General features: G+C 72.3%; 55 protein-coding genes and 1 pseudogene. 37 read left to right on the top strand and 19 right to left on the bottom strand.

Features of this window, described 5'->3' with window-relative positions; translation table 11 throughout:
* Nucleotides 1–153 precede the first annotated feature (153 nt).
* Entirely contained in the window at nt 154–339 is a 186-nt protein-coding gene (locus EPD83_RS09405) for a hypothetical protein (RefSeq protein WP_128365267.1), read from the bottom strand.
* 73 nt (nt 340–412) lie between these two features.
* Between EPD83_RS09405 and EPD83_RS09400 the strand changes: the two genes are divergently transcribed.
* A complete protein-coding gene (locus tag EPD83_RS09400; protein WP_235950728.1) occupies nt 413–958 on the top strand; it encodes a MarR family winged helix-turn-helix transcriptional regulator in 546 nt (181 codons plus the stop codon).
* Here the strand turns inward: EPD83_RS09400 and EPD83_RS09395 are convergent.
* A complete protein-coding gene (locus tag EPD83_RS09395) occupies nt 870–1,244 on the bottom strand; it encodes a hypothetical protein (RefSeq protein ID WP_128365266.1) in 375 nt (124 codons plus the stop codon). The genes EPD83_RS09400 and EPD83_RS09395 overlap by 89 nt on opposite strands.
* A gap of 178 nt (nt 1,245–1,422) precedes the next feature.
* Nucleotides 1,423–2,142, bottom strand: a complete 720-nt coding sequence (locus EPD83_RS09390; protein ID WP_235950447.1) for a GntR family transcriptional regulator — start codon at nt 2,140–2,142, stop codon at nt 1,423–1,425.
* A gap of 154 nt (nt 2,143–2,296) precedes the next feature.
* Here EPD83_RS09390 and EPD83_RS09385 point away from each other — a divergent pair, with 154 nt between their 5' ends.
* Genes EPD83_RS09385 through EPD83_RS09345 form a run of 9 tightly spaced genes read left to right on the top strand, consistent with a single transcriptional unit; the run spans nt 2,297 to nt 10,950 of the window.
* Nucleotides 2,297–3,316 (top strand): DctP family TRAP transporter solute-binding subunit, encoded by a 1,020-nt coding sequence (locus EPD83_RS09385; RefSeq protein WP_128365264.1) that lies wholly within the window; start codon nt 2,297–2,299, stop codon nt 3,314–3,316.
* Between the two features lie 2 nt (nt 3,317–3,318).
* Nucleotides 3,319–3,891 (top strand): TRAP transporter small permease, encoded by a 573-nt coding sequence (locus tag EPD83_RS09380; protein ID WP_128365263.1) that lies wholly within the window; start codon nt 3,319–3,321, stop codon nt 3,889–3,891.
* Nucleotides 3,888–5,156 carry a TRAP transporter large permease gene (locus EPD83_RS09375; RefSeq protein ID WP_128365262.1) on the top strand — a complete coding sequence of 423 codons (1,269 nt, stop codon included), beginning with the start codon at nt 3,888–3,890 and terminating at the stop codon, nt 5,154–5,156. Before EPD83_RS09380 ends, EPD83_RS09375 begins: the two co-directional genes overlap by 4 nt.
* 51 nt (nt 5,157–5,207) lie before the next feature.
* A complete protein-coding gene (locus tag EPD83_RS09370; protein WP_128365261.1) occupies nt 5,208–5,987 on the top strand; it encodes an SDR family NAD(P)-dependent oxidoreductase in 780 nt (259 codons plus the stop codon).
* Nucleotides 5,988–6,004: 17 nt separating this feature from the next.
* The gene (locus EPD83_RS09365; protein WP_205859482.1) at nt 6,005–6,862 is read left to right on the top strand and encodes a sugar phosphate isomerase/epimerase family protein; all 858 of its coding nucleotides are present in this window, start codon (nt 6,005–6,007) and stop codon (nt 6,860–6,862) included.
* Complete coding sequence (locus EPD83_RS09360) at nt 6,859–8,589, top strand: dihydroxyacetone kinase family protein (protein ID WP_128365259.1); 1,731 nt, start codon at nt 6,859–6,861, stop codon at nt 8,587–8,589. The genes EPD83_RS09365 and EPD83_RS09360 overlap by 4 nt, the downstream gene beginning before the upstream one ends.
* 23 nt (nt 8,590–8,612) lie before the next feature.
* A complete protein-coding gene (locus tag EPD83_RS09355) occupies nt 8,613–9,086 on the top strand; it encodes a ribose-5-phosphate isomerase (RefSeq protein WP_128365258.1) in 474 nt (157 codons plus the stop codon).
* A complete protein-coding gene (locus EPD83_RS09350; protein ID WP_128365257.1) occupies nt 9,080–9,961 on the top strand; it encodes a transketolase in 882 nt (293 codons plus the stop codon). Before EPD83_RS09355 ends, EPD83_RS09350 begins: the two co-directional genes overlap by 7 nt.
* Nucleotides 9,958–10,950 (top strand): transketolase family protein, encoded by a 993-nt coding sequence (locus EPD83_RS09345; protein ID WP_128365256.1) that lies wholly within the window; start codon nt 9,958–9,960, stop codon nt 10,948–10,950. Before EPD83_RS09350 ends, EPD83_RS09345 begins: the two co-directional genes overlap by 4 nt.
* 159 nt (nt 10,951–11,109) lie before the next feature.
* Here EPD83_RS09345 and EPD83_RS09340 read toward each other — a convergent pair whose 3' ends face one another.
* Nucleotides 11,110–12,168, bottom strand: coding sequence for a LacI family DNA-binding transcriptional regulator (locus tag EPD83_RS09340; protein ID WP_128365255.1), 1,059 nt, complete (start codon nt 12,166–12,168; stop codon nt 11,110–11,112).
* Nucleotides 12,169–12,257: 89 nt separating this feature from the next.
* Here EPD83_RS09340 and EPD83_RS09335 point away from each other — a divergent pair, with 89 nt between their 5' ends.
* From EPD83_RS09335 to EPD83_RS09315, 4 genes and pseudogenes are all read left to right on the top strand, one after another.
* A complete protein-coding gene (locus EPD83_RS09335; RefSeq protein ID WP_128365254.1) occupies nt 12,258–13,193 on the top strand; it encodes a dihydrodipicolinate synthase family protein in 936 nt (311 codons plus the stop codon).
* A gap of 117 nt (nt 13,194–13,310) precedes the next feature.
* Entirely contained in the window at nt 13,311–14,585 is a 1,275-nt protein-coding gene (locus tag EPD83_RS09330; RefSeq protein WP_205859481.1) for an Nramp family divalent metal transporter, read from the top strand.
* Between the two features lie 196 nt (nt 14,586–14,781).
* Nucleotides 14,782–15,278: pseudogene (locus EPD83_RS20965) on the top strand (FBP domain-containing protein).
* Between the two features lie 50 nt (nt 15,279–15,328).
* On the top strand, nt 15,329–15,889 hold the full coding sequence (locus tag EPD83_RS09315) for a TetR/AcrR family transcriptional regulator (RefSeq protein WP_128365251.1): 561 nt from the start codon (nt 15,329–15,331) through the stop codon (nt 15,887–15,889).
* Between the two features lie 102 nt (nt 15,890–15,991).
* Here EPD83_RS09315 and EPD83_RS09310 read toward each other — a convergent pair whose 3' ends face one another.
* Genes EPD83_RS09310 through EPD83_RS09260 form a run of 11 tightly spaced genes read right to left on the bottom strand, consistent with a single transcriptional unit; the run spans nt 15,992 to nt 26,805 of the window.
* On the bottom strand, nt 15,992–16,933 hold the full coding sequence (locus tag EPD83_RS09310; protein ID WP_128365250.1) for a sugar kinase: 942 nt from the start codon (nt 16,931–16,933) through the stop codon (nt 15,992–15,994).
* Nucleotides 16,926–17,567, bottom strand: a complete 642-nt coding sequence (locus tag EPD83_RS09305) for a bifunctional 4-hydroxy-2-oxoglutarate aldolase/2-dehydro-3-deoxy-phosphogluconate aldolase (protein ID WP_128365249.1) — start codon at nt 17,565–17,567, stop codon at nt 16,926–16,928. Before EPD83_RS09305 ends, EPD83_RS09310 begins: the two co-directional genes overlap by 8 nt.
* Nucleotides 17,564–18,709, bottom strand: coding sequence for a pyridoxal phosphate-dependent aminotransferase (locus EPD83_RS09300; protein WP_128365248.1), 1,146 nt, complete (start codon nt 18,707–18,709; stop codon nt 17,564–17,566). The genes EPD83_RS09305 and EPD83_RS09300 overlap by 4 nt, the downstream gene beginning before the upstream one ends.
* Nucleotides 18,709–19,599, bottom strand: a complete 891-nt coding sequence (locus EPD83_RS09295; protein ID WP_128365247.1) for an amidohydrolase family protein — start codon at nt 19,597–19,599, stop codon at nt 18,709–18,711. Before EPD83_RS09295 ends, EPD83_RS09300 begins: the two co-directional genes overlap by 1 nt.
* 5 nt (nt 19,600–19,604) lie before the next feature.
* Nucleotides 19,605–20,570 (bottom strand): ABC transporter permease, encoded by a 966-nt coding sequence (locus EPD83_RS09290; RefSeq protein ID WP_128365246.1) that lies wholly within the window; start codon nt 20,568–20,570, stop codon nt 19,605–19,607.
* A complete protein-coding gene (locus tag EPD83_RS09285; RefSeq protein ID WP_165566506.1) occupies nt 20,567–22,063 on the bottom strand; it encodes a sugar ABC transporter ATP-binding protein in 1,497 nt (498 codons plus the stop codon). Before EPD83_RS09285 ends, EPD83_RS09290 begins: the two co-directional genes overlap by 4 nt.
* 29 nt (nt 22,064–22,092) lie before the next feature.
* Nucleotides 22,093–23,292, bottom strand: coding sequence for a substrate-binding domain-containing protein (locus EPD83_RS09280; protein ID WP_128365244.1), 1,200 nt, complete (start codon nt 23,290–23,292; stop codon nt 22,093–22,095).
* Nucleotides 23,289–24,296 carry an ABC transporter permease gene (locus tag EPD83_RS09275; protein ID WP_164896072.1) on the bottom strand — a complete coding sequence of 336 codons (1,008 nt, stop codon included), beginning with the start codon at nt 24,294–24,296 and terminating at the stop codon, nt 23,289–23,291. Before EPD83_RS09275 ends, EPD83_RS09280 begins: the two co-directional genes overlap by 4 nt.
* Nucleotides 24,289–25,494: a M20 family metallopeptidase gene (locus tag EPD83_RS09270; protein WP_164896071.1), complete on the bottom strand. Its 1,206-nt coding sequence runs from the start codon at nt 25,492–25,494 to the stop codon at nt 24,289–24,291. The genes EPD83_RS09275 and EPD83_RS09270 overlap by 8 nt, the downstream gene beginning before the upstream one ends.
* A 7-nt stretch (nt 25,495–25,501) precedes the next feature.
* Entirely contained in the window at nt 25,502–25,978 is a 477-nt protein-coding gene (locus EPD83_RS09265) for a pyridoxamine 5'-phosphate oxidase family protein (protein WP_128365241.1), read from the bottom strand.
* Complete coding sequence (locus EPD83_RS09260) at nt 25,975–26,805, bottom strand: IclR family transcriptional regulator (protein WP_205859480.1); 831 nt, start codon at nt 26,803–26,805, stop codon at nt 25,975–25,977. Before EPD83_RS09260 ends, EPD83_RS09265 begins: the two co-directional genes overlap by 4 nt.
* Before the next feature lie 567 nt (nt 26,806–27,372).
* Here EPD83_RS09260 and EPD83_RS09255 point away from each other — a divergent pair.
* On the top strand, nt 27,373–28,491 hold the full coding sequence (locus EPD83_RS09255; protein ID WP_128365239.1) for a tyrosine-type recombinase/integrase: 1,119 nt from the start codon (nt 27,373–27,375) through the stop codon (nt 28,489–28,491).
* Nucleotides 28,492–28,526: 35 nt separating this feature from the next.
* Complete coding sequence (locus EPD83_RS09250) at nt 28,527–28,841, top strand: helix-turn-helix domain-containing protein (protein ID WP_322095778.1); 315 nt, start codon at nt 28,527–28,529, stop codon at nt 28,839–28,841.
* A 346-nt stretch (nt 28,842–29,187) separates the two neighbouring features.
* Here EPD83_RS09250 and EPD83_RS09245 read toward each other — a convergent pair whose 3' ends face one another.
* The 3 genes from EPD83_RS09245 to EPD83_RS09235 all read right to left on the bottom strand — a co-directional run bounded on the left by EPD83_RS09245 (nt 29,188) and on the right by EPD83_RS09235 (nt 30,056).
* Nucleotides 29,188–29,457, bottom strand: coding sequence for a hypothetical protein (locus tag EPD83_RS09245; RefSeq protein WP_205859479.1), 270 nt, complete (start codon nt 29,455–29,457; stop codon nt 29,188–29,190).
* 46 nt (nt 29,458–29,503) lie between these two features.
* Nucleotides 29,504–29,692 (bottom strand): hypothetical protein, encoded by a 189-nt coding sequence (locus EPD83_RS09240; RefSeq protein WP_235950444.1) that lies wholly within the window; start codon nt 29,690–29,692, stop codon nt 29,504–29,506.
* 109 nt (nt 29,693–29,801) lie between these two features.
* On the bottom strand, nt 29,802–30,056 hold the full coding sequence (locus tag EPD83_RS09235; protein ID WP_128365236.1) for a hypothetical protein: 255 nt from the start codon (nt 30,054–30,056) through the stop codon (nt 29,802–29,804).
* Nucleotides 30,057–30,502: 446 nt separating this feature from the next.
* Here EPD83_RS09235 and EPD83_RS09230 point away from each other — a divergent pair, with 446 nt between their 5' ends.
* From EPD83_RS09230 to EPD83_RS09165, 14 genes are all read left to right on the top strand, one after another.
* Nucleotides 30,503–30,868 (top strand): hypothetical protein, encoded by a 366-nt coding sequence (locus EPD83_RS09230; RefSeq protein ID WP_128365235.1) that lies wholly within the window; start codon nt 30,503–30,505, stop codon nt 30,866–30,868.
* Nucleotides 30,869–30,996: 128 nt separating this feature from the next.
* Complete coding sequence (locus EPD83_RS09225; protein WP_128365234.1) at nt 30,997–31,785, top strand: hypothetical protein; 789 nt, start codon at nt 30,997–30,999, stop codon at nt 31,783–31,785.
* A gap of 36 nt (nt 31,786–31,821) precedes the next feature.
* Nucleotides 31,822–32,514 (top strand): SAF domain-containing protein, encoded by a 693-nt coding sequence (locus EPD83_RS09220; protein ID WP_235950443.1) that lies wholly within the window; start codon nt 31,822–31,824, stop codon nt 32,512–32,514.
* A gap of 20 nt (nt 32,515–32,534) precedes the next feature.
* Complete coding sequence (locus tag EPD83_RS09215) at nt 32,535–33,359, top strand: hypothetical protein (RefSeq protein ID WP_205859478.1); 825 nt, start codon at nt 32,535–32,537, stop codon at nt 33,357–33,359.
* A gap of 125 nt (nt 33,360–33,484) precedes the next feature.
* Nucleotides 33,485–34,936 (top strand): CpaF family protein, encoded by a 1,452-nt coding sequence (locus tag EPD83_RS09210; protein WP_235950441.1) that lies wholly within the window; start codon nt 33,485–33,487, stop codon nt 34,934–34,936.
* Complete coding sequence (locus EPD83_RS09205) at nt 34,933–35,796, top strand: type II secretion system F family protein (RefSeq protein WP_128365233.1); 864 nt, start codon at nt 34,933–34,935, stop codon at nt 35,794–35,796. The genes EPD83_RS09210 and EPD83_RS09205 overlap by 4 nt, the downstream gene beginning before the upstream one ends.
* A complete protein-coding gene (locus EPD83_RS09200) occupies nt 35,796–36,719 on the top strand; it encodes a type II secretion system F family protein (protein WP_128365268.1) in 924 nt (307 codons plus the stop codon). The genes EPD83_RS09205 and EPD83_RS09200 overlap by 1 nt, the downstream gene beginning before the upstream one ends.
* 56 nt (nt 36,720–36,775) lie before the next feature.
* Complete coding sequence (locus tag EPD83_RS09195; protein WP_128365232.1) at nt 36,776–36,973, top strand: hypothetical protein; 198 nt, start codon at nt 36,776–36,778, stop codon at nt 36,971–36,973.
* Nucleotides 36,974–36,982: 9 nt separating this feature from the next.
* The gene (locus EPD83_RS09190) at nt 36,983–37,396 is read left to right on the top strand and encodes a TadE/TadG family type IV pilus assembly protein (protein WP_128365231.1); all 414 of its coding nucleotides are present in this window, start codon (nt 36,983–36,985) and stop codon (nt 37,394–37,396) included.
* The gene (locus EPD83_RS09185; protein ID WP_128365230.1) at nt 37,393–37,842 is read left to right on the top strand and encodes a TadE family protein; all 450 of its coding nucleotides are present in this window, start codon (nt 37,393–37,395) and stop codon (nt 37,840–37,842) included. The genes EPD83_RS09190 and EPD83_RS09185 overlap by 4 nt, the downstream gene beginning before the upstream one ends.
* 53 nt (nt 37,843–37,895) lie before the next feature.
* Complete coding sequence (locus EPD83_RS09180) at nt 37,896–38,288, top strand: pilus assembly protein TadG-related protein (protein WP_128365229.1); 393 nt, start codon at nt 37,896–37,898, stop codon at nt 38,286–38,288.
* Nucleotides 38,285–41,569 (top strand): LysM peptidoglycan-binding domain-containing protein, encoded by a 3,285-nt coding sequence (locus tag EPD83_RS20860; protein ID WP_165566505.1) that lies wholly within the window; start codon nt 38,285–38,287, stop codon nt 41,567–41,569. Before EPD83_RS09180 ends, EPD83_RS20860 begins: the two co-directional genes overlap by 4 nt.
* A 554-nt stretch (nt 41,570–42,123) precedes the next feature.
* Nucleotides 42,124–42,735, top strand: a complete 612-nt coding sequence (locus EPD83_RS09170; RefSeq protein ID WP_128367541.1) for a hypothetical protein — start codon at nt 42,124–42,126, stop codon at nt 42,733–42,735.
* Nucleotides 42,725–43,204, top strand: coding sequence for a hypothetical protein (locus EPD83_RS09165; RefSeq protein WP_128367540.1), 480 nt, complete (start codon nt 42,725–42,727; stop codon nt 43,202–43,204). The genes EPD83_RS09170 and EPD83_RS09165 overlap by 11 nt, the downstream gene beginning before the upstream one ends.
* A gap of 14 nt (nt 43,205–43,218) precedes the next feature.
* Here the strand turns inward: EPD83_RS09165 and EPD83_RS09160 are convergent, their stop codons facing one another.
* Entirely contained in the window at nt 43,219–43,542 is a 324-nt protein-coding gene (locus EPD83_RS09160) for a histone-like nucleoid-structuring protein Lsr2 (RefSeq protein ID WP_128367539.1), read from the bottom strand.
* Nucleotides 43,543–43,878: 336 nt separating this feature from the next.
* Here EPD83_RS09160 and EPD83_RS09155 point away from each other — a divergent pair, with 336 nt between their 5' ends.
* The 7 genes from EPD83_RS09155 to EPD83_RS09125 form a co-directional block, all read left to right on the top strand.
* Nucleotides 43,879–44,664: a hypothetical protein gene (locus EPD83_RS09155; RefSeq protein ID WP_128367538.1), complete on the top strand. Its 786-nt coding sequence runs from the start codon at nt 43,879–43,881 to the stop codon at nt 44,662–44,664.
* Nucleotides 44,661–45,437 (top strand): hypothetical protein, encoded by a 777-nt coding sequence (locus tag EPD83_RS09150; protein WP_165566504.1) that lies wholly within the window; start codon nt 44,661–44,663, stop codon nt 45,435–45,437. The genes EPD83_RS09155 and EPD83_RS09150 overlap by 4 nt, the downstream gene beginning before the upstream one ends.
* Nucleotides 45,434–45,736 carry a hypothetical protein gene (locus EPD83_RS09145; protein ID WP_165566503.1) on the top strand — a complete coding sequence of 101 codons (303 nt, stop codon included), beginning with the start codon at nt 45,434–45,436 and terminating at the stop codon, nt 45,734–45,736. Before EPD83_RS09150 ends, EPD83_RS09145 begins: the two co-directional genes overlap by 4 nt.
* Entirely contained in the window at nt 45,736–46,536 is an 801-nt protein-coding gene (locus tag EPD83_RS09140) for a hypothetical protein (RefSeq protein WP_165566502.1), read from the top strand. The genes EPD83_RS09145 and EPD83_RS09140 overlap by 1 nt, the downstream gene beginning before the upstream one ends.
* Before the next feature lie 5 nt (nt 46,537–46,541).
* Complete coding sequence (locus EPD83_RS09135) at nt 46,542–47,966, top strand: hypothetical protein (RefSeq protein WP_165566501.1); 1,425 nt, start codon at nt 46,542–46,544, stop codon at nt 47,964–47,966.
* A gap of 2 nt (nt 47,967–47,968) precedes the next feature.
* Entirely contained in the window at nt 47,969–49,495 is a 1,527-nt protein-coding gene (locus tag EPD83_RS09130) for an SCO6880 family protein (RefSeq protein ID WP_128365187.1), read from the top strand.
* Nucleotides 49,492–50,898 (top strand): ATP-binding protein (locus EPD83_RS09125; RefSeq protein ID WP_165566500.1); only part of this gene is annotated, 1,407 nt, incomplete at its 3' end. The genes EPD83_RS09130 and EPD83_RS09125, both read left to right, overlap by 4 nt.

The following is a 50,898-nucleotide window of genomic DNA, read 5'->3' as shown; positions in this document are numbered from 1 at the left end:
AGGACGACCCACCGGCCCTGCGCGGTGTCGAGCCGCAGGGCGGGGTCCTCCCGGGACACGGGAACGGGGTCCACGCGCACATGGGACCACATCGGCGACGGGACCGGAAGCCGGGCCGCCCGGCCCGCGCCACGGCCCCGGCCGGTGCCCGGCTCAGGGCGTCGTCGACCCGCGGTCCCGGCGGACCTGCTCGAGCCGTCGCTCCCGCTCCCGGCGCAGCCGCAGCTGCGGGTCGTCCGACCCGAGCTGCGCGGGACCGAACACGCTCACCGCCGCGTAGCGGAACCGCCAGCCGATGCGGTAGCCCAGCGGCAGCGCCCGCCGCGACGTCCGGTCCATGTCGTCCTCCAGGTACTTCGTGCCCTCATGGTTCGTGGACGAACCTACCCGCGCGGACACGTAGGATGAATTCGTGGCCGACACGCACAGCCCGGGGACCCGGGGAGGGGCCGGCGGGGAGCCGCCCGCCGACCTGCTCGCGCTGGACCGTCAGGTGTGCTTCGCGCTCGCCGTGGCGAGCCGCAACGTCATCGCGCTCTACCGGCCGCTGCTGGAGCCGATGGGGATCACCCATCCGCAGTACCTCGTGATGCTGGCCCTCTGGGAGGAGTCGCCCCTCCGGGTCTCCGAGATCGCCCGACGGATCGGCCTCGAGCCGCCCACGCTGTCCCCGATCCTCAAGCGGCTGGAGGCGTCCGGGCTCGTCGTGCGCGAGCGGGACGCCCGCGACGACCGGGCGCTGGCCGTGCGGTTGACCCCCGAGGGGCGCAGGCTCCGGCGACGCGCGGAACGCATCCCCCCGGCGATCATCGACCGGCTCGGCCTGGACATCGCCGAGCTGGAGGAGACCCGGTCGCGGCTCGTGCGCCTCATCGAGGCCGCGGACCGCCACCCGGGGGACCGGCCCGGTCCGCCCACGACCGGACGCCCGGGTCGGGGAACCGGAGCAGCGCGGTGAGGGCCCCGACGACCACGACGGCCGCGAACGCGACGTCCAGGCCCCAGCGTCCGCTGAGGACCCCGGCGAGCGGCGCGCCCACCGCCTGCCCGACCGCGATGGCGAGGAACCCGGCGCCGACGCCGGCGGCCACCTCGTCCGGCCACACCCGGGTCGCGCCGACGAGCACGAGCCCGGTGAGCGCGACGTAGGACGCGCCGAAGACCGCGGCGGCGACGAAGGCCGGCACCCCGCCCGGCCGGAGCGCCAGCGCCACGGTACCGCCCGCCAGGCACAGCAGGAGCACCCCCAGGAGCGGGCGGCGCCGAGCCGCCGGGAGAGGTCCCCACCGAAGGCCGCGAGCGCTCCGGCCGCGCCGAGGACGACCCAGGGCAGCGCGGAGGCGGTCGCGCCCGCGCCGCCGCGGGTCTCGACGAGGTCCCTCCCGTAGGTCCACGTCGTCACGCTGACCAGGCCCATCCGGGTCAGGAACCCGCGGCGGAGCGTCCGGCCGAGGGGGGCACCGTGTCCTCGGGAGGGTCCTCCGTCCGGGTCAGCCGTTCCACCGCCTCCGCCATGTGGCGCTCGACGAAGCCGGCGGCCGCCCCGGCGTCGCCCTCGAGCAGGGCGTCGAGGAGCGGACGGTGCCGGTCGACGTTCATGTTGTGCAGGGCCCGCTCGGGGCCCGCGTGCATGATCGTCACGCGGACGTGGCCCGAGAGGAACTCCCACGCGTGCACGAGGGTGTCGTTGCCCGTGAGGCGGCACAGCTCGTGGTGGAACGCGAGGTCGGCCTCCGCCTGGTCCGCCAGGTTCCCTCGGGTGTCCTCCATCGCGGTGAGGAAGGTCTCGAGACGACCCACGAGCTCCTGACGGTCCGGCCGCGAGCACAGCTCGCGCGTGGCGAGCGCCTCGAGCGCGGCGCGGACGGAGAAGATCTCGCGGACCTCGGTCGCAGACACGCGCCGCACCGTCAGCCTCCCGTGGTGGGAGGTCACGAGGCCTTCCTGCTGGAGTGAGCGCAGTGCCTCTCGCAGGGTGCCGCGGCTGACCCCGAGGGCCGCGCTGAGCTCGGTCTCGACCAGTCGACCGCCGGGGGGGATGACACCCCCGGTGATCGCCGTCCGCAGACTCTTCAGCGCCTCCTCGCGCAGGGTCGTCCGTGCGAGAGGGGCCATCGAACTGGAGGTCTCGGGCTCGGCCACGCCGCCACTATCGCACGACGACGTCCGGCCGGCAGGCTGAGTGACTGTCTGTAGACATCCAACTGCTGACTGTTGACAATTATGGTCCGCGCATGAGCATACTGCTCCCACCGCTCAGGTGCGGCGGCCGACGACGACTGAACTTGGAGGAGCAATGACGCTCGACACCACCCGGCGTGGACTCATCACCGGAGGGGTCGGCGCGATCGCAGCCCTGGCCCTCGGCGCGTGCGGCTCCGGCTCCGGCTCGACCGGCGCCGACGAGTCCCGCTCGTGGATCCTGGGGCACGGCGCGGCGCCCGGCAATCCCCGGACCATCGCCGCGGATCAGTTCGCGAAGGCCGTGTCCGAAGGGAGTGCCGGCCGACTGACGGTCCAGGTGCAGGGGTCGGAGCAGCTGGGTTCCGACGCGCAGATGCTCCAGTCCGTCAAGACCGGGACACTGGCCTTCTCCGCCAACTCGCAAGGGCCGCTGAGCGCGGACGTCCCGCAGGTCGGGCTCATCGGTCTGCCGTTCCTCTTCGACGAGCCCGGGCAGGCCTACGAGGTGCTCGACGGCGAGGTCGGTGACCAGCTGGCCGCCGAGGCGGAGAAGAAGGGCTTCAAGGTCCTCGCGTGGTGGGACAACGGGATCCGTGACATCACGAACAACGCGCGTCCCATCAACTCGCCGGCGGACGTCGAGGGGCTGAAGATCCGGACGCCGGAGGACCCGATGACGGTCGACATCTTCTCGGCCCTCGGTGCCAACCCGACGCCGCTGGCCTTCGGTGAGCTCTACCTCGCGTTGCGGCAGGGCACGGTCGACGGTCAGGAGAACCCCCTGACGAACATCGCCTCCGCCAAGCTCGACGAGGTCCAGAAGTACCTGGCGCTCACCGGGCACAAGTACGAGGCCACCCCGTTCGTCATGAACCTCGGCGAGTGGGAGAAGCTCAGCGACGCCGACCAGCAGGTGGTCCTCCAGGCCGCCGAGGACGCTCGCGACGCCCAGCGGACGATGAACGACGAGCAGAACGCCCAGCTGCGCCAGGAGCTGGCCAACTCCATGACCGTCACGGAACCGGACAAGGAGGCGTTCCGTGAGGCGACCAAGGGTGTGTACGACAAGTACGGCCAGCAGTTCCCGGACCTGGTGAAGGCTCTGCAGGACGCGGCCGGGAGCGACGGCTGACGATGGGCGGCTCCACACCGGCCGCGGCCGGCCGTTCGTCGCACGCCGCCAGGGGGATCGGGGTCCTGGACCGGACGCTGGCCCTGGGCGCCGGAGCGGTGGCCGTCCTGTGCCTCGTCGTCATCGGGTCGACGTTGCTCGTCTCGGTGGTCCTGCGCTACGTCTCGGGATCGAGCCTGCCGTTCGCCACCGAGCTGCCCACCTACCTCTTCCCGTGGCTGGTCTGCGCGGGGATCGTCGCCGCTGCGGCGGTGGGCGGGCACCTCGCGGTGGACTACTTCGTCGAGCGCATGCCGACGCCGGCCCAGCGTGTCGTCCGCGTCCTCGGATGGACCGTCATCGCGGTGACCCTCGCGTACACGGCGTACCAGGCCCAGGTCCTCGCCGGCAGCTACGCCGGGCAGAGGACCCCGATCCTGGGATGGCCCGCGATGTACTCCTACCTCTCCTACCCCCTCGCCCTCGTCGCCCTCGCCCTCAACGCGCTCGGGCGGCTCCTCGCCACCGTGCTCGGCCTGCCCAAGCCCGCCGGGCTGTTCGCCGAGGACGACCCCGGAGTGGAGGTCGCGGCATGACCGCCGTCGTCATCGCCTTCGTCGTCTTCTTCGTCCTCGTCCTGCTCGAGGTCCCCGTCGCCTACAGCCTGCTCATCTCCTCGAGCGCGGCGGTCCTGCTGGCGAGCCCGGTCCCGATCGGGATCGTCGTCGAGCGCACGTTCGCGTCGACCCAGAGCTTCCTGCTCCTGGCCGTCCCCTTCTTCATCCTCGCCGGTGACCTGCTCGCGTCGGGGAAGCTGGGCAGACAGCTCGTCGACCTCGCCGCAGCCGTCGTCGGGCGCTTCAACGGCGGCCTGGGCCAGGCCTCGGTCGTCACGTCCATGGCCTTCGGCGGGGTCTCCGGCTCCGCGGTCGCGGACGCCTCGGGCATCGGCTCCGTCCTCATCCCCTGGCAGACCCGCGAGGGCTACCCCGCACGGTTCGCGGCCGCCGTCAACGCGGCCAGCTCGACCATCGGGGTCATCGTCCCGCCGTCCATCCCGATGATCGTGTACGCCTCCGTCGCCAACGTGTCGGTCGCCGGGCTGTTCATCGCGGGTATCGTCCCGGGCGTCCTCGTCGGCGTGAGCCAGCTCGCGATCTGCTGGTGGGTGGCGAAGCGCAACGGCTACCCCCGGCACCGTCAACCCTTCGACGGTGCTCGCCTCGTGAAGCAGGTGGGCCTGGCCCTGCCGGCGATCCTCATGCCGGTCCTCGTGATCGTCGCCCTCGTCGGGGGTGTCGCGACCGTGACCGAGGTGTCGGTCGTCGCGGCGGTCTACGCGCTCCTGCTGCGCGTCCTGGTCTACCGGGACCTCGGGCTGCCGCAGCTCCTGCGCATCCTGACCTCGACGGCGATGGCCACGGGCGTGGTCATGTGGCTGATCATGACCTCGACCGCGCTGGCCTGGCTGCTCACCGTGAGCCAGCTCCCGGCCCAGCTCGCGACCTGGTTCGCCTCGGCCGGGATCGGCCTCTTCGGGGTCGTCCTCTTCATGAACGTCGTGATGATCGTCGTCGGCATGTTCCTCGACATGCCGGCCGCCATCCTCCTGCTCGCTCCGGTCTTCATCCCCCTCGCGGACGCGGTCGGGCTGGGGCTGCTGCAGCTCGGCATCATCATGACGCTCAACCTCGCCCTCGGGCTGTTCACCCCGCCCGTCGGCACCACGCTCTACATCTCCACGGCCATCGCCAAGGAGAAGATCGAGAACGTCGCCAAGGCCCTCGTGCCCTTCTACGTCGCCGGCCTCGCGACGCTCCTCCTCGTCTCCTACGTCCCCGCCATCACCATCACGCCCTGACCGGGCACGGGTGCCGTCAGGGCGCCTCGTCGACCCCTTTTGAGGAGAACCATGTCCGCTTACCAGACGGACGTCGGCCCCCGGACCGCCGTCGTCACCGGAGTCGGGTCCCGCCGAGGCATCGGCTACGCCACGGCCAAGCGCTTCGCGGAGGAGGGCTGGGCCGTCGCCGGGCTGGACCTCGACACCGACGCGGTCACCGCCGCGATGGACCAGATCGGAACGGACCACGGTGTGCCCACCCTCGCCCACCGCGTGGACGTGACCGACGAGTCCTCGGTCCGAGAGGCCATGGGGTCGCTCCGGCAGTCCGACCTGCCCCCGCTGGGTGCCCTCGCGAACATCGCGGGCGTCCCCAGTCCCGTGCCGTTCCTCGAGGTCAGCGCCGAGCTCTGGCACCGCGTGCTCGACATCAACCTCACCGGCACCTTCCTCATGTGCCGGGAAGCGCTGCCCGCCATGATCGACGGGGGGTACGGGCGCATCGTCAACATGTCCTCGGTGTCCGCCCAGATGGGGGGAGGGGTTTTCTCCAAGACCCCCTACTCGGCCGCCAAGGCGGGGGTCCTGGGCCTGACCCGGTCGTTGGCGCGGGAGATGGCCGAGCACGGCATCACCGTCAACGCCGTGTCCCCGGGGATCGTCGACACCGACATCCGCGCCGGGGCGACCAACGAGGAGGACGAGGCCCGGCTCTCCGCCACGGTGCCCCTGCGGCGACAGGCGACCGCCGGGGACATCGCCGCGCTCGTCGTCTTCCTCAGCAGTGCGGACGCCGCCTACATCACGGGGGGCACGCACAACATCAACGGCGGCTCCTACATCGCATGAGCGGGCAGGAGGCCACGGTGAGCACGACTGCCGACCGGATCGGGATGTCCACGATCTCCTTCCGCTTCCGGCCGCTGCCGGAGGCCCTCGGCCTCATCGCGTCCCTGGGCGTCGTCGACATCGACCTGGGTGCGATCCCGGCGGTGACCGACCACGTCCCCGTGCCGTTCGACGGCTCGGTCGAGGCCGTCGTGGACCTCGTCGCCGAGCACGGGCTGAGCGTCGGCTCGGTGAACTCCGACATCGGTGACCTCAACGACCCCGGACGACGCACCGGGGACCTGCTGGCGACGGCGGAGCCGCTGCTGAGGCTCGCCGCGGGCACGGGCGGGGCACTCGTGGTCCCCTGCGGGGCTGCGCGCTACGAGCCGTTCATGGACGTCGGGAGCGACCTCGACCTCATCGCCACCCGTCTGCACGCCCTGGCGGCGCGGGCCGAGGCGCACGGGGTCCGCCTGCTCGTCGAGGTCCTGCACCATCGCCGGTTCGTGCACACCGTGGAGCGTGCCGACCGCGTGCTGGACAGCATCGGCCCCGACGTCTTCGGGCTCGTCTACGACGTGAGCCACGTCGTCGCGTCCGACGAGGACGAGGTCGCGTGGGCCCGCGCGGTGGCTCCGCGGGTCGAGAGGGTGCATCTGCGGGACGCCGTGCCCGGCGACCTGAACCGCGGGATCGGTCGCGGGCGGGTCGACTTCGCCGGGACCCTCGGCGCCCTCGAGCAGGCCGGCTACTCCGGGGGGTACGTGCTCGAGCTCGAGACGCACGACGTGGCGGAGGAGGACCGGCCTGCGGACGCGGCCCGCAGCCGGGCGCTCGTGCTGGACCTGCTGACGGCGAACGACGACTTGTCCCCGACGAGGAGCACGACATGACGCACCTGTACGACGACCCGGCCACCTTCGCGGACGACATGCTGGAGGGCTTCCTCGACGTCCACTCCGGACGGGTGGTCGGGGTCCCCGGAGGCGTGGTCCGCGCCACCGACACTGCTCCGGGCAAGGTGGCCGTGGTCGTCGGCGGCGGGTCCGGGCACTACCCGGCGTTCTGCGGGGTCGTCGGTCCGGGCCTGGCCGACGGCGCCGTCGTCGGCAACATCTTCACGAGCCCGTCGACGGAGGACGCCTACCACGTGGGCAAGGCGGCGCTGTCCGACGCCGGCCTCCTGTTCGTCACCGGCAACTACGCAGGTGACGTCATGAACTTCGACCTCGCACGTGACCGGCTGGTCCGCGAGGGGTACGAGACCCGGACGCTCTACGTCACGGACGACGTCGCCAGCGCGCCACCGCACGACGTGGCGAAGCGGCGCGGCATCGCCGGGGACCTCGTCGTCTTCAAGGTCGCGGGCGCCGCGGCCGAGGAAGGGCTCTCGCTCGACGAGGTCGAGCGGCTGGCACGGCACGCCAACGACCGCACGCGCACCATGGGTGTGGGCCTCGCCGGCTGCACGATGCCCGGTGCGCACGAGCCGCTCTTCACGGTCGAGCCCGGGACCATGGGCGTCGGGCTGGGGATCCACGGCGAGCCGGGGATCGCCACCGAGGAGCTGCCGCGGGCGCAGGTGCTCGCCGCCATGCTCGTCGACCGTGTCCTCGCGGAGGCACCGGAGGACTCGACCCGACGGGTCGGTGCCATCCTCAACGGGCTGGGTGCGACGAAGTACGAGGAGCTGTTCGTCGTGTGGCGCACCGCGGCCCGCCTCCTCCGCGAGCGGGGCTGGACGATCGTCGAACCCGAGGTCGGCGAGCTCGTGACGAGCCTGGACATGGCCGGGATCTCGCTCACCCTCGTGTTCCTCGACGACGAGCTCGAACCGCGGTGGACGGCGGCGGCGGACACGCCCGCGTACCGCAAGGGCCCAGCGAGGCCGGTCGTCGGCCCGCGGCGCGGGACCGTCAGCGCGCAGGACCTGGCGCCGGAGATCCCCGCCTCCTCCGCGGGGTCCCGGGACGTCGCGGTCGTGGCGACCCGGGTGCTCGACCGCATGCGCGAGGCGCTCGTCGAGGCCGAGGGGGACCTCGGCCGGCTGGACTCGGTCGCCGGGGACGGCGACCACGGCCGCGGCATGGTCAAGGGTGTCACCGCGGCCTGCGCGGCGGCGCACTCGGCGGTGGACCGGGGAGCCGGGGTGTCGACGCTCCTCGCCCTGGCCGGACGGGCCTGGGCCGCGCAGGCCGGAGGGACCTCCGGTGTCCTCTGGGGTGCCGCCCTGGAGGCAGGAGGGTCGGTGCTGGGGGACGACCGCACGGTCGACGGGCGCGTGCTCGCGCAGGCGGTGCGCGCGGGCGTCGACCGGCTCCGTGAGCTCGGCGGCGCGGACGTCGGGGACAAGACGATGCTCGACGCCCTCGTCCCGCTCGCCGACGCCTTCGAGGACGGCCTCGCCGGGCAGAGGCGGGCGCTCGACGCCTGGCGGGACGCCTGTACCCGCGCCGACGAGGCCGCGCGCGCGACCGCCGGGCTCCGACCGCAGGTGGGGCGTGCACGTCCCCTCGCCGAGCGCAGTGTCGGGACTCCCGATCCCGGGGCGGTCTCGCTCGTGCTCTGCGCGCGAACCCTGACCCACGCCGTCGCGGACGACTCCGCGGCCGGACGATGACCCCTCTCGGAAGGACGGACACCATGACCGACACCTGGCGGATCGTCGTCGGCTCCGACGACGCCGGCCTCGACTACAAGGAGACGCTCAAGCGGGACCTGGAGGAGGACCCGCGGGTCCGTGAGGTGGTCGACGTCGGCGTCGGGTCGGACCAGCACACCGCCTACCCGCACGTGGCGGTGGAGGCCGCCCGCCGCATCGCCACGGGGGACGCCGACCGGGCGCTCCTCGTGTGCGGCACCGGGCTCGGCGTCGCCATCAGCGCCAACAAGGTCTCCGGGGTGCGGGCGGTGACGGCGCACGACAGCTTCTCCGTGGAACGCTCGGTGCTCAGCAACGACGCGCAGGTGCTGTGTCTCGGGCAGCGGGTCATCGGGGTGGAGCTCGCGCGCCGCCTGGTGCGTGAGTGGCTCGGGTACGTCTACGACCCGTCCTCACCCAGCGCCGAGAAGGTCGCTGCCATCGACGGCTACGACGAGGAGCGTGCGTCGTGCTGACGTCCAGGACGCCGACGACGCGGACGAGGGACACGGCCGTCGCCGCCTGCCGTGAGGCGGCCCACCGGATCCGGATGGGTGTCCTCGTCCAGGGCGAGGCGCAGGGGGAGGGGTACGTCGCGCAGGGCCTGGGGGCCGCCGACATCCTCGCGGTCGCCTACACGCACCTGTTGCGCCTGCGTCCGCAGGACCCGGACTGGCCGGACAGGGACCGCTTCCTGCTCTCGACGGGGCACTACGCCCTGCTGCTCTACTCGGCACTCGCCGAGGCCGGCACCATCCCGGTGGAGGAGCTGAGGACGTATGCCGCGGACGGCTCCCGCCTACCGATGTCGGCGATGTCGACGTACACCCCGGGCGTCGAGATCTCGGGCGGGTCCCTCGGCCACGGTCTCGGTCTCGCCGTCGGTACGGCCCTCGGCCAGCGGCTCCAGGCTCGTCCGAGCCGGACCGTCGTCCTCTTCAGCGACGGTGAGCTCGACGAGGGGTCGACGTGGGAGGCCGCCATGGCCGCGTCGTCGCACCGGACCGGCGACCTGCTCGCCTTCGTCGACATGAACGGCATGCAGGCCGACGGCCCGACCCGCGAGGTCCTCGACGTCGACGACCAGGTGGCGCGGTGGGAGTCGTTCGGATGGCGGGCCACACGCGTGGACGGCAACGACGTCGGGGCGCTCGTCGACGTCGTCGGGCTCGCGGCGTCGCGGATGACGCCCGTGGGGGTCCCGCAGATCGTGCTGTGCGACACCCGCCTCGGCGCCGGCGTCCCCATGCTCGAGAGTCGGGAGAAGCTGCATTTCATGAAGATCGCCGAGGACGAGTGGCCTCGGTGCATGCGACAGCTCACCGAGCAGCACGAGGGAGGACGGCGATGAGCGCCTCGACGCCCCAGCGGTCCGCCGCCATGATCGCGTCCATCGCCGACGACGGTGTCCCCACGACGCAGGCGCCGTTCGGGCACGCACTCGCCGAGCTGGCCGAGCGGGACGAGCGCGTCGTGGGCCTGACCGCGGACCTCGGCAAGTACACGGACATGCACGTCTTCGCCGCGGCGCACCCCTCACGCTTCGTGCAGGTCGGCATGGCCGAGCAGGCGCTGATGACCGTCGCCGCGGGCATGGCGACGACCGGCCTGGTCCCGTTCGCGTCCACGTACTCGGTCTTCGCGACGCGCCGTGCCTACGACTTCATCGCGCTCGACATCGCCGAACCGCAGCTGAACGTCACCATCGTCGGCGGACTTCCGGGACTCACGACCGGGTACGGACCCTCGCACCAGGCGACGGAGGACGTCGCCATCCTGCGGGGGATCCCCGGCCTGGTCATCGTCGACCCCGCGGACGCGGTGGACGTCGAGCAGGCGGTCCCGGCGCTCGCGGCGGCACCGGGGCCCGCGTACCTGAGGTTGCTGCGCGGCGCGGTCCCGCGCGTCCTGGACCGGTACGACTACCGGTTCGAGATCGGCCGCGCGGCCGTCGTCAGGCCGGGGAACGACGTCGTGCTCGTCAGCTCGGGCCTGATGACCATGCGGGCGCTGCTGGCCGCGGAACGACTGTCGGAGCACCACGTCGACGTGTCGGTCGTGCACTGCGCGACGCTCAAGCCGTTCGACGAGGAGACGGTCCTGCGGGAGATCGACGGTCCCCGGCTCCCGCTGACGCTGGAGAACCACTCCGTCGTCGGGGGCCTGTTCGAGACGGTCGCGTCGGCCATGGTCCGGCGAGGGGTGTCGGTGCCCCTGCGTCCGGTCGCGCTGCCGGACGAGTTCCTCGACGCAGGCGCCCTCCCGACGCTGCACGACCGGTACGGGCTGTCGACCGACGCGGTCGTGACGCGGGTCCTCACCGAGCTGGGCCGGGGGTAGGGCGCGCGCCGGCCCGGGGCCGACGGCGCTCGCGTTCGCCGGACCGGTCGGCAGCCCACTGCGACCAGCAAACCGTGCTCGACCCCGACTGCTCGTCGCGCTCACGTCCTGGCGGCGAGGACCGGTCCGCCGACGACGGGCTCGTCGCGGGCAGAGAGGTCAGGCGTTCCGGAGGGGCCGTCCGCTCGAGGCCCGGGGGATGAGGGTCGGGAGTGCACGCCGCACCGGGTCCGGGGCGTCCGGGGTCAGCAGCAGCTCCATCGCCGTCGTGGCGATCTGGTCGAAGGGCACCCGGACGGAGGTGATCGGCACGGACAGGGTGGCGACGACGGGGGTGTCGTTGTAGCCCACCAGGGCGAGGTCGCGGCCGAGCCGGAGGCCGCGCCGGTGCGCCACCGCGAGGACCCCGAGGGCCAGGTTGTCGTTCGCGGCGAAGACCGCCGTGGGCGCCTCGGAGCCGGTGAGCAGCGACTCGGCGGCCGCGATCCCGTGCTCGGTCCGGTAGCCCTCGCCCACCACCCAGTCCTGCGGGATGTCCACGCCGGCCTCGTCGAGTGCCCGGCGGGCACCGTCGAGCCGGCCGCGTGCGCTCGAGGCGAACATCGGCCCTGTGACCAGGGCGATCCGCTCGTGTCCCAGGTCGAGCAGGTGGCGGACCGCGAGGTAGCCGCCGACCTCGTCGTCCCCGACCGACGACGGGCTGGTGCCGTCGGTCCGGATGACGAGCGCGTGCGGCACGCCGGCCGCCCGCAGCCGTCCCGGCAGCTCGTCGCCGAGCCGCACCGAGGCCAGCACGAGCCCGTCGACGTTCCGTCCGAGGAGGGTGTCGACGGCCTCCTGCTCGCCCTCGGGCTCGTCCCCGCTGGTCGTGACGATGGCGAAGTGGCCCCGGGCGCGGGCGGCCCGTTCCAGGGCCTCGTAGACCATGGCCATCACGGCGTCGGTGAGCCGAGGGACGACGACCCCGATGGTTCCCGTGGTACCCCGGCGCAGCCCGGACGCGAAGGTGTTGCGGCGGTAGCCGAGCCGGTCGGCCACCTCCCGCACGCGGACGGCGGTGGCCGAGCGTGAGCGGGGTGCCCGGTCGTCCAGGACCCGGCTCACGGTCGAGACGCTGACACCTGCCGCACCGGCCACGTCTCGCAGCGTCACCGTTCCCCGCGTCGGAGGGTCCTCGGCGGACCCCGTGGGCCGCGTGCCGGACGAGTCGGTCCACATGCCTTGACAGTACCGGGTGGGCAGGCCATCCTTGCAAACGTTCTTGCAACCGTTCCCACTAACGTTCCCACCGCCATGGAAGGGTCACCATGACTCTCGACCTCCGCGGGCTCGTCCCCGCTCCCGTCACCCCGTTCACGCGCGACGGATCCGTCGACGTGGACGCCATCCACAGGCTCGGCGGATGGCTCGCCTCCGTCGACGGGGTCAAGGGCCTCGTCGTCCTCGGCCACGCCGGGGAGGGCACCTTCCTCACCCAGGACGAGCACGCGCTCACCATCCGCGCCTTCCGCGAGGCCGTCCAGGACCGCCTGCCGATCATCGCGGGGATCACCGGCGAGGGCAGCACGGTCGCCGCACTCGAGGCGTCCCGGGCGGTCGAGAACGGCGCCGCGGCAGGCTTGGTCTACCCCTCGCACGGCTGGCTGCGCTTCGGGTACCAGGCGGGGGCGCCCCAGGCGCGCTACCGGGAGATCTACGAGACGAGCGGCCTGCCCCTCATCCTCTTCCAGTACCCGGACGCGACCCAGGCCACCTACGACCTCGAGACCCAGCTCGACATCGCGGGCCAGGAGGGGGTCTTCGCGACGAAGAACGGTGTGCGGAACATGCGCCGCTGGGACACCGAGATCCCGGCGCTGCGCTCCGCTTTCCCCGACCTGCAGATCCTGACCTGCCACGACGAGTACCTGCTGCACACGATGTTCGACGTCGACGGCGCGCTCGTCGGCTACGGCGGTCTGACCCCCGAGCCTCTCGTCGAGCTCATCGCTGCGGGCCGGGCCGGGGACTACCGTGCGGCGCGCGCGATCCACGACCGCCTGCTCCCGGTGACCAAGCAGGTCTACCACCGCGGGTCGCACATGGAGGGCACGGTGGCTCTGAAGGAGGGCCTCGTCGCCCGAGGGATCCTCGAGCACGCGACCGTGCGCTCGCCCCTCCTGCCGCTGGCCGACGGCGCCGGCGCGGAGATCGCCGCCGCGCTCTCCAGCGCCGGCCTGGCGCGCGCCACCGTCGACGCCTGACTCCTCCGGGCCCGGCCCGAACCGCCGCCGGCGCGAGAGACTGGAGTCCTCGCGCCGGTGGCCACTCATCACGGTCAACGACGACCGGCGGCGCTGCCGCCAGAGGAAGGACTCGCAATGCGCGAGCACGGCTCCAGCACCACCACCGACCGGGTACCCGGCCCCGGTCCCTCGACCGGCGCCCGCCCCCGCCGCACGCTCTGGCAGCTGCTGGCCCTGGTCGGCCCGGCCTTCGTCGTCGGTGCGTGGCAGTTCGGCCCCGGCAACCTCACGACCGCCGTCCAGGCCGGCAGCACGTACGCGTACACCCTCGTCTGGGTCATCGTCGTCTCGACGGTCCTGATGATCAGCTACACCGACATGAGCGTCCGCCTGGGCATCCAGGCACCGGTCTCGCTCATCACCTCGATCAAGGAGCACCTGGGCCGTCCCGTCGGCTGGGTCGCGGGCTTCGGCGTCTTCTTCATCACCCTGATGTTCTCGGTCGGCAACGCGGTCGGGTCCGGTCTCGGACTCTCCCTCGTCTTCGGCGGCAAGCCCATCTTCTGGTCGGTGGTCGTCACGGTCGCCGTGGCCTTCGTCCTCCTCGCCCGCAACGTGTACTCCGTCATCGAGCGGGTGCTCGTCGCCGTCGTGGCGCTCATGGCCATCGGGTTCGTCGCGAGCGCCGTCATCTCCCGCCCCGACTGGGCCGAGGCGGCGTACGGGCTCGTGCCCGTCCTGCCCGAGGGCAGCACGGTCCTCGTCGTCGCCCTCGTCGGGACGAACTTCTCCATCAACGCGGCGTTCTACACGGCCTACTGCACCCGCGAGCGGCGCCGGACCGCGGCGGACTACCGCGACGTGACGACGGTCGACACCGTGCCCGGCATCGTCGCGCCCGGCATCATGACCGCGCTCGTCATCGTCGTGGCCGCCGCCGTGCTCGGCGCGAGCGGCGAGAAGGCCGCCACCATCGTCGCCCTGGCGAAGGTGTTCGAGCCGCTCGCCGGCTCGGCCGGCGCCCTGCTCTTCGCCCTCGGCCTCTCCGGCGCCGCGTTCTCCTCGATGGTCGCCAACGCCACGGCCGGCGGCACGATGCTCTCCGACGCCTTGGGTCGAGGCCCGTCGTCGGGATCGCGGACGGCCAAGGCCTTCACGGCGAGCATCCTCGGGTTCGGCCTCGCCGTGGCGCTGGCGTTCCAGGGGTCGCCGGTGCAGCTCATCGTCGTCGCCCAGTCGCTCACCGTGCTCGTCGCGCCCGTGCTCGGTCTGCTCATCCTCGTCATGGCCAACCGCCGCGACCTCATGGGCGACCTGCGCAACCGTCCGTGGCAGAACGTCGTGGGTGCGATCGGCTTCGTCGCCATCCTCGCGACGTCGGTCCGGCTCGTCACCAGCCTGCTCGGCTGAGTGGGGGAGCCTCCTCCCACGTGGAGGCGAGGGCCGGGACCCACCGCTTCCGTCGGTCGGTCCCGGCTCTCCAGCCACGTCGGGGTGGAGGTGCCGAGCACCGCAGAGGCCGTTCGGCGGGGTGGACGACGTCCGGACCTGGACTACGGTTATTACCAATTTGGCTAATTTCCGTAGGTGATCGCACACTGGTCGGATGAACGTCCTCGGCGAGCGGGAGATCCGCGGCAGCGTCGTCAACGCCACGAGGGGGGAGATCCGACGGATGGGACTTCCACCCGACTTCGACACGCAGCCGTGGGAGGACCTGGGACACCTGTCCTGGCTCGACCCGCGGTCCCCGCTGGTCGGCTACCTCGTCGTGCCCACCCCCGAGCACGGCCTGGTCGGGGTCCAGGTGAGGCGTTCGTCGGGCGTCGGCGGCACGCGGCGGGCACGGATGTGCGCCCTCTGCGCCACGACGCACGTCGGTCAGGAGTCGCGCTCATGGTCGCGCCACGGGCCGGGACGGCGGGACGGCAGGGGAACACCGTCGGAGCGGAGATGTGCGCGGCACTGGAGTGCTCGGGACACGCCCGCGGCGTCCTGAAGCCGCCGGGTGTGAGCTTCTTCAAGGAGACCCTGTCGGTGGACGAGCGCCTCGCCCGCCTGCGGCGCAACGTGCTGGCGTTCGTCGGGCGGGCGCTGTCGTGAGGACGGACGGGGCCGGTGGCCCGCCACGGGGCCGGCTCAGCACCGACGTGGTGACACGTGCCGCGGCGGACCTCGCCGACAGGTCGGGGCCGGCGGCGATGACGATGGCGGCGGTGGCCCGCGAGCTCGGGGTGCGGGCGCCCAGCCTCTACGCCCACGTCGCCGGCGAGCAGGACCTCCGCGAGCGGGTGGCGCTGACGGCCCTCGCCGAGATCGCCGAGGAGCTCGGCGCGGCACTGGCGGGTCGCGCCGGCCGGGACGCGGTGCAGGCCCTGGCCGAGACCCTGCGCGCGTACGCGATCGCCCACCCCGGCCGCTACGCCGCGTCACGCACCCGACTCGACACCCGGACCGCGGCCGACAGCGCCGGCCCCCGCCAGTCCGACCTCCTGCGCGCGGTCCTGCGCGGCTACGACATCACCGACCCCGCGGAGGCGGTGCACGCGATCAGGGTGATGAGTGGCCTGGTCCACGGGGTCGTGGACCTCGAGGCGGCCGGCTCGTTCGACCACAGCGACCCGCCCCCCGAGGAGTCCTGGGTCCGGGTCGTCGACACGCTGGACGCGATCCTGCGCGCCTGGCCGCCTGGGTCCACCCGCCCCTCCGGATGAACCGGGAGGACCACCGCCCCCGCCCCCCCGCCGGCCCGTCGGACCCACCGCCCGGTGTCCGGCGCCGCGGACCGTGCGGCGTGTTCTCCTCGGGGGCCAGAATCACCGGTGGACGTCGTCGGCGTCCAGCAGGGTGAGCTCGGACCGCGTGGGCTGGCCCTCCCAGTCACCGTCAACGCTGACGACGAGGGCTCCGCACCGGGCGGCCGTGTCGAGCATCGCCGCTGGATCCGCCCCGGCGAGCCATTCGGAGAGGTACCCGGCGGCGAACGCGTCCCCGGCACCGATCGGGTCCACCTCGGTGACCACGAACGTCCCGGACGTGAAGGCGTCACCGTCGACCCGCGAGGACGCGCCGAGACGCCCGTGCTTCAGCACGACATGGCTCGGCCCGAGGGCTTGGACCGCGGCGGCCAGATCCTCGTCCGCGACGTGCTCACCGACAAGGAGGCGCGCCTCGGACAGCCCGGCGAAGAGCAGGTCCACGGAGGCGACCAGAGGTCGTATCGCCTCGGCGGCGCAGATCGGGTCCCAGAGCGTGGAGCGGTAGTTGACGTCGAACGACACCGCCACCCCCGCCGACGTGGCGATTTCGACGGCCGCCGTGACGGTGGCATGGGTGGTCGGGCTGAGGGCCGGTGTGATACCGGTCAGGTGCAGCACCTCGGCCCCCCTGATCGCGTCCTCGTCGAGATCCGCGGGAACCAGACGCGACCCCGCGCTGCCGTCCCGGTAGTAGCTGACGCGGGTGACCGCGGCGGTCCGTCGCTCACGCACCAGCAGTCCGGTCCGGGCGGAGGAGTCCACGGACGCGTGCACCTGTACGCCCTCTCCGCGCAGCGTGCTGATGACCAGCCGGCCGAACTCGTCGTCCCCGACCCGGCCCACCCACTGCACCGGGACGCCGAGGCGCGCGAGCCCGATCGCCGTGTTGGACTCGGCGCCGGCGGTTCCGAGGTCCAGGGCCGCGGAGTGCCGGAGCGGTCCGATCCCCTGGGAGGACAGCCGTCCCATCGCCTCCCCCACCGTGACGACGTCAACCACGAAGTCCCGCCTCCGTCATGGCCGTCACGGTCCGGGTGGCGAGATCGTCGAGGGACCCACCGGTCAGTGAGTCCCCGAGCAGGGGGGAGCCCAGGCCGACGGCGACGGCCCCCGCGGCCAGGTAGGCGTCGATGTCGTCGAGGGCGATTCCGCCCGTCGGGACGAGTGGGATGTCGTCCAGCGGCGCTGCCACCGCCTTGAGGAAGGCCGGTCCGCCGCACTGGGCCGCGGGGAAGATCTTGACCGCCGTCGCGCCGAGCCGGTGCGCGTGGGCGATCTCGGTGGCTGTCGCGGCCCCCGGGAACCACGGGACACCGAGCGACTGCGCTGCCTCGCCCACCTCGGGAAACGTGTCGGGGCAGACGAGGAAGCGCGCTCCGGCGGCCACCGCCTCGTGTGCCTGCCGGGCGGTACGGACCGTCCCCGCACCGACCTCCGCCCCCGTGTCGGCGAGGTCGGCGACGGCCTGCACCCACCCCGGGGAGTTCGTCGTCACCTCGAGCCAGCGGACCCCGTGCTCGACGAGAACGTGTCCGGCAGCGCGGGTCGCTCCGAGATCCCCACCCCGCAGGATCGCGATGACGGGGCTCGCCGCCAGCCGTCCGAGGGCGGACACCGTCTCCGGCTCGCTCATCGCATCCTCCCGATCCGCTCGATGCCTTGCTCGATGTCCCCCGTCGACGTGGCCAGCGACAGGCGGACCCATCCCTCGCCACCGTGTCCGAACGCCGTCCCCGGGGCGACGGCCACCAGGTGCTCCTCGAGAAGTCTCACCGCCCAGGCCTCGACGTCGCCACCGCTGAGCTCGCTGACGTCGACCCACACGTAGAAGGCCCCTCTGGGTGGCACGAAGGGGAGACCCTGGGCCTCGAGCATGTCGGTCGCCAGGCGACGGCGCTCGTCGTAGGAGTCCCGCATCATGCGCACGCGGTCCTGAGGACCGGTGAGGGCAGCGACCGCGGCCCGCTGGGCCGGCGCGTTGACGCAGGCGATCATCGGTTCCTGCAGCTTCGCCGCGACCGCTGCCGCGCTCGGTGGGCAGACGAGATAGCCGACCCGGACTCCCGTCATCGCATAGGTCTTGGAGAAGGAGAACGCCGAGAGGACGACTCCCGAGTGGTCGAACGTCGCGGGGGAGACGTGCGGGACTCCGTAGGTCAGCGCGTCATAGCACTCGTCGGACACCAGCCAGAGCCCGTGCCGCTCGGCGAGGCGGACGAGCCCTTCGAGGACGTCGGCCGACAGGACGGTGCCCAACGGGTTCGAGGGACTGTTGACCACGATGACCTTGGTCTGGGGCGTCACGAGCCCCTCCAGCTCCTCCAGCCGCGGCACGAAGTCGTCCTCGGCCCGCAGGGGGTACCCCACGGGCTCGCCCTGGAGCAGGCCGACGGCCATCCGGTAGTTCGGCCAGCCCGGGTCCGGGATGAGCACCTCGTCCCCGGCCGCCACGGTGAGGGACAGCGCCAGGTGGAGGGCCTGCGCCCCTCCGGCCGTCACGATGATCTCGGAGGGCGCGGCGGTGACGCCGTTCTGCTCGAGCAGCTTCGCGGCGAGCGCCTGCCTCAGCTCGGGCACGCCGCCGTTCGGGACGTAGTGGGTGTCGCCGTCCCGGTAGGCGCGTTCCGCTTCCGCGACGACGTGGTCGGGCGGCGAGAAGTCCGGTTCGCCCACGTGCATGCCGATGAACGGCTTCCCGGACGCCCAGGCAGCGTCCATGACGCGACGGATCCCGGATCGGGGCATCCGGTCCGCGTTGGGGGTGACGGCAGGCATCAGTCTTCGTGTCCCTCTCGGTCGGTGGTGGGGATGCCCAGGAGGCGGCAGGCGGTGCCCCCGAGGATCTGGTCACGATCCTCGTCGGACAGCTCCGGCAGCGCGGTCCCGAGCACGGCCAGGGTCTGCCGGTACCCCGGGACCTCGTCGATCCAGGGCCAGTCCGATCCCCAGAGCGTGCGCTCGGCGCCGAACTCGGCCACCAGACGCCTGCCGGCGGGGCGGAGGTCGGCGTACGGGTGCTCGGTCGCCGAGAGCGCGTAGTGACCCGAGAACATGAGGTGGACGTGGGGATGCCGTGCCAGCCGGAGCACACGTTCGACCTCCGGCTCGGGGAATCCCTGAGCGAAGCGGGGCCGGCGGTGGTCGTCGACGCGCATGTCGTACGGGGCGAGCCCGAGGTGGTTGAGCACCACCGGCAGCTCCGGGACGAGGTCCCCCACCTGGTCGAGCAGCGAGACCTGGTCCGGCGGGAGATAGCTCCACAGGACCAGACCCTCGGCCGCCAGCCACGTCAGGACCGGGAGCATCGGCGACTCCGAGAGGGGACGCCCCGGGTCCCCCAGCCACATCGTCCGCAGGGCTCGGAAGGGGAACCCGTCCCGGCGCGCCCGCAGCCCCGCCACGGGGTCGCCGCCCGCGCGTCCCTGGTCGGCCGGCGAGGCGACCGCGACGGCGGCGAAGGACGTCGGCAGCGAGGCCAGGGCCGTGCGCACCGTGTCGTCCTCGGTCCCCAGCGGTACGAGCACGGCGCCGTCGAGCCCCGCCGAGGCCAGCCGCTCGCGCAGGCTGTCCATGGTGGCCTCGCGGTCCGCGGGCGCGAGGTCGTCGACGGCGCGCGGGGAGTGCTCCGTGCGGTCGAACAGGTGGACGTGGGCGTCGATCCGCATCACCGTCACTCCTTCCGCTTGACGACGAACACGGCGACCGCGGCGATGATGATGAGGCCCCGGATGAGGTCGGTCAGGGTCGAAGGGAACTGGAGCAACGTGATCGAGTTCGTGATGAGCGACAGGAGCGCCACCCCGCCCATCGTCCCGAGCAGGGACCCACGCCCACCCAGGAGCGAGGTGCCCCCGATGACGACGGCGGTGATGGCGGAGAGCTCCAGGCCGGTGCCCGCCGTCGGAGAGCCGATGGCGGTGCGGGCGGCGAGGAGGACACCCGCGAGACCGGCCAGTGTCCCCGACACGACGTAGGCGCGCATGAGCACGCTGGTGGTCCCGATGCCCACCGCGCGGGCGGCGTGCTGGTCACCGCCCACGGCGAACACGTGCCGGCCCCAGGCGGTCCGGGTGAGCAGGGCCCAGATGACGACGACGGACGCCAGCAGCACGAGGAAGGGGGCGGGGACGGGCCCGAAGGTCGACGTCGCGAAGCCGGTGAGGGCCGAGGTGACCCGGCCGTCCGGGGTCGGACTGACGGTGAGGGCGACACCACTGACGAGGTACAGCATCCCCAGCGTCACGATGAACGGCGGCAGGCCGGCGATGCTGACCAGGGAACCGTTGATCCCGCCCATGAGTGCCCCGATGAGGACGATCGCCACGACCACGGGGACGGTGCGGATCGGGTAGCCGTTGATGAGGACGGCCGTGAGCAGTGAGGTCAGGGTGACCATCGACCCCACGGACAGGTCGATCCCGCCGGTGAGGACGACGATGTGCTGACCCAGAGCGACCAGTCCGAGCACGACCGCGCCGGACAGGAGGGCGGCGAGGTTCCCGGTGCTCCAGAAGCCGCCCCCGCGCACCGCGCTCAGCCACACCACCATGACGGCGACGACGACCCAGACGGCACCCCCGCCGCGCACGAGGGAGGAGAGGCTCGGGCCCGGGCGGGCCACGGTGGCCGCGCTCACGAGGCCGTTCCCAGCGCGAGGTGCATGATCTTCTCCGAACTCTCGGTGTTCCGGCCGACCTCTCCGACGACCGCTCCGTCCCGGAAGACCAGGACGCGGTGGGCGAGGCCGACCACCTCGGCCAGCTCGCTCGAGGCGATGACGATGGCCATCCCTTCCGCGGCGAGCTCCCGGATGATCCGGTAGATCTCGTTCTTGGCCCCGATGTCCACCCCTCTCGTCGGCTCGTCGAGGAGCAGCACCCGCGGCGAGACCTGCAGCCACTTGGCGATGACGATCTTCTGCTGGTTGCCCCCGCTGAGCTGCCGGGTCAACTGCCGGGGCCCGGCCGTCTTGATGTCGAGGCGCTCGCGCTCCTCGGCGAAGGCGTTCTCCTCCCGCTGTGTCCGCAGCAGGCCCCAGGTGCTGACCGCGCCGAGGGAGGTCAGGGTCGTGTTGTCGCTGACAGTGAGGTCGAGCACGAGACCATCGCGCTTGCGTTCCTCGGGGACGAGGACGACGCCCGCGTCGATCGTCGCGTTGATCGAGGCCTTGACCGTGTCCCCGTCCAGCTCCACGGTGCCGGTGGCACGTTTGCGGGCGCCCGCGAGGGTGCGCAGGAACCGGGATCTCCCGGACCCGACGAGCCCGGCGAGGCCGACGATCTCCCCGGCCCGCACGTCCAGGTCGACAGGGGCGGCGTCGGAGCCGCGGGGCACAAGTGACGAGACCCGCAGCATGACGGCCGCGCCGTGGTCGGGGGGGTCGGGGAAGACCTGCTCGACCTGGCGTCCGACCATCTCGCGGACGATCCGGTCGGTGTCGTACTTCGCCACCGGGCCGGTCGAGACCACGGCTCCGTCACGCAGGATCGTGACGTCGTCGGCCAGCTCGTGGACCTCCTCGAGGAGGTGGGTGATGTAGACGACGGCGGTGCCGGAGGCCGCGATCGTGCGGACGACGTCGTGCAACGCCTCCAGCTTGTCCCCGGACAGGACGGCCGACGGCTCGTCGAGGATGAGCACCGGGCTCCGGCGCACCACGGCCCGGGCGATCTCGACGAGCTGCTGGTTGGCCAGTGACAGGTCCCCGGCGAGGGTCGTCGGGGACACCTCGCCGAGGGACACCCTCTCCAGGGCCTCACGGACCACGTCCAGCTGCCGGCGGGAGTCCAGCCATCGCCGGCGCCGGACCTCCTGCCCCAGCATGACGTTGTCCAGGACGGTCATCTCCGGTAGCACGGTGAGCTCCTGGTACACCGGCACGACACCGTGGGCCAGTGCCTCGCGGGGTGAGCCGAGAGCGACCTCCACATCGTCGACGACGACCGTTCCGGTGTCGGGGCTCTGGTCCCCGGTCAGGATGCGGACGAGCGTGGACTTCCCGGCGCCGTTCTCCCCCAGCAGGGCATGGACCCGCCCCGGCCGGCAGGCGAAGGAGACGTTGTCGAGGGCCCGGACGCCCGGGAAGGACTTGGTCACTTCCCGGGCGCCGAGCGCGGTCCGCTGCGACACGGTCATGCGTTCCTCACGTCGACGTTCGTTCAGGCCTTGCACATCTTGAGCTCGGTGAGCAGCGGCTCCGGAGCGCTCGACGGCACGAGGAGCCCGCCGTCACAGTCCTTCCGGGCGTACGTGGCGCCGTCGGCGTCCGTGAAGCTCGGCGAGTCGATGTAGACCTTGTCGAGAACGGGCTCACCCTTGACCAGGCCGAGCGCGGTGTCGAGGCAGGTGCTCGACATCTCCGGGGGGAAGGTGGAGAGCGCGTACTGCACGTCCTTGCCGTCCGTGGCGAGGATGAAGTCGTTGATCGCGTCACCGGTGATCGGCGGCACGGGCTTGCCCGCCTCCTCGTACGCCTGGGCGACTCCGAGCGCGCCGTAGCCCGAGTCCGACCAGATGGCGTCGAGATCCGGGTAGCTGGCGATGAGGTTCTGGGCCACCGTCTTCGCGACGGTCGGGGACCACTCGGTGTACTGCGTCGTGACGACCTCGATGTCCGGGTACTTCTCGAAAGTCGTCTCCGCGGCGGCCTTCTGGTACTCGGCCGTCGGCACGCCGGCCAGGCCGGAGAGGATGGCGACCTTGCCCTTGCCGTCGAGCTTCTTCGCGATCCACTCGGCGTAGGCGGACCCGAGGAGGTCGTACTGGCGGGTCACGGTGGAGACCGCACCACTCGAGGACGGCAGGACGCCCGAACACAGGACGACGGGGATGCCCTGGTCCACGGCGGCCTTGACCTGGCCGGAGATCCCGTCACCCATCGGGACGACGACCATCGCGTCCGGGTTCTGGCTCGCGAGCTGCTGGATGTTGTCGACCTGGGTCGTCGCGTCGCCGTTCGCCGCGGCGTAGAGGACGTCGACACCGAGCTCGTCGGCGTGGTACCTCAGTGCCTCGTCGCTCAGTACCCCCCACGAGTTCGTGGGGCCCTGGGCGGCGAAGGCCACCCGGTAGGAGTCACCCTGCTTGGGCTCTGCCTTCCACGTGGCCGTGTCCACCTGGCACACCTGCTCGTCGGTTGGCTGGAAGTCCTCGAGCTCGAACGCCTCGGCGACCGAGGACCAGGACGACTGGTAGGCCGCCTGCGCCTCGTCGGCGTTGAGGCAGTCCTCGGCGGACGCCTGGGGGGCCGAACCCTCCTGCTCGGTGCTGCACCCGGCGACGGCGACGAGTGCCGCGACGCCGAGACAGGTGGCGATGGTGCGGCTGTGCCCTCGCCTGGAGAACGCGATGTTCGTCATTGCTGACCCTTCTTTCCTGCGGTGGTTCCGGGGATCCGGAGACGTCGGCCCTGCATGAAGACCGCGAGCACGATGACCGCGCCCGAGACGATGAGCTGGGCGCCGCCCCCGGCGCCGAGCTGGATGAGCCACGTGAGGAGCACCGCGAGCAACACGACACCGATGAGGGTGTTCCCGATGCGTCCACGTCCCCCGGTGAGCGCGATACCCCCGATGACCGCCGCGGCGATGGAGTCCAGGTTCAGACTGCGCACGAGGGCGGCGTCGACGTACCCGGTGAAGCTCGCGTTGACCAGTCCAGCGACGACGCCCAGGAGGCTCGAGGCGACGTAGCAGGAGCCGATGACGAGCCCCGTCCGGACGCCCGACAACCGGGCGGCGTCACGGTTGAGGCCGGTGGCGTACAGGCGTCGGCCTGCGGTGCTGCGTTCGAGCACCACCCCGACGACGACGGCGAGAACGCCGAAGACCAGGACGGGCACCGGGATGACGTCGAACAGCCGGCCCGACCCCAGCCAGGACAGGCCGTCAGGGATGCGTCCCGAGGGGGCGCCACCGGTCCAGGCGATGATGACGCCCTGGATGAGGACGAAGGAGGCGAACGTCGCCACGAACGGCGGCACCCCCCGCAGGACGACCAACGCGCCGTTGACGAGCCCGACGGTGAGTCCGGCGACGACCGACAACACGAGCGCGGTCACCAGTCGGTCGTCCGACCCGTTCGTCGTCACCGCCAGGACCACCGAGGTGAGCGCGATGGCGCCGCTGATCGAGAGGTCGATGCCGCCGGTGAGCAGGACGAGCGTCTGCCCGAGGGCGGCGATCCCGATGATCCCGATCTGGAAGAGCACCAGCCGCATGACCTCCGGCGTGTACAGCTGGGGGGTCGTGACGGCTGCGAGGAGCAGAACGGTCGCCAGGCCGGCCATCGGTGCGAGCACGCTCGACAGCCGTGACAGGCGACTGGTCGTGGTCGTGGTCGTGGTCGTGGGCGCGTCAGTCATGGGTCCCCCCGACCGGGTCGGCAGCGAGGAAGGTCCTGGCCAGGTGTTCGTAGAGGTCGACGGTGCTGCGGACGGCGGCCACCGAAACCCACTCATCGGGACCGTGGGCGCGAGCGAGAAGACCGGGGCCCAGTGCCGGAAGGCACGGGATCCCGAGGCCGGCCAACCAGCTCGCGTCCGTGGTGCCCGGGAAGACCGTCAGTGGAGGGGAGCTGTCGAACACGGTCGAACACGCCGATTCCGCCGAACGGACCAGTGGCCCGCCGGCCGGGGCGACCGCGGTGGCGTCGATCCAGTGGGCACCCGAAGCATCGGGGGTGATCCGGAGGTCGGCTCCCTCGACAGCGCCGACGAGGAGCGAGTCCAGCTGCCGCTGCACGCTCTCGCTCGTCATGCCGGGGAGCGAACGGACCTCGACGAGGCTGGTCATGTGGTCCGGGAGTACTCCGTAGCCCCACCCGCCGCGGTAGGCCAGCCCGGCATTGACCGTGACGGCCCACTCGTCGACGCCGTCGGGCCGGGGCGGCGGCTCCAGGACGGCCCCGTGGAGGCGGCTGACGGCGCCAGCCACGTCGGCCCCGGCATTGCGCGCACCCAGCAGGGCGGACAGGCTCGAGTGGCCTTGCCGGGCCCGGGCGGTCACGTCGAACCGGCCCAGACCCCGACTCGCGACGTGGAGGCGGTCGAAGTCGGCGTGGATGCCCCCGGGTTCGCCGATGACCATCGCGTCGGCGTCGAGGGAGAGCTCGTCAGCGAGGAACTGCGAGCCGTAGACCGCACCGTTCTCCTCGTCGGCGGTGAACAGCAGGCTGACCCTGCCGGCGGCCGGGGGGTCGGCCAGCAGGCGCTCGACAGCCACCACCATGGCCGCCAGGGCGGCCTTCATGTCTCCCGACCCGAGTCCGTAGAGGCGGTCCCGGACCACCTCGGCCGAGAACGGGTCGACCGACCAGACGGCATCCCCGACGGGCTTGGTGTCCAGGTGTCCACAGAGGATCAGGTGGGCTCCGCCCGACCCGAAGTCCACGGAGGTCAGCAGGTTGGGGCGCCTCGGGTCCTTCGCCAGGCGACGCGCGGCAGGGATCCCCGACTCGGTGAACACCTGCGACAGGTACGAGGCCACATCGACCTCGTCCCCGTCGACGACGGGGCTGGGAATCCGGATGAGCTCACAGGCGAGCTCGACGACATCGCGCACGTCAGGCCTACTTGTACTTCTCGGCCCAGTCCACGCCCTGCCACGTCTGCATCGAGACGGGCTCCAGGCGGAAGAGCCAGCGCTGCTTGTCCAGGGTGGGCGCGAGGTACTTCGGGCCGTTCTCGCCGAGGTACCTGACGGACATCCGTTCCGCGATCGGCACCCAGTCACCGCCGACGTTCGGCTCCTCGACGAGGACGGCCGAGCACTGGGCAGCGACCTTGCGCTGGCCGGCGTCCTCGTCGATGGTGATCGCACATCGAGCGTCGGCGGCGAGGAATCCCGCCCACGCCGACTTCTTGCGGGCCACGACCCAGAACGCCTCCCCGTCCCACTCGTGCCAACAGGGCACGACGTAGGGCCACCCGTTGCCGTCGAGACAGGCCAGACGCGCGATGACCCCTTCGGCGAGGAAGGCATCGAGGTCACTGCTGCGCAGCGATCCCACGGTGCCGCGCCAGCTCTCGTCGGTGTTCTCGCTCATCGGACCTCCAGGTCGGTGTCGGGTGTCGGCGTGTGGCTGGGGCTGCCTCGGAACCCGGCCCGGGCAGAGAGCTCGTGGGCGATCGCCACGGCGCGGGGTCCGTAGCGCTCGACGTCGGCGCGGCTGAAGCGGTACGCCGGGGCGGAGACCGACAACGCTGCGGTGACCTCACCGAGGTGGTCGAACACCGGGGCCGCGACGCAGCGCACGCCCTCCTCGTTCTCGATGTCGTCGATGACGTATCCGCGTTCGAGGGAGTGCTCCAGCTCTCGGGTGAGCTCGTCCCGGTCCGTGATCGTCTTGGCGGTCCGTGCCTCCAGGGGGTCGCTGAGGAGCTCGTCCCGGCGGGCCTCGCTGGACCACGCCAACAGGCACTTCCCGATCCCGGTGGAGTGCAGCGGGTTCCGGGACCCGACGGTGGCCGCGGGACGGACCGGCTGAGGGCTGCTCACGGCAGCCACGTAGAGGACGCTGCCGCGGTCCAGTACCCCGAGGAAGCACGTCTCGTTCGTCTCCGCGACGAGGGCCTCCATGAGGTCGAACGCGAGCCGCGCGATGTCGAGCTCGGCGAGGAACGCCTGACCCCATGCGGCGACCCGCGGGCCCAAGCCGTAGACGCCTCGGTCGTCGACGCGGACGACGTCGAGCCGTACGAGGACGTCGACGAGACGGACGACGGTCGCGTGGGGGAGGCCGAGGATCTCGCCCAAGGAGCTGAGGCGGAGCGGTCGGGGGCTCGAGGCGAGGAGGTCGACCACCGCGATTCCCTTGGCGAGACCCTTCGCCGAGCCAGAAATGGACGACAAGTCCATTCTCGTTTCGGACATGCGGTCCATAATGGGCGGAGCCGGTCTTCATGTCCAGAGGTACGCAAGGTCGTCATCCAGCGTTTACATCCGTGAGCCGACCGGACTGGTCGCGGCCGCAGCTCGTCGTGCCCCTTGATCAGGGCCGCTCCGAGGGCACGACGTGCGGCGGATGACGCTCGCGCGACCGGCCCTTCGAGCCCATGAGGCAGGCGTCGCGTGGGCAGCGACTGAAGACCCAGGGATGTACTGACCGGGATGCCGAGAAGCACGGGGTGGTGGGCCTCCTGGCCGACGACACCACGTCGCTGTTGATGAGGGGTGGACGGGCCGGCTGTTCCCGAGCGGGGGAATGCAGAAGGGCCCCGACCAGTGATCTTGCTGGTCAGGGCCCTCAGCACTGCGGTCGGGGTGACAGGATTTGAATTCCTCACGTGGGACTTCACGCCTGTGCCCCTGACCTGCGGTTGCGCCCCTGACCTGCGAAGTTATCCACAGACGGCTGCGACCCAAGTGGACACCTGAGGGCCCACATACCCTCCAGTTATGCCCCAGTTATGCCCAAGCGCGACGGCCAGGTGACGACGGATGGCTCGGCCCAAGCGCGACTTCGGCACCATCCGCCGAAGGTCCAATCGGCGCTATCAGGCGTACTACATGGGACCGGATCAAGGTATCCACCGCGCGCCGTCCACGTTCGAGACCAAGGCGGACGCCGAGGCGTGGCTGGTTGACGAACGTCGTCTGATGCAACGTGACGAATGGTCTCCTGTGCAGGCGAGGAGGGCCCGTGTCCAGCGTGCCTCGGAGACCTTCGGTCCCTACGCCGAAGCATGGTTACGTCACCGGGACGTGAGGCCACGCACTCGACTGCTCTATCGCCGGCAGTTGGACCGCTTCATCTTGCCCGCGTTCGGCAATGTCGCCATGCGGGACATCACCCCCACGGCGGTCCGCATCTGGCACTCCGGCCTGGACCCTGCCAAGCCCACGCAGCGAGCGCACGCGTATGGGCTGCTGCGAGCGATCCTCTCTACGGCCATGACTGACGAGGTTATCGCCGCCAACCCCTGCAGGATCCGGGGTGCAGGAACGTCTGCCTCGACTCGACGAGTCGAGCCGGCGTCGTTGAGCGAGCTCCGCATCGTCGTTGAGAGCATGCCAGACCGGTACCAGGCCCTTGTCCTGTTGGGGGCGTGGTGCGGCCTTCGGTTCGGAGAGCTGTCCGAGCTCCGTCGCGGTGACATTGACATGAGAACGAGTGTCTTACGCGTGCGGCGGGGCGTGGTCCGCGTGGATGGTCAGGTCTCGGTGGGTCTTCCCAAGAGCCACGCTGGGATCCGCGACGTCGCAGTCCCGCCCCACCTGCTCCCGGTCCTCCAGCAGCACCTCGATCGGTTCGTGCTCCCGGAGAAGGACTCCTTGGTCTTCCCCTCGGTGGGCGACGCGGGGGTTCAGGTGCACCCGAACACCATCTACCGCCACTGGTACCGCGCGCGAGAAGCCGCAGGCCGGCCAGACCTGCGGATCCACGACCTGCGTCACACAGGTGCCGTGCTGGCAGCGCAGACAGGCGCCACCCTGGCCGAGCTCATGGCTCGCATCGGCCACTCCACCCCCCAAGCAGCGCTGCGCTACCAACACGCGGCTCGAGGACGGGACGCCGAAATCGCGGCCGCCCTCTCCCGGATGGCTGAAGCGCAGTAGCCGGTTGCTTCATCTTCTGACGAAGCGCCTTCGGAATGTCCACCCACGGCTCCGAGCGGCCATTAGGAGCAAGGAGGTACATCGCCATGAACCCCAACCCGCACCGATCGTTCGAGTCACTGAGGCAGGCGTCCGTCCGTACCGGTATGAGCACCAAGACTCTGCGCCGGCGTATAGCCGCGGGTGAGTTGCCGGCGTACCGGAGTGGACGACTCATCAGGGTCGACCCGACTGACGTAGACGCTCTCCTGGTCCTCGTCCCCACCGTGGGGTCTGTGACTACGGATGGGTTTACGAGGCGCCCCGCTACAGAACTGTCATGGGTAGGGGATTTCGTCGCGGGCGGGTGACGAGGTTGTCAACGGCAACCGAACGAGGTGCCTCACGCGGCTGGGGTGTTGGTGTGCAGCGGAGCCGCCTCAACTCAGTCACCCCCTATTCCTCCCCACCCACGTCTTGGCGCTTAGGAAGCGCCACCCCGCGAGCTGCTGCACACCGCCCACTTGGGGCTACTCGAAACAGATCTCCCTCACGAGCCGCCTTCCGGGTGGCGAGCCTTCTGCAGCAGGCTTCCGGTCCGGAAGGCGGCTCGTGGCGCCGGCTGATCGATTCGGAACGCGCGACGTCACGCTCGACACTGTCCTGGAGCCTCGTTCCCCTATCCGCCGCCTGTTGGGCGACGGTCGGGCGTCGAGGTCAGGCGACCTTGGAGGAGTACCGCTGCCGGGCGGCTTCGCCCGAGGTACCTACGAGACTTCCGATCGCACTCCACGACAGGCCGGCCTCGCGGGCGCGCCGGACCGCCTCGACCATGTGACGCTCGGCCTCGGAGCGCTCCGCCACCGCAGTCCGCAGCAACGCGACCGCGGCGGAGTCCAACTCGTCTCCCTCGCGAGGTTCGTAGTCCTCGAACCGGGCCGCCAGCTCGTCAGCGTGCTGGAGGATCTCGTCAACTGTCCGCGGCATCATCGTCACCTCAAGAACTTCTCCCGTGCCCGCATCGCGTGCACGATCACATGGGCCCGGTCGCCCTCGACGTGCCGGACCTCGATGAAGATGGTCGTCCGCTCGAGCCGACCATCATCGTGAACCCGTCGCCCAGGTCCCAGATCCGCACCGGGTTCCGGTACGCGTGCAGGATGTCCGCCTCGTCGACGCCGTGCTTGAACGCCGACGGCGCGATGATCGGCTCACCCAACACCTGCCCAAGTTAACTTGCCAACGTGTCTTGAGCAAGCGCGACCGACAAGTCTGTGGGACCGCCCCATATCGCCGCCAGACGACCGTATCGACGACACGGGTCTGGATGCTTACTCGGCCGCGGTTCGACCAGTCATGGCGCCCGGCGTGCGTCTGTGGGCGAACAGGTTCACCGCGAGCAGGAGGTAGCCCAGCGGTGGCACCAGGAAGAGCAGGAGGAACCACCACACGGGCTTGAGGCTGATCCATGGCCGCATGAAGCCGCCGGACACCTGCGCGCCGTATAGCGCGACGGCCAATGCCGGGACGAAGAAGAACGGCACGCTGAGCCAGTTGATGTAGAAGCTGACCCCAACGTCCTTCATGGGCGAAGGCTAAAGGTCCCAGGTCTGGACGGAAGCGGAACGTCGGGAGCCGCGCGCAGCGATGTGCGCCACACCGCCGCCATAGGGCTACGTCAACGGGACCCTGCGACGGCTGGATTATCCACAGGCCCGGGTGGACAAGACAGAGCGGAAGATCAGTGCGATTCTGATTGGCACCACCTCAGGGATGGGGCGGTAGCACGTCGGAGGGGCCGATGGCGAAGGGCTCACAGAACTCGTCGCGGTGGATCGCGCTGGCAGCCTGTCTGCTCGCTGCTGTGGTTCTCTCGGCGTGTCAGCAGCCAGACGAGACCCCCTCACTGTCGACGCCGGTTACTGGGCCATCGACGGCGTCGGGTTCTTCATCCCCGAGCTCCCCCACACCATCGGACTCGCCATCCGAGAGTCCTGAGCAGCGTGACCTGCGGCGTGCCGGTGACGCGGTCGTGGACTACTGGGCGCTCGTCGACCAGCTCGCCGCCAACCCAGAGAGTCCGGTCGACGACCTGAAGGCCGTGTCGTCGGACCAAGCGTTCTCTCAGCAGAGGGTCGCCCTCAACGCATACCGAGCGAAGGGCTGGACCCAAACGGGGACGGCCACGCTGACCGATGTCCGGGCAACACGTGCCAAGGCGGCAACGTTCTCGGTGTCGGCCTGCGTGGATGTTAGCGACATCGACTTCGTCGACGGCTCCGGCACGTCGCAGGTGAACCCCAACCGGCCTGATGCGCAGCAGTTCTCGTACACCGTCGATAAGCGCGCGGACCGCTTTCTGGTCGTACGGGACACCCTCGAGGGGGAGCCATGCTGAGGATGCTCGCCGTGCTGGTGGCGGCGTTGACCGCGGGTGGCTTGGGTGTGGCAGCCGCGGCGGCCGACCCGATCGAGTGCCCTCCTGGCTCGACGCCTGACCCGCGAAGCGGCCAGTGCCTCATCGTCGTGGGCGACCCTGGCGGCGGTGGTGGGGGGTCTGGGGGCGGCTCGGGTGGCGCAGGTAGGTCGACGACACCCGCCCGCACCTGCACCTACACCCTGGGCGGGAAGAAGCAGACGGTTCCGTGTTCGGGGAAGGCGGGATGGTGGTCGCAGTCGGAGCAGGCCTACTGCAAGGCCGCCTCGCCCCAGCCTCCGGCCGGTGACCCGGCCTGGGGTGGGCACACCGACGGGCAGATCTACGAGTGCACCCGCTCGGTCGACCCGCGCCTCGTCGGGGTGGTCTACCTCGTCTGGCTGGCGCAGCCACCCAACGGTGCGCCCCCGGACCCGCGGGTCCTGGCTCAGCAGGCGGTCGCGACGATGAACCTGCGAGCGGTCACCATCGGTATCGTCCCCGAGGCCAGTCCCGGCGCGGTCGGCGTCGTAGGGATGCCGGTGTGGATGTGGAACGCCGACGACGGCGCCTCGACCCGCGGGCCAATGACGAAGACCGCCGCCGCCGGCGGCTATGCGGTGAGCGCGACCGCCCGCGTCACCAAGGTGGTGTGGGCCATGGGCGATGGTGAGGTCGTCGTGTGCCGCGCCCCGGGCACCCCGTACGCCGACCGGTTCGGCTCCCAGGCCAGCCCGGACTGCGGGTACCGGTACGACCGGCAGGGCCGGTACACGGTCCGGGCGACCTCCTACTGGAGCGTGGACTGGGCAGGCGTGGGTCAGAGCGGGTCGATCCCGCTGCAGTTCTCCGACACGGCGGTGATCACCGTCGGTGAGGTCCAGGTGCTCACCCAGTAGGGCACCGCGTCAACGAGCATGCGCAAGGGGGTCGCAATGACCACGATGGCCGACCCGCCCCGGGCCGACACCCTCCACCCTGCCCCCGACGCTGCCCCGGCACCCGCGGCGCCGGTCCCGGTGACGCCGGCACCGAAGCTGCGCCGGCGCCCGACCCTGGTCGCCGCGTCCGTCGCCCTGGTCTGCCTCGGGGCGCTGCTCGCGGCGTGGGCCTGGACCGCGACGAGCTCCACCACCACCGTCCTGGCCGCCCGCGTCAGCGTCGAACGCGGAGCCCTCATCACCGCCGGGGACCTCATGACGGTCCAGGTCAGCGCCGACCCCGCCCTCCACCCGGTCCCCGCGGCCGAGATGCCCGCGGTCGTCGGCCGCCGGGCCGCAGCCGACATCACCGCGGGAACCCTCCTCAGCCGTGACCAGGTCACCGACACGCTGCTGCCCGGCGCTGGCGAGAGCCTGGTCGGGATCGGGCTCCCCGCGGCGGGGATGCCGGGCGAGCCTCTCGCCGCCGGCGACGCCGTCCGCGTGGTGTCGACCCCGGGCGCGCAGGGTGAGCTCGGCGACGCGCCGCCGGTGGAGGTGGCCGCGACGGTCGTCGCGGTCGCGGTCGATGACATCACCGGGCTGCGGATCGTCACCGTCGCCGTCCCGGAGGCCGACGCCGCCGCCCTCGCTGCGCGGGCAGCGACCGGGAACGTCGCCCTCGTCCTGGACTCCCGGCAACGGTGAACGAAGGGGAGTGGTCCGAGATGAGTCTGATCGTGTTGTGCTCGGCCTCCGGGTCGCCCGGGGTGACCACGGCCGCGCTCGGGCTGGCCCTGACCTGGCCCCGGCCGGTCCTGCTCGTCGAGGCCGACCCCACCGGCGGCTCCGCGGTCCTGGCGGGGTATTTCCGCGGCCAGGTCACCCCACCCGGCACCATGCTCGACCTCGCCTTCGCCCACCGCACGGGCACCCTCACCGACGCGATCCCACGCCTGGCCATGCGGATCCCCGACACGGACGTGACGTTCTTGCCGGGGCTGCTGTCCCATGGGCAGGCCCGGTCGGTGGAGGCGCTGTGGGAGCCGCTGGCGGCGGCCCTGACCTCCATGAACAGCCTCGGTCAGGACGTCCTGGTCGACGCCGGGCGTCTTGGCCTCACCGGGTCCCCAGAACCCCTGCTTAACGCGGCGGACCTGTGCCTGCTGGTGAGCCGCACCGACCTGGTCTCTCTCGCCGGGGCTCGGTCCTGGGCCCAGACCCTCCGCACCGGCTTCGAGGAGCGGGGCGCCGGCGGCGCCCTGGCGCTGCTCCCGGTCGGGCCCGGACGTCCCTACACCCCGCGCGAGGTGGCCAAGGTGCTGAGAGTGCCGGTGCTGGCCTCGCTGGCCTGGGATGAGCCCGGCGCCGCCGTCTTCTCCCGCGGGGCCCCCCGCCCCCGCCGCTGGGAGCGCTCACCGCTCCCGACGTCGCTGCGCGCGGCCGGTGACGCCGCCCGCACCAGGATCGGCCGAGCCATCGCCGACCTCCAGCCCGGCTCTGCCGGTTCGGGCCCGGACGCGGGACACATCCCGGCGGGGGAGCGGGCATGAGCGCCGAACCTCAGTCACCCACAAGCCCGGACCCGATGGCCCCGGACCCGACGGACCTGCCGCTCTTCGCCCCGGCCGTGCCTCAGTCGGCGCCGCCCGCGGGGCGGGTCCGCGGGTCCTTCTCCATGACCCCGACGACGCCGATGCGCAGGCCTGCACCGGCACCGCTCGTCGTGCACCCGGCCACGAAGCCGGCGCCCCGCCTACCGGGCTCGCCGGCGCCAGACCGGTTCACGGGTGTCCTGGACTGGACGCTGGTGGCGACGGTCCGGCAACAGGCATCGGACCGGCTGTCCGCCGCGATCGGCACGGGCCGCGGCCACCTCGACCCGGCCGGGCAGCGGGAGCGTGGCCGGGAGATCATTGCCGACCTTCTCGAGGCCGAGACCGCCGAACGGATCACCGCCGGCGCTCCGACCTGGTCACCGGCCGAGCAGGCCGCGATGGCGGTCGCGGTCGAGGACGCCCTGTTCGGGCTGGGCCGGCTGCAGCCGCTGGTCGACGACGACGCGGTGGAGAACATCGTCATCACCGGGCACGACCGGGTCACTCTGGAGCTGACCGACGGCCGGCTGGTCCCAGGCCCGCCGGTTGCGGACTCCGACGCCGAGCTCGTGGACTTCCTGGTGTTCCTGGCCTCCCGCAGCGAGGTCAACGCCCGTCCGTTTTCCGAGGCTCAGCCCCGGCTGCACTTGCGCCTGGATGGCGGCGCCCGCCTGGCCGCGGCGGCGTGGGTGACCCCGCGCCCGTCGGTGGTGATCCGTCGCCACCGCCTGCGCCGGGTCACCCTGGCCGACCTGGTCGCGCTCGGCACGATGACCGAGGTCGCCGCGTCCTTCCTCGCCGCCGCGGTCAAGGCCCGGCGGTCGATCGTCGTCGCCGGCGCCCAGGGCGCCGGCAAGACGACCCTGGTGCGTGCCCTGGCCGCGGAGATCCCGCCGCACGAGGCGATCGGGACGTTCGAGACCGAGTACGAGCTGCACCTGCACGAGCTGCCCGAGACCCACCCGATCGTCGTGGCGTGGGAGGCGCGCCCCGGGTCGGGGGAGCGAACGGCGGACGGGCGTGCGGCGGGCGAGTTCACCCTGACCGAGGCCCTGTTCGACTCCTTCCGGTTCAACCTGTCCCGCCAGATCGTCGGGGAGGTCCGTGGCCACGAGATCCTTGCCATGCTCAAGGCGATGGAGTCCGGATCCGGGTCCATCTCCACCACCCATGCCCGCTCCGCCGAGGGCGCTATCGCCAAGCTCGTCACCTGCGCCATGGAGGCCGGCTCGCACGTCACCCATGACTACGCCGTCCGCGCAATCGCCGCCGCCATCGACATCGTCGTGTACGTCCACCTCGACACCGCCCCCGCCGCCGACGGCACCTGGCAGCGCCGCCGCTGGGTGGCCGAGGTCATCACCCTCACCCCTGGAGAGAAGGACACTGGCTACGCCATCCAGCACGCATTCGCCACCCCACCCGGCGGATGCGAGGCCCTCCCGCACGTCCTCGACGACACCTACCGGGACCTGGCCCGGTACGGGTTCGACCTCGCCGGCTACTACCGCACCGGGCAGGCACCGTCATGACCCCGGTCGTGCCCGCCCTCGCCGGAGCCCTCGTCGTCGCCGGGATCCTCGGGGTCATCGCCGGGCTGCGGCCCACCCCGCCGCCCGCCGCTCCCGCCCCTCGGCACCGACGCAACGCGACGCTGCCCAGGCTCACCCGGCGCCGCGCCGTCCTCGGAGCGGCCGGCCTGGTCGCCGGCGCCGTCGCGGCCGTGCTCACCGGGTGGTGGGTGGCGCTCATGGTCGTCCCGGCCGCGGTTGTTGGGTTGCCGGTGCTGCTGTCCCCGCCGCCCGCCCGGACCTCAGTTGCCCGGTTGGAGGCGATGGAGGAGTGGACCCGCGCCCTGGCCGGGGTCCTGACCGCCGGCGCCGGCCTGGAGCAGGCCCTGATCGCGACAATGCGGTCGGCGCCGGAGCCGATCCGGCCCGAGGTCACCCGCCTCGCCTCCCGGCTGCGGGCCCGCTGGTCCACCCCGGACGCCATCCGCGCCCTGGCCGACGACCTCGACGACGCCACCGGCGACGTCATCGCCGCCAACCTGCTCCTCGGGGCCCGCCGCCGCGGCGCCGGCCTCGCCAGCGTCCTGGACGGGCTCGCCGAGTCGGTCGCCGCCGACGTCCGCGCCCGCCGCGAGGTCGAGGCCGACCGGGCCAAGCCCCGGGCCACCGCCCGCTGGGTCACCCTCATAACCATCGGCGTCCTGGCCGTCCTCGCCCTGACCGGCGACTATGTCGCCCCCTACGGCAGCGGCCTCGGGCAAGTCCTGCTCGTGCTGCTGCTCGGGCTGTACGTCGCGACGTTGGTGTGGATGCGGCGGATGGCCACCGGCACCGCCCCACCCCGCTTCATCGGCGCCCAGCCACAGAGGGCGCGGTCGTGATGGCGCCCGGGATGCTGCAGATCGCCGTCCTCGCCGCAGGCGCCCTGGCCGGGCTCGGGACCGCGCTCGGGATCTGGTGGCTCGTCCCGGCCCAGCCGGACCTGCGCGACGCCCTCGAGCGTCTCTCACCCGAGCACGCCCGCCACCCGGCGAACACCGCCACGCCGGGGCCCGGGAGTGAGGACCTGACCGGGCAGGTCGGCCGGTGGGCCATGACCCGCCTCCCGGCGGGAGTCGGGGGGCCGGTCCCGGCCCGCGACCTCGCACTGCTACGCAAACCGGTCTCGCGGTTCTACGGGGAGAAGGTTCTCTTCGCCCTCCTCGGCCTGGCCATCCCGCCGGTCCTCACGACCCTGTTCAACACCGCCGGCGCCGGGCTCCCGTTCTACCTCCCGGCAGGTGCGTCCCTGGCTTTGGCGGCGGTGATGTTCTGGCTGCCGAACTACAACGCCCACGACGACGCCCGCGCCGCCCGCACCGAGTTCACCCGCGCGCTCGGGGCCTACATCGACCTCGTCGCCCTCGAACGGCTCTCCGGCGCCGGCCCCCGGCAGGCCATGGAAGCCGCCGCCGCCGTCGGGGACTCCTGGGTCTTCACCCGCCTCGCAGAGGAGCTGGCCCGCACCCGCTGGTCCGGCCTCACCCCCTGGGAGGCCCTGCGCGCCCTCGGCGCCGAGCTCGCCCTCCCCGAGCTCGACGACCTCGCAGACATCATGCGCCTGTCCGGGGAGGAAGGCGCCCAGGTCTACACCACGCTCCGCGCCCGGTCCGCCGGCATCCGCACCGCCCTCCTCAGCGCGGAGAAGGCCCGCGCCAGCGAGGTCGCCGAACGGATGACCATCCCGATGAGCCTGCTCGGCGTCATCTTCCTCGCCATCCTCGTCGCCCCCGCCCTCCTGCGCGTGATCGGAGGCCCCACCTGACCCCCCGACCGACCCAACCCACGCCACCACCAGTCCAGGAAAGGAACTACCCCGTCATGAGCTACCTCGCCGCCACGCTGCACACGCTTGGAGTCACCGTCGCCGACACCATCCGCCGCCGCCTCATCGGAGGTGAACGCGGCTCGGTGACCATCGAGCAGGTCCTGTGGGCCGTCGCCCTCATCGCCATCGTCGGCATCGTCGTCGTCGCCATCAAGAGCTACGTCACCTCCGAAGCCGCGAAGATCACCTGAGCCGCCGCCATGCGCAGCTTCCGGGGTCTCGCACGCCGCGGCACGTCTGCCGCGGCGCGGCTCGAGCGTGGCTCGGTATCGGTGCAGATGGTCATCCTCATGCCCGCGATGTTCGCCGTCATGTTTCTCGGGCTGCAGGCCGCGCTGGTCTACCACGCCCGCACCCTGGCGATCGCCTCCGCCCAGGAAGGCGCGCGTGCCGCCGGCGCCGAGACCGGCACCACCATGACCGGGATCCGTGCCGCCCAGGGCTACCTGACCGCGACCGCCGGCGACACCCTCATCAAGACCTCGGTCAGCGGGCACCGGTCCGCGACGAGCGCCACCGTCACCGTCACCGGGCGGGCGCTGTCCGTGCTGCCCGGCTGGCACCCCGCGGTCTCCCAGTCCGCGACCGTCCCGGTCGAACGGATCACCCGATGACCCCCACCCGGACGCGCAGAACATCCGTCGCGGGGGAGCGGGGGTCGGCCGCGCTCGAGGCCGCGGTCGGGGTCCCCGCGTTCCTGCTGTTGGTCGGGCTCGTCATCGCCGGAGGCCGCCTCGCCATTGCCGGCCAGGCCCTCCAGTCCGCCGCCACCGACGCCGCCCGCGCCGCGTCCATCGCCCGCACCCAGACCACCGCCCTTACCAGCGCCGCGACCGCCGCCACCACGTCCCTGGACAACCAGCACCTGGCCTGCGTCTCGAGGGCGGTGACGGTGGACGTCTCCGGGTTCACCGCCCCCGTCGGCACCCCGGCCGCGGCCACCGCCACCGTCACCTGCACCGTCCGCCTGTCCGACCTCGCCGTCCCCGGCCTGCCCGGCGCCCGCACCCTGACGGCCACCGCGACCTCCCCGATCGACACCTACCGGGAACGCCAGTGACCACCCGCCAGCACCCGCGACGCACGAGTCTCCACACTTGTGAGCGGGGGTCGGTGAGCATCTGGCTCGCGACGATGGCGTTCGCCATGGTCCTGCTCGTCGGTCTGGCCGTCGACCTCGGCGGACAGGTCCACGCCCAACAGCGCGCCCGCGCCCTGGCCGCCGAAGCCGCTCGCACCGGCGGCCAGCAGCTCGACGCCGCCGCCGCCGTCCGCGGCGACGCCGTCCGCGCCGACACCCTCCAGGCCGGCCGCGCCGCCAGCACCTACCTGACCGCCGCCGGCGTCCACGGCACCGTCACCGTCACCGGCGGAACCCTCGTCACCGTCGACGTCACCGACACCTACCGCACGACGTTCCTCGGCGTCATCGGCATCACCACCCTGCCCGTCACCGGGCACGGCACCGCCCGCCTCACCCGATCCGTCGGAGGACTCGAGCAATGACCCCCCACCCACAGCCCACCAGCCGCGACCGGCTCACCGGCCTCGCCGCCACCCTCGCCATCATCACCGTCGTCGCCGGGATCCCCCTCACGCTCACCCTCATCGGCGCCACCCCGAACCAGTGGCGCCTACCGTCGCGCGACGGGCTGCTGGAGGTGCTGACCGGTCCGGACACCGGCGCCCTCGCCCTGGCCGCCGTCACCCTCGTCGCCTGGGCGGCCTGGGCCGCCCTCACCCTCAGCCTCGTCCTCGAGGGTGTCGCCCGAGCCCGAGGCGCCAGACCGCCCCACCTCCCCGGTCTCGCCCTCCCGCAAGCCGCCGCCCACGGCCTCGTCGGTGCCGCCCTCCTCCTCTTCGTCGCCGGACCCACCGCGGTCGCACCCCCAGCGGCAGCGGCCGCACCCGTCGCAGCACACGTCGACACGGTGGCAGTCGCGACCTCGCTGGTGGAGACCGCCGCCCCGGCCGCCCCGCACCACGGCCCCGCCACAACCTCCGAGACGCCCGAGGCACGCCGCCACACCGTGGCCCGAGGAGAGTCCCTGTGGTCGATCGCCGCCGACGAGCTCGGCGACCCCACCCGCTGGCCCGAGATCGCCGCCCTCAACCCGACCGCCAGCCACGGCCCCGACCACACCCTCTGGACCGGCACACTCCTACGACTCCCGCCCCTCGACGCCCACCCCGCTGCCGACAGCCACGCCGCCCACTACACCGTCCGCACCGGTGACACCCTCTCCGGCATCGCCCACGACCGGCTCGGCGACCCCGACCGCTGGCCCGACATCTATACCGGATCCACCCACACCGTGCAGCCCGACGGGCGGCACCTGAGCGACCCCGACCTCATCCTCCCCGGCTGGCACCTCACCCTCCCCGCCACGCCAGACGCCAGCCCGCCAACCGCCCGTCAGCGTCCCCCGCTGCACGCCGTCCCGGACCCCTCCGCCCACGAGGCACCGGTGGCGCCCGCCTCGCCGACGACCGGGATGAAGCGCGCCGAGCCCAACTCTAGTCTCGGCGGCGCACCCCAAGGACCGCCCGCTCCGTCACAGTCGCCCACCGCAGACCCCCGGACGCTCGACCCGACCGACGCCGGCCACGGCACCAGCAAGGACACCGCCGAGCCCGACCCGGCCGCCGCACCCTGGATCCTCACCGGCCTCGCCGGCGGCACCGTCCTCACCGGGAGCATGTGGACCCTCCTGCGCCGGCGCCGCGCCGCCCAGGCCCGCCACCGCCGCCCCGGACGCACCCTGCCCACCCCACCGGCCGTCCTGGCCCCCGTCGAGAAGACCCTCGCCACCCTCGGCCCCACCACCGCCCCCGACGTCGCGCACCTCGACGCGGTCCTGCGCCACCTCGCCTCCACTCACGCCCGCACCGGCACCCCCATGCCCGCCGTCGCCGCCGTCGAGCTCGGCCCCGCCGGGGTCACCCTCCACCTCGACCAGCCCGCACAGCTCCCGGCGCCCTGGCAGGACCATGGCGACGCCACCACGTGGCGGCTGCCGGCCGGCACCCAGCCCGCCGACCTCGGCGACCTCGTCCCGGACCAGCCCGCCCCCTACCCCCTCCTGGTCACCATCGGCACCAGCGACACCGGAGAGGTCTGGCTGTACAACTGCGAGGACCTCGCCCTCGCCCTCACCGGAGACCCCGACTACGCCGGCGACTACGCCCGCTACCTCGCCGCCGAGATCGCCTGCAACCCCTGGTCCGAGCACGTCCACCTTGACTGCGTCGGCGTCGCCGCCGAGGTCGCCCCCCTCAACCCCGACCGGCTCCACCCCCACCCCGCAGGCGACGACCACCCGGTCGGCGAGGTCCTCGCGGCCGCCGTCGCCACCATCGACCGCGCCAGCGACCTCCCCCTCGACGTCACCACCGCCCGCGCCCACGCCGCCGGACCCGACGCCTGGCCCGCCCGGATCCTCCTTCTCGACGCCGCCACCATCGCGACCGACGGCGACCTGCCGACACTGCTCGACCTGCTGGCCGCGCACACCGGCGGCACCGGCACCAGCGTCGTCCTCACCGGCACCAGCAGCACCGGCGTCCCGGCCTCGGCAGTCACAGTCGACCTCACCCCCACGGGGCGGGCTCGCATCGACCGGGCCGGCCTGGATCTCGTCGCGGTGGGCCTCACCCCCGACGAAGCCCGTGGCTGCGCCGCCCTCCTGGCCGCCGGCACCGACCACACCGACACCCCCATCCCCGTCGACGACAGCACCACCGACAGCTGGCACGCCTTCACCGACGCCGCCGGTGCCCTCCGCGCCCAGCACACCCTCCCGCGCGACACCCCGACCACGGACCTCCCCGAGGGCGCCGACAGCATCCTGGACGCCCCCTACGAGGACTACCTCACCGCGGCCGCCACCACCCGCCACGACCTCGCCGCCCTCGCCCCCCACGTCACCCCCGACGTCCGCACCGCCCTTGAGGACGCCGACCCCGACCTCGACGCCGACCTGCACGCCTGGTTCAGCGACGACTGCCCCCTGCCACGGCTCACCCTCCTCGGCCCGGTCCGGGCCCGCACCCGCGGAACCGCCCTCCGGGAACGCAAGGCATACATGACCGCCGTCCTCGCATACCTGGCGACCCGGCCGCACGGCGCCACCCCCGAGGAGCTCGCCGACGCCTTCGGTGTCTCCCCGACCAAGGCCCGCGCCTACGCCGGGACCGTCCGCGACTGGCTCGGCACCAACCCCCGCACCGGCCAACCCCACCTCCCCGACGCCCGTCTCGCCCCCGCCACCCGCACCCGAGGCGTGCCCGTCTACCAAGTGCAGGACGTTCTGGTCGACGCCGACCTCTTCCGGCGCCTCCGCGCCCGCGGCCAAGCCCGCGGCAACGCCGGTATCGACGACCTCGTCCGCGCCCTCGACCTCGTCACCGGTCAGCCGTTCAGCCAGCTCCGACCCGGTGCCTGGGCCTGGCTCTACGACGGCGACCGCCTCGACCAGCACCTGGTCTGCGCCGTCGTCGACGTCGCCCACATCGTCACCATCCACGCCCTCCACACTGGCGACACCGACACCGCCCGTCACGCCGCCGAGACCGCCCACCAGGCTGCCCCCGAAGAGGACACGCCCTACCTCGATCTCGCGGCCGTTGCCGAGGCCATGGGCGACCTCGGAAGACGTGACGAGATCGTCAAGTCCCAGCTCCTACTATCGTGTGCTGACGGACTGCCACCAGCCGATCTGTCCCAGCGCACCGAGAGACTCATGAGGGCGCGCCGTTGGTCTGGGAGTGAGTCGGCGACCGGGTAGCTCCGATCGGTAGGGGTTGCGGCTTGAGCAGCCCTCACGCTCGGGCCTCTGGATGCCATGGTTGTGGGAGCTACTTGGATCGCCTCGCCGTCATTGGCGGCCCTTGGTTGGATGGGCGGCGCGATCTGCTCCCTGCTGAGCGTTACAGGTGTGGCAGGATCTGCGTCCCGGACGTCTCTTGGGGGAAACATGCCAGATGACTGGCTGGCACCAGTCGACCTACGAGGAAGCGTCGACCCGCCAGTGTTCGAGGCGGTCAAGTGGCTGTTCGAGGTCAAGGGCTGGAAGATCCGCAAGCAGGGCCATGGGTTCCGCGTCTACTGCCCCTGCACCCGTGCCGAAGGGGGCTCCAGCGCCGCCGTCCCTGCTTCTTCAGGCAGGCCGGACAACGCGGCACGTCGACTTCGCCGCAACGCTGAGCACTGTCCCGGCAGTCACGATCTCATGAGGTGAAGCGGCCGAACGGACTACTGTTTCCGTTTGACAACACCACGCGCCGGAGTGTCTACTCAACGTGTACCTACAGCTGCCGGAAGGTATGAGGGGACGGGCTCATGTCCGAGTTTGAGTTCATGTTCGTCATCGATCCGATAGGTGACGATGTCGAGCGGTCTCTGACCGAAGAGCTGGAAGCGTTCGTTGGTGGTCACGGCCGCACGACGATTCTGACGCTCAGCGCCACTGGACCAGATCCGGTAGCGACTGCACAGTCCTCGATCGCGGATCTGCGACAGAGGGGCGTTCGAGTTCGGCGCGTGTACGAAGACCTCGTGTCGCGAGCCCAGATCGCAGAGCGAGCTCAGGTCACACGCCAAGCAGTGGGGCTGTGGGTTCGAGCCGAACGCCAAACTGAGCGGTCGTTTCCGGAGCCGTACGTGCTGGCGGGAGGGGGACTTTGGCGCTGGGACGAGGTCAACTCATGGCTGCGCGACGCGAACTTGCCGCACGATGACGTTAAGTACCTCAACGCCTCTGAGACAGCACTCATCAACGTTTGGCTAACAGCAAGGACGAGCAACGTCGACGTGGTGTACGGCGGGACCCGAGGTCGAGCTTCAGTCGTGTTGGCCCACTCGACGGCGACGACTCATCGGGGTCTCGAAACCTCGGACTGGCTCTCTGCTGCGGCGGATTCGAAGAGGACGGACTTCGCTCTTGGCGCCTGAGGAGCCAAGGCTCATCGATGACGTAGTAGACCTAGCAGCCTTGGTGGAACTTCGTGACATCATCTTCTTCCAGGTTCACGCGGAACGCCTCTCCTCCGGTCCGGGTTCCGAGAACGAGCTGCATGAGGTCAACCGCGAGGACGAGGGGCAGCAGATCGGGATACAGATCCAGGAACGGCACTCGGAGACTCGAATCGAGGTGCGCTGCGTGCTCCACGGCGAAACACGCGACGCTCGGTATGTCATTGATGCCGCAGCGCAGTACGAGGTCGAGGCGCCGGTCGTGATCAGCCCTGAGGTCGTCGAGGCATTCGTCGAGAGGGTGGGCATCATGGCGGTCTACCCCTACTTGCGAGAGGCGTTGCAGTCCGCCGCCGCAAAACTACGTCTCGATGCTCCGGTCTTGGGCCTGCTCAGGCCCGGGGGGGTCAAGCTGACGACCGAAGACCCCCGCGAGTCAGCGGAGTAGCCCGCCGCAAGATGTCAGCGACGCTTGAGCGCGTCCGTTGCATCCTTCGGCAGGCGCCCGCGGTCCTTGATGTCGGGGAAGCCGTTAGCGCGCAGCCACGCGCGGTCATCCGGGGTGACGGCCTGACGGCGGGCTGGCGCAGAGCGACGGGGCGAGGGTGCGGTCTTCCGGGCCGCCTCCAGGTACGGGCTGAGCGCCTTCTCGAAGGCGGCACGGTTCTTCTTCGACAGGTCGATCTCGTAGGTCGCCCCGTCGAACCCGAACTGCACGGTCTCGATGTCCGCGCTCTCTTTCCCATCCAGGTCATCGGACAGGATGGTGACGGTGCGCTGAGCCATGGGGTGGTCTCCTTGAAGAAGGCAGCAGGAATGCAGTCGTCGGAACCCTAGCGATCCCTAACGGGATGACAACAAGACTCCTCGGGACAGCCACCCTCGGTGACGGTACCGCCCAGATTCTCGGCTGTAGGCCGGTCCTCTGATGCGGCCCATGGCACCCAGACGCGCAGTCTGCGGAAGTTTCCTAGGTACGTTGCATCGCTGCTGGTCAGAGACTTTGTACCCAGCACCGGGATAGTCATAGAGAGGGAAGGTGCGAGCGTTCCGGGTACGAGTCCGGGTACGTGAGCCGCGCACCTTTCTCGTCGTGAAGACCACGGCGAGAGGAGCGCAATCGTGAGTGTCGCAGCACAGCTGGGCCTGGAGGGTCCAGAGACGGAGCTGCTGCAGACCGCGCAGCAGCAATGGCCTCGGTGGGAGGCGCTGTATCCGGCGTTGGCCCCCGCGCCGGCTCTCGCCGGCCTCCGCGCGTGGATGCAGTCCCTGGACGTGGAGCCACGCAACGACGTCGTGTGCGCACTGGGGCGGCTCGGCAGCCGCGACGGTCTCGACGAGGTACCGGCGGCCGCCACCCTGGCCTGGGCCCTGGTGCCCGGCGCGATCACCATCGCCCGCGCGCTGCAGCACGCCACCCCTGTCGTCGACGAGCTGGTCGCAGCCCAGCTGTGGCTCGAGGTCCGCACGCTGCCGTCATCGGCCAGGCACAAGGTTGCCGCCAACCTCCTGGCCCGGGTCCGGGTCGCGGTCCGGCGCGACCTCGGGCTCACGGCGCCGAGAGATCCCACGTGGGCCCGGTCCATGCTCGTGGACCCGCTCGACCCGGACTGGCATCGCTTCCCCGCACCGGCCCAGACCGCCCCACCACCCGGCCAAGCCGCGGCGATCCTTCAGGTCGCCGTGGCGGAGCGGGTCATCAGCGACACCGACCGGGACCTGCTGGTCCGCCTGGCCGAGGAGAGCCGCGAGAATGACGCCACCCGATCCCGGGCCGGGCTCGTGACCCGTCGCGCGGGCCTGGCCGTCGCCGCCGAGACGTGCCTGTCGGACCGGCAGGTCCGCCGTCGCGCCGCCCGCGCCCTGGACGCCCTGGCCGGCGCGTACGCCCAGCAGGTCCCGGCATGACCGCTATCGCGACCCGGCCGGTCAGCGTGGCCGAGTTGCAGCGGGCTTACCGGGCGACTGTCGCCGGCGCCTACCGGACGCATCCGACGCCACCGGCCGCGCAGAGATGGGACCACTCCGGCCCGGTCATTCCCGTCGTGGGGGCCTGCGCCAGTTCGGGCGCCACCACCGTCGCCCTCGCGATGGCCACCGCCGCAGGAACCGGCACGGTGCTGGAGTGCGCCGGCCCCGCGACGTCCGGGCTGGCCGCTGCGGCGACGGCCGAGCTCGGCCCCGACGCGGCTGGTTGGGCCCGCGGCACCCGCGGCCCGGTCGCCCTGGTCCGACCCGCCGGACCGGTCCGCGTCCCGGGCGAGGTCCCGGTCCCTGCGCAGGGGCAGGCGCCGGTCATCGTCGACGTGGCCTGGGACCCCGGGACGGTCCTGGCCGGGACGGGCTGGCTGGCCGAGCTGCTCCGGCGCCCTGGCCCGCTCGTCGTCGTGGTACCCGCCACAGTCCCAGGGCTGCGGCGGCTCGAGCTGTCACTGCACCAGCTCAGGCACGCGCTTCCGACCGTCGCCCTCGTCGGAGCGCGACACCGCGACCGAGCGGTCAACGCCGCTCTCGACGCCGTCACCACCGGCCTGCACCTGACAGCGGACCGGGTCGTTCCCGTCCTGTGGGACGCCCGACTGGCCACCCGCGGCCTCGACTCCACCCCGATCCCGCCACGACTGCTCCACGCCGCCGACCGGCTGCTGCAAGCCGCCCTGCCTGGAAGGACCACCCCATGACTGTTCTCCACGTCCCCGCCTCGGTCCTGGCGGTGCCGGCAAGGATCTGCCCGCAGGCGCCACCCGGGGCGCAGCAGTACGCCGACCAGCTGATGGGCTACGTCGTGTGGGGCGTCGGAATGCTCTTCGTCCTCGGCGTCATCGTCGGGATCGGCGGTGCCGTCGCCGGCCGCGTCTTCGGGATGCCGCACGCCTCCAAGGCCAGCGTCGTCGGGATCGTCGTCGTCTTCGTCGCCATCGTCGGCTACCTCGTCCTGCCCGGGATCGTGCGCGCCATGACCGGGTCCGGGTGCGTCTGATGAACACCACGGCACCCCAAGCGTGGACGCGCCGCCGCCTCACCGTCACCCTCGCCGCCACGGCAACGACCGCCATCGTGCTTCTGGCTGGGCTGGGCTACACGGCCTGGGACGCCGCCACCCACCGGCACCCGGAGGCCCCCGCGGTGCGGACGGCACCGACGGCCACGCCCGGACCGACGACGCGGGACGAGGTCGCGGCCGCCCCGATGGCGTCCGTCGACTCCGCGGCCGCACGGCCGGCGGCCCCCGCCACGACACCTGTTCCGTTGATCACGGTCCCCGCGGCAACGGGTCTGGGGCCCGCCGGTGTCCCGACCGGGTTCCCGCGCACGCCGGCCGGGGCGCTCGGCCAGCTGGCCGCGATCGACGCCACCGTCCTGACCGCCATGGACCCGGAGACCACCCAGGACGTGCACGCGGCGTGGAGCGCCCCGGGGGCCCCGGCGGTGGGGGAGTGGGTGATGACGGCCAACGTCCACGCCTTCACCACCGCCACGGTCAGTGCCGGCGCGCCGGCCGAGGCGACACCGGTGGTGACGGCCACCCCGGTCGCCGCCCAGGTCAAGGGCGTCGACGGACCGGACTGGGTGCTGGCCTGCGTGCTGCTGCGGGTCGACGCCACCCTCGCCTCCGCCCACTCCATGGCGTACGGGCACTGCGAGCGGACGGTTTGGCGCGCCGGCCGCTGGCAGATCGGTCCCGGCGCGCAGCCCGCGGCGGCACCGTCGACCTGGCCAGGCACCCAGGCCGCGGCCGACGCCGGCTGGCGGCCCTGGACCCATGCCGGGCAGGACTGAGCACCATGGTCGTCACAGAAGGCTGGGATGACGTGGTCAACCCGTTCACCGCCCTCGGCAACGCCGCCGGCAAGGTCGTCGCCGACGCGTGGACGGTCGCGATGCTCGGGATCTGGAACGCCGGACTGTGGCTGCTGCGGCTGGTCCTCGGCCTGCTCGACGAGTTCCTCACCCCGGACCTGTCGGACACGGGGCCGCTGGCCTCGACCTACCGGCTCACCGCATGGGTCGCGCTCACCCTCGTCGTCGTGCTCATCGCGGTCCAGGCCGGGACCGCGGCGCTGCGCCGGGACGGCCGGTCGGTGGCGCGGATGCTGCTGGGGTCGGGCCAGTTCGTCATGGTCTGGGCGTGCTGGACCGCCTACGTCATCGCCCTGCTCGCCGCCTGCTCCGGCCTGACGAAGGCGGTCATGCGCGCCACCCTCGGCGTCGACTTATGGACCGCCTGGCAACCCTGGGGCGAGGTCACGGTCGAGGACGTCACCGACGGCACCCTCGCCACCGTGCTCGGGGTGTTGGGGGTGCTGGTGATGCTGGCCGCGGTCGGGCACCTCGTGGTCCTCCTGGCCCGCGGCGCCGCCCTCGTCGTGCTGACCGTGACCGCCCCGGTCGCCGCCGCCGGGCTGGTCGCCGACGTCGGGCAGTCCTGGTTCTGGAAGAGCGTCCGCTGGACCCACGCCGCCGCCCTCACCCCACCCCTGATGGCCCTGGTCCTGGGGGCCGGGGCGCAGCTGTCCACCAGCGTCGTCACGGGCGAGTCCCGAAGCCTGGCCGCGGCCGTCGGGTCCGCCGTCCCCGGGGTGATGCTCCTGCTCGTCTCGACCTTCGCGCCGCTGGCCCTGTTCAAGCTGCTCGCGTTCGTCGACCCCGGCACCTCCTCCGGGGCCGCGATGCGCGCCGGGATGGCCAGCGCCGGCGGCCTTGGCGGGCTCCTCCCCGGTACCGCCGGCGCAGCGTTCGGTGGGGCAGGGCTCATGGCGTCCAGCAGCGACGACGTCGGCCGCGCCGCCGGCGAGGCCGGCGGGGAGGCCGCGACCACGACCCGCTTCACCCAGTCCGCCAGCGGGTTCCTCGGCACCGTCGGCGGCGCGCTGGGGTCCGCGGCCGGCAGCGCCCTCGGGGCGGCGGCCGGGCTCGGCGGCAGCCTCGCCGCGGTCGGCGCGGACGCCACCAACCAGATGGGCGTCGGCCACAACACCTACATCCCCGACACCCCACCCGCCGCCCGTGCCGGGTCCGGGACGCGTAGCGCCCAGGCGTTCCCGGACGCCCGCGGCGAGCTGCCCGACCCCGCCGCCTCACCGGCCCCCTCGGCGGGCGGACCGCTCGGTGCCCCCGCCGGCTCCGGGGCTGGCGCGGCCGCTACGGGCGGCGTCGCCGCGGGTGAGGCCGGTGCCGCCGCGGCGGCCGTCCCGATTGTGCCGGTCTGACCATGGCCACCGACCGCAGCGCCACGGCGCCGACCGTTTACCGGGACTACTCCACCGCCCGGCCCGGGTTCTTCTTCGGGCTGACCGGGTGGCAGCTGGCCGCGGTCACCACCGGGATTCTGCCCGCCCTGTGGCAGGTGTCGGCTGGTGCCTGGGCTTCGGCGGGGACCTGGCTGGCAGTCTGGGCCGTCCTCGCGGTGCTTGTCGTGACCCCGGTGCGGGGCCGTTCCGCGACGGGTTGGCTGGTCGCGTCCCTCGCACATGCCGCCGGTCGGAGGTTCGGCTGGTCCCGGTTCACCGCCCACGCTTCCACCGGGCAGGTCTCTGACCTAGGTGTGCCGGATCTGCCGGGGGTGTTGGCCGCTATCACCGTCCACGACGCCCCACCCGGCGGGCCTGCGGGGCGGCGGGTGGCGCTCGTGCAGCATCATGCCGCGCGCACCTGGGCGGTCGTCGCGGCGGTGGTCCACCCCGGGATCGGGATGAGCGAACCGGCCGAGCGAGACCGGTATGGCGCCGGGCTGACCGGGCTGCTCGACGCTGCCGGTGCCGCCGACCTCGTGCAGGAGATCCAGGTCATGGTCCGCACCGTCCCCGAGGACGGCGCCGAACGCGACGCCTGGACCGCCCGGCACCGCACCCCGGCTGCCCCCGCGACGCCGCGCGCGGTCAACGACGAGCTGCAGGCGATGCTGACCTCTGCCGCGGTCCGCACTGAGACGTTCGTGACCGCCCTTGTCCCTGAGGCGCGGCTGGGCCGCCCGGCGCGGGAGGCCGGCGGCGGCCTCGAGGGACGGGCCCGGGTCCTGGCCGGGGTGATGGCCGAGGTCGAGGCCCACCTGCGCGGCGGGCTCGGGGCGAGCGACGTGGCCTGGCTGACCTCCCCGGAGCTCGCGGCGGCGTGCCGGACCGGGTTCGCCCCGGGCGACCGCGCCGGGATCGTCGACGCCCTCACCGCCCACCGCTCCGGCAGTCCGGGCGTGGCGGAGGTGCCGTGGACGCTGGCCGGGCCTTCCGGTGCCGACCCGGCCGTGCGGCACTACTCGCACGACGCGTGGAACTCGGTGTCGGCCACCCTCGCCCTGCCGGTCCAGGGCGCCGTCATGGGTGCCCTCGCCCCGGTCCTCGTGCCGGGGGCAGGGGAGCGGCGCTCCCTGCTCGTCGCCTACCCGATCGTCCCGACCAGGGTCGCGGGACGGCAGACCGCCTCCAGCGAATGGTCCGCGGACATGGCCGAGGGGTTGCGCGCCAGGGCCGGCATGCGACAGTCCGCCCGCTCCGCGCACGAGACCGCCCGCGTGCGTGGTCTGGACGCCGGTCGGGCCCGGGGGCACGCCCTGACCCGCCCGTACGCGGTCGTCACCGTCACCTCCGCCAAGACCGCTCGCATCGCCGAGCACGGCCGCCGCCTCGATGCCTCCATCCGCGCCGCCGGTTTCGCGCCGCTGCGCCTGGACCTCTCCCAGGACACCGCGTTCGCCGCCGCCACCATCCCCCTCGGGGTCTCGCTTACTTGGGGCCGGTCATGACCCCCCGCCCGCCGCTGCCCGGTCGCGGCGTCGCCCAGCTGCTCCGGGACACCGGCCACGACCTCCCCGCCACCCCCACGCAGGCCGCGCCCGATGCTGCTCCGCGGTTGTTCCGGCCCGCACCGCCCCGCGGCCCCCGCCGCCCCGGACGCGGCTGGGCCGCCTCCCCGACCCCACCGGTCTCCACCTGGCGGATGACCACCGACCAGGCCCCAGTGCTGTGGCCACTGGTCGCCACCCCCGGCCTGCCGCCCACCGGGGCCCAGATCGGCATCGACGTCCTGGCCGGTGGCGCGTTCTACGCCGACCCGCTCGGCTGGACCGTCCGCGACGACGTCTCAGTCACCAACCCCAACGTCATCTGCTTCGGAAAGCCCGGCCGCGGCAAGTCCGCCACCACGAAGGCGTTCATCCTGCGCATGCTCGACTTCGGCTACAAGGCACTCATCCTCGGCGACCCCAAGGACGAGTACGAACCCCTCGCCCGCCTCCTCGGCGTCGAACCCATCACGGTCGGGCCCGGCCTGCCCGCCCGGATCAACCCCCTCGACCTCGGACCCCTGCGCGACGGGTGGGAACGGCTGGACCGCACCCAGGCGACCGCGCGGGCCGGGATCGTCTTCACCCGCTGGCTCACCCTCCTGCGCGGGCTCGTCGGCTCCCAACGCGTCGGCGCCTCCCCGGTGCCGTTCGGGCCCGTCGAAGAACAGGTCCTCAAGGCCGCGCTGCGCGACCTCACCGGGTACACCACCGGCGCCAGCCAATTGCGCGAGACCACGATCCCCGCGGTGTGGCACCTGCTGGCCCACCCCACCGACCAGCTCGCCCACGACTGCCGGTACGCCACCGGGCGGCAGCTGCTGGACGAGACCCGTCTGCTGCGTGACGCCCTCGGACAGCTCGTCGACGGCGCCCTCGCTGGTCTGTTCGACGCCCCCACCACCATCACCCTCGATTGGGACGCGCCCCTGGCGACCCTGTCGCTGTCCCGGCTGCTGCCGCTCGGGGACGACGCCGTCGGGATCGCCCTGACCTGTCTGTCCTCCTGGGGCCGCGGCCTGCGCGAGCTCAGCGCGCCGGGGGACCTGCGGATCACCGTCCGCGACGAGGTCTGGAAGCAGATGCGCCTCGGCCCCGACGCCGTGAAGTCCTTCGACGCCGACCTACGCCTGTCCCGCTCCAGCGGCGACATCCAGTGGGCCAACGCCCACAAGCCCGCCGACCTGCTCTCCGTCGGCGACGCCGGCTCCCAAGCCGTCACCATCGCCAAGGACCTGCTCCACCTCGCCGACACCACCATCCTGCACGGCCAGGACCCCGGCGTCGCCGACGACCTCGAGACCCTCCTTGGCCTGCCACCGATCGCCCGCGACGTCGTCACCCGCTGGGCCATGCACGGCACC

The sequence above is a fragment of the Phycicoccus flavus genome, from assembly GCF_004025965.2.
Lineage (GTDB): Bacteria > Actinomycetota > Actinomycetes > Actinomycetales > Dermatophilaceae > Phycicoccus > Phycicoccus flavus.
The sequence above is the reverse complement of the archived record's forward strand: the minus strand, read 5'-3'. Positions and strand labels throughout refer to the sequence as shown.

Coding starts and splice junctions, on each gene's coding strand:
- EPD83_RS09145 (WP_165566503.1), top strand. CDS start 45,434: ATGACTGTTCTCCACGTCCCCGCCTCGGTCCTGGCGGTGCCGGCAAGG.
- EPD83_RS09295 (WP_128365247.1), bottom strand. CDS start 19,599: ATGCGGATCGACGCCCACGTCCACCTGTTCGACCGCACGGAGCACTCC.
- EPD83_RS09135 (WP_165566501.1), top strand. CDS start 46,542: ATGGTCGTCACAGAAGGCTGGGATGACGTGGTCAACCCGTTCACCGCC.
- EPD83_RS09130 (WP_128365187.1), top strand. CDS start 47,969: ATGGCCACCGACCGCAGCGCCACGGCGCCGACCGTTTACCGGGACTAC.
- EPD83_RS09255 (WP_128365239.1), top strand. CDS start 27,373: ATGGCTCGGCCCAAGCGCGACTTCGGCACCATCCGCCGAAGGTCCAAT.
- EPD83_RS09140 (WP_165566502.1), top strand. CDS start 45,736: ATGAACACCACGGCACCCCAAGCGTGGACGCGCCGCCGCCTCACCGTC.
- EPD83_RS09370 (WP_128365261.1), top strand. CDS start 5,208: ATGTCCGCTTACCAGACGGACGTCGGCCCCCGGACCGCCGTCGTCACC.
- EPD83_RS09260 (WP_205859480.1), bottom strand. CDS start 26,805: ATGTCCGAAACGAGAATGGACTTGTCGTCCATTTCTGGCTCGGCGAAG.
- EPD83_RS09200 (WP_128365268.1), top strand. CDS start 35,796: ATGGCGCCCGGGATGCTGCAGATCGCCGTCCTCGCCGCAGGCGCCCTG.
- EPD83_RS09355 (WP_128365258.1), top strand. CDS start 8,613: ATGACCGACACCTGGCGGATCGTCGTCGGCTCCGACGACGCCGGCCTC.
- EPD83_RS09335 (WP_128365254.1), top strand. CDS start 12,258: ATGACTCTCGACCTCCGCGGGCTCGTCCCCGCTCCCGTCACCCCGTTC.
- EPD83_RS09340 (WP_128365255.1), bottom strand. CDS start 12,168: ATGTGGACCGACTCGTCCGGCACGCGGCCCACGGGGTCCGCCGAGGAC.
- EPD83_RS09210 (WP_235950441.1), top strand. CDS start 33,485: ATGACCCCGACGACGCCGATGCGCAGGCCTGCACCGGCACCGCTCGTC.
- EPD83_RS09330 (WP_205859481.1), top strand. CDS start 13,311: ATGCGCGAGCACGGCTCCAGCACCACCACCGACCGGGTACCCGGCCCC.
- EPD83_RS09235 (WP_128365236.1), bottom strand. CDS start 30,056: ATGAAGGACGTTGGGGTCAGCTTCTACATCAACTGGCTCAGCGTGCCG.
- EPD83_RS09280 (WP_128365244.1), bottom strand. CDS start 23,292: ATGACGAACATCGCGTTCTCCAGGCGAGGGCACAGCCGCACCATCGCC.
- EPD83_RS09305 (WP_128365249.1), bottom strand. CDS start 17,567: ATGAGCGAGCCGGAGACGGTGTCCGCCCTCGGACGGCTGGCGGCGAGC.
- EPD83_RS09360 (WP_128365259.1), top strand. CDS start 6,859: ATGACGCACCTGTACGACGACCCGGCCACCTTCGCGGACGACATGCTG.
- EPD83_RS09345 (WP_128365256.1), top strand. CDS start 9,958: ATGAGCGCCTCGACGCCCCAGCGGTCCGCCGCCATGATCGCGTCCATC.
- EPD83_RS09245 (WP_205859479.1), bottom strand. CDS start 29,457: ATGCCGCGGACAGTTGACGAGATCCTCCAGCACGCTGACGAGCTGGCG.
- EPD83_RS09250 (WP_322095778.1), top strand. CDS start 28,527: ATGTCCACCCACGGCTCCGAGCGGCCATTAGGAGCAAGGAGGTACATC.
- EPD83_RS09185 (WP_128365230.1), top strand. CDS start 37,393: ATGACCCCCACCCGGACGCGCAGAACATCCGTCGCGGGGGAGCGGGGG.
- EPD83_RS09300 (WP_128365248.1), bottom strand. CDS start 18,709: ATGCCTGCCGTCACCCCCAACGCGGACCGGATGCCCCGATCCGGGATC.
- EPD83_RS20860 (WP_165566505.1), top strand. CDS start 38,285: ATGACCCCCCACCCACAGCCCACCAGCCGCGACCGGCTCACCGGCCTC.
- EPD83_RS09150 (WP_165566504.1), top strand. CDS start 44,661: ATGACCGCTATCGCGACCCGGCCGGTCAGCGTGGCCGAGTTGCAGCGG.
- EPD83_RS09160 (WP_128367539.1), bottom strand. CDS start 43,542: ATGGCTCAGCGCACCGTCACCATCCTGTCCGATGACCTGGATGGGAAA.
- EPD83_RS09275 (WP_164896072.1), bottom strand. CDS start 24,296: ATGACTGACGCGCCCACGACCACGACCACGACCACGACCAGTCGCCTG.
- EPD83_RS09375 (WP_128365262.1), top strand. CDS start 3,888: ATGACCGCCGTCGTCATCGCCTTCGTCGTCTTCTTCGTCCTCGTCCTG.
- EPD83_RS09220 (WP_235950443.1), top strand. CDS start 31,822: ATGACCACGATGGCCGACCCGCCCCGGGCCGACACCCTCCACCCTGCC.
- EPD83_RS09380 (WP_128365263.1), top strand. CDS start 3,319: ATGGGCGGCTCCACACCGGCCGCGGCCGGCCGTTCGTCGCACGCCGCC.
- EPD83_RS09385 (WP_128365264.1), top strand. CDS start 2,297: ATGACGCTCGACACCACCCGGCGTGGACTCATCACCGGAGGGGTCGGC.
- EPD83_RS09265 (WP_128365241.1), bottom strand. CDS start 25,978: ATGAGCGAGAACACCGACGAGAGCTGGCGCGGCACCGTGGGATCGCTG.
- EPD83_RS09170 (WP_128367541.1), top strand. CDS start 42,124: ATGTCCGAGTTTGAGTTCATGTTCGTCATCGATCCGATAGGTGACGAT.
- EPD83_RS09405 (WP_128365267.1), bottom strand. CDS start 339: ATGGACCGGACGTCGCGGCGGGCGCTGCCGCTGGGCTACCGCATCGGC.
- EPD83_RS09190 (WP_128365231.1), top strand. CDS start 36,983: ATGCGCAGCTTCCGGGGTCTCGCACGCCGCGGCACGTCTGCCGCGGCG.
- EPD83_RS09205 (WP_128365233.1), top strand. CDS start 34,933: ATGACCCCGGTCGTGCCCGCCCTCGCCGGAGCCCTCGTCGTCGCCGGG.
- EPD83_RS09215 (WP_205859478.1), top strand. CDS start 32,535: ATGAGTCTGATCGTGTTGTGCTCGGCCTCCGGGTCGCCCGGGGTGACC.
- EPD83_RS09195 (WP_128365232.1), top strand. CDS start 36,776: ATGAGCTACCTCGCCGCCACGCTGCACACGCTTGGAGTCACCGTCGCC.